Raw genomic sequence first — 53698 nt, 5'->3', positions numbered from 1 at the left:
TCGCCACGATCTGCTGTTCCTCGGCGGACAGTTCGCTCACTGTTGACTCCCTCGTCGATCTGCTACAGGTGTGGGTATACTTTAACATAGATTAAAATATGGAAGGGTGGTCGCTAGATGACGGGACGTTCTCCGCGGAGGTCGGTGCTCTGCGTGCCGGGTGGTGACGAGTACAAGATCCGCAAGGCCATGGGGTCCGGTGCGGATCAGGTCGTGATCGATCTCGAGGACGCGGTGCCGCCGGCGGACAAGGATCGGGCGCGAGCGCTGTTGGGCACCATCGACTGGAGCGACTTCGCCGCGCTGCCGTCGATCGCGGTCCGGGTCAACGCAACCCGGACTCGCTGGTGCCATCTCGATCTCGATGCGGTTGTTCGGTCGTCGGTCCCGGCGAGCGCGATCGTGCTGCCCAAGGTCGAGTCCCCGGGCGACCTCGAGTTCGCCGACCGCCTGCTCGATGGCATCGAGTCCGATGTCGCGGGCGCTGAGCCGCTTGCGCTGGAAGCGCTTGTCGAGACGGCGGACGGGCTGAGCCGCATCGATCAGATCGCCTCGGCCACGCCACGACGACTCTCGGCGCTGATCACCGGATACGCCGATCTCGCCGCATCGCTGGGCCGAGCTGCTGGACTCGATCCGATGTATTGGATCGGAGTACAGGACAGGATGATCACAGCCGCACGCGCGAATCGCTTGGACATGGTGGACGGCCCGTTCCTCGGAGTGGGGCTCGACGACGCGTTTCACGCGGCGGTGCGGCACGCGGCCCAGCTGGGGTTCGATGCCAAGTGGGCGATTCACCCTCGTCAGCTGGACGCGATCACACTCGCGTTCGAGCCGTCCAGCGCGCAGGTGGAGTACGCGCGGCGGGTGGTCGATGCGCTGGCGGCGGCTCATGACAGTGGTCGTGGTGCGGTCGAGCTCGACGGTCAGATGATCGATGAAGCGGTGGCGGTCGCCGCTCGCCGCACCCTGCTCAAGATCGGAGTTGCGCTGTGAGGGCGGAAGGGCCGTACTTTGACGAACTCGAAAAGGGTCAGGTGTTCGACTCCGCCCCGTCGGTCACCCTGACCGACGGGCTGTCCGCGCTGCACCAGTCGGTGGTCGGCGATCGGCTGCGCCTGCCGCTCGACTACGGGCTCTCGGCTGCGGTGACGGGCGCGCCTGGTCTCGCCCATCCAGCGCTGGTGTGGGATGTGGCGATAGGCCAGTCCACCGTGGTGACCCACCACGTCAAAGCCAATCTGTTCTATCGCGGTCTCGTCTTCCGGCGCACCCCGCACCTGGGCGACACGCTCACGACAACGACGACGGTCGAAGGGCTGCGTCAGAATCGGCGTCGTCCGGATCGCGCTTCGACGGGTCTCGTCGCGCTGCGTATCCACACCGTCGACCAGCATGGCCGGGATGTGCTGGACTTCTGGCGCTGTGCCATGCTTCCCCTGCGCACTGATGGCGACACGGGCCACGCGGATGATCTCGACCGAATCGGATCCGGTTCGGATGCGAACTGGATTGCGGCGGTTGATGATTGGGACTCGGCCGCGCTCACCTCGGGCATGCCTTCCGCTGTTCCCGATGCCGGTGAGCAAGTCGAGGTGATCGGCGGTGACGTGGTCGACGCGGCTCCTCAGCTCGCCCGTATCAGCCTGAATGTCGCTCAGGTGCACCACGACGAGCATGCGGCGGGCGGCCGGCGGCTGGTGTACGGCGGTCATACCATCGGCATCGCGATGTCCCAGGCTTCCCGGGCGTTTCCGGGCCTGGTGACGGTGCTGGGCTGGCACGGCTGCGACCACGTCGGTCCGGTCTATGAAGGTGACACTGTGCGCAGCGTGATCGCTGTCGAGAAGGTGGATGCGGCCGCTACGGGCGCTCGCCTCGTGCATCTTCGATCGGAGGTCTTCGCCCGTGGTGGCTCGGTACCCGAGGGTGAACGCCGCGTCCTGGACTGGCGCTACGTGGCACTGTTCGCCTGATCCCCTCGCGCTCGCGCAGGTGGCGGCGTGGGGACCGCTGTAGGGGACCGAGCACCCCTTGCGCGTAAGTCGACTTATGCTTACGATGCTCTTACAGCCTATGAGGCACGCCACATGGCGCACTCGTCGATGGTCGCCCGGAATCCCGATCGAAGGAGTCCAGCGAACTCTCGTACGGAATTCAAATCGAAGTTATATTCTATGAACGCAGGGGCGGCGCCCCGTGGGAGAGGAACTGACATGGCCTTCAAGGACGCGGGCGAGGTGCAGAAGTACATCGGCGGGATCTTCGAGTCGGCATTCGCCGACCCGGAGATCGGCCCGAAGCTGGCTGCGACCGGCGTTGTGCTCGGCTTCGATTTCTCCGATCCAGACGTCTTCCTGACCATCGACGCGCCCAAGGGCGTGATCGAGCTGGGCCAGGAGAGCTTCGGCAAGGCGACCGCGACCATGCGGATGACTGCGGACACGGGCAACGCCTACTGGCAAGGAAAGGTCAATCTGCCACTCGCGATGGCGAAGGGCAAGATCAAGATCGGGGGGAATATCGCGAGCATGCTCAAGCTGGCTCCGCTGGGCAGCAGGCTCTACCCGGTCTACATCGACAGCCTGAAGCAAGACGGTCGCGCGGACCTCCTGGTCTAGACGGCAGAGCAACGGATCTAGCGAAGAGGAATCGCACAATGTTTCCAGGCGTCCACGCTGCGTCGACACCGGACAAGCCCGCCGTGATCATGGCTGGTTCCGGCAGGACGATCACCTACCGCGAGCTGGATGAGAATTCGGCACGGCTGGCCCGGGTATTGCACGACCTCGGGCTGCGCACCGGCGATGTGATCGCGATGCTGTCCGACAATGCTCCCGAATGTTTCGAAATCTACTGGGCTGCACTGCGTTCAGGCCTGTATGTGACGGCGATCAACCGGCATCTGACACCCGCGGAGGCCGCCTACATCGTCGAGGACTGCGATGCGAAGGTGGTATTCGCATCCGCCGGGGTCGGCGAGCTCGCCGACGCGGTACAGAACCTGGTTCCGGGGGTCGAGCAGTGGCTGGCCTTCGGTGGGGACGTCGCGGGTTATCGGTCGTACGCCGACAGCCTGGCTGGTGCGGGCGAGCGCCTCGAGGAACAGCCCCGTGGGTCCGACATGCTGTACTCCTCCGGTACGACCGGGCGCCCCAAGGGCATCAAGCCGCCCCTGCTGCCCATCTCGGTGGACCAGCCGGGTGATCCGCTCACCATGGCCGTCGGGAAGCTCTTCGGCATCAACGAGTCCGACATCTATCTGTCGCCGGCGCCGGTCTACCATGCCGCGCCGTTGCGATGGTGCGGAGCCGTCCAGGCCTATGGCGGAACCGTCGTGATGATGGAGAAGTTCGGCGCGGAGGACATGCTCCGGGCGATCGAGCAGTACCGGATCACGGCCACCCAGGTTGTTCCGACCATGTTCGTGCGGTTGCTGCAGCTGCCTGCCGAGGTCCGCGATCGCTACGACATCTCGAGTCTGCGGTTGGCGGTGCACGCGGCGGCACCGTGTCCACCGGAGGTCAAGTCCGCGATGCTCGAGTGGTGGGGGCCGATTCTCGTCGAGTACTACGGTTCCACCGAAGGCAACGGTCTGGCCGTGATCACGAGCGCGGAGTCGGAGAAGAAGCCGGGCTCGGTGGGGCGCAGCATGCTCGGACCGGTGCACATCTGCGATGACGCCGGCGCGCTGTTGCCGGCCGGCGAGGTCGGCACGGTCTACTTCGAACGCGAGACCCTGCCGTTCACCTACCACAAGGATCCGGACAAGACCGCCGCCGCCCAGCATCCTGAGCATCCGGCATGGACTGCGGTCGGTGACCTCGGCTACCTCGATGAGGACGGCTACCTCTTCCTGACCGACCGGAAGTCTTTCGTCATCATCTCCGGCGGTGTGAACATCTACCCGCAGGAGGTCGAGAACATTCTCACCCTGCATCCCGCGATCTTCGATGTGGCTGTGATCGGTGTTCCCGATCAGGAAATGGGCCAGCAGGTCAAGGCTGTGGTCCAGCTGCAGCCCGGCATCCCGGGTAGCGATGAAACCGCGGCGGAGATCGTCGAGTACGCCCGCGAGCGAGTGGCCCATTACAAGGCTCCGAAGACCGTGGACTTCGTGGACTCCCTGCCGCGCACCGCGACCGGCAAGCTGGTCAAGCGTGAGCTGGAACAGCTGTACACAGCGAGCCCCCGATGACCGCCGGGTCTGTACCTGCCGTGATGGAGCGGATGCGGCAGGGATTCGCCTCGGGTAGGACCCGTGGTGTCGACTGGCGGCTCACCCAGTTGCAGAACCTGGTCAGACTGCTCGACGAGCGCGAAGACGAGATCATCGCCGCGCTTGCCGAAGATCTGGGACGGAACAAGCAAGAATCCTGGTTCGGCGATATCGCCTCCACCCGGGGTGAAGCGGTCTTCGCGATCAAGCATCTGCGCGGCTGGATGAAGCGACAGCGCCAGCCGTTGTCGCCGATCCAGTACCCGGGCTCGGCATGGATCCAGTACGAGCCGCTCGGCGTCGTCCTGGTCATCGGGCCGTGGAACTATCCGGTCTTGCTGGCCCTGGGACCGCTGGTCGCGGCACTGTCTGCGGGCAACTGCGCCGTGATCAAGCCCTCGGAGATGGCGCCGTCGACCTCGGCGCTGCTGGCCCGGCTGGTGCCGAAGTACCTCGACAACGATGCCGTCGCTGTCGTCGAGGGTGATGCTGTCGTGACCCAGGAACTGCTGGCGCAGGGATTCGACCATGCGTTCTTCACCGGCGGTACCGAGGTCGGCAAGAAGATCATGGCGGCTGCGGCCCCGACCTTGACTCCGGTGACCCTGGAGCTCGGCGGGAAGAGCCCCGTGATCGTTACCGCAGACGCTGATCTGGATGTCGTGGCACGTCGGCTGGCCTGGGTCAAGTTCATGAACTCGGGACAGACCTGTATCGCGCCGGATTACGTTCTCGCCGATTTCCGGATCAAAGACCGGTTGGTGGACAAGATCATCGAACGGATCGGCGAGTTCGAGCGGGATGGCCACCCCGACGGGCGGCGGATCATCAACGAACGTCAATTCGATCGCCTCGCCGGCTACCTCGAACAGACGCGCGGCAAGGTGGAAATCGGTGGACGGGCCACCCGTGCGTCGTTGTCGATCGAACCGACGGTGGTTGTCGACCCGGATCCGGACGAGCCGTTGATGCAGGAGGAGATCTTCGGACCCATCCTGCCGGTGCTGTCCTACGAAAGTCTGGATAGTGCTGTCGCTTTCGTGAACGGGCGATCGAAACCACTCGCGGCCTATTTCTTCTCTGGTACGAGAGCGGTGCAACAGCGACTCGTCGACGAGATCCCCTCGGGTGGCGCGGTGATCAACCACATCGCGATGCACCACCTCGTGCCACAGCTGCCGTTCGGCGGAGTGGGCGCGAGTGGCATCGGCGCTTATCACGGTCGGTGGGGATTCGAAGCACTGAGCCACCGGAAGGCTGTCTTGAAGAAGACATTCAAGCCTGATCTTCGAATCATCTACCCGCCGTACACCGACTTCGCGATGAAGATCCTTCGAAAGATCTTCTGAGTCGGTCGGTTCACACTCCTTGCTGTCGAGTGAACCCTCTCCCCGCAGCGAGGAAGACACGCCCTGGGACTCGTGCCGACCTGTCATGTGCCGGTCCCAGGGCGTGCACCCGGCAATACGGGGCAGCCCACTTACCGCAGCAAGACCTGACAGCGAATCGGCGCCGCCATCCGAGCTCCGGGTTCAGCACCACGTCTTGGACGGCGTTCAGAACATCACGGTGTCAGAGGAATTGGAGTAGCACGAATGACTGTTCGGACAGACGGTTCAGACGTGAACACCGGACCGCTCGCAGGCTTGCGTGTGATCGAACTGGCAGGAATCGGCCCAGGCCCGTTCGCGACGATGATGCTCGCTGATCTGGGCGCAGACGTGGTGCGCATCGATCGCCCCGCTGCCGCCGGAGTCTTTCCCGGAAAGCCGGAGGAGGATCTGCTCAATCGGGGCAAGCGATCGGTCGTCGCCGACCTCAAGCGTCCCGAGGCCGTCGAGACCGTGTTGACGCTGCTCGAGCGAGCGGACGTCGTCGTGGAAGGTTATCGCCCCGGGGTGGCCGAGCGGCTCGGATTGGGGCCGGACGCGTGCTGGGAGCGAAATCCTCGCCTCGTCTACGGGCGGATGACGGGTTGGGGCCAGACCGGTCCGCTCGCGCAGAGCGCCGGGCACGACATCGACTACATCGCCGTGACGGGCGCCCTGCACACCATCGGTGAGGCAGACGGCGCGCCGCAGGTGCCGCTGAACCTCGTCGGAGACTTCGGCGGCGGCGGGATGTATCTGGTGGTGGGGATCCTGGCTGCGCTCCGTGTCGCTGAGCGGACAGGCCAGGGCCAGGTCGTCGATGCGGCGATTGTCGATGGCGCAGCGCACCTGCTCACCGGAATTCACGCATTCCTCAATGCCGGGGCGTGGGATGACCGGCGGGGTGCGAACATGCTGGACGGTGGCGCGCCCTACTACGCGACGTATGAAACTGCCGACGGTCGCCACATGGCCGTGGGGGCGATCGAGAGCAAGTTCTATGCCGAGTTGCTGGCGCGCTTGGCGATCGACGCCGAACCACGGCAGCAACACGATCGCAGTGAGTGGCCGGTGACTCGCGGCAAGATCGCGGCGGCCTTCGCGACGCGGACTCTCGCCGAATGGTGCGAGGTCTTCGACGGTTCGGACGCGTGCGTCGCGCCGGTCGTCAGTCTGCGAGAGGCCGTGACCCACCCGCATGTCGAGGAGCGTGGATCGATCATCGACCGTGGTGGCGTTGTCCAAGCAGCGCCGGCGCCGCGCTTCTCCCTGTCGAAGACTTCGCTGGGCAGTCCACCGCCTGTCCCCGGCGAGCACACAAGGGCCGTACTCGAAGAGTGGGGGATCGCGGACGCGACTGACCTCATCGAGCGCGGCGTAGTCGGTTGAATCACCCAAGGAGGCAGTGATGAAGGTAGTTGTCGACCGCAGCAAGTGCACGGGGCTCGGAATCTGTGAGTCGCTCGCACCGGCGTTCTTCGAGATCGACGACGGTGGCGACCTCGTCCAGCTCAAGGAAGATATCTCGGAGGACGAGCTCGCCGCTGTCGAAGAAGCGGTGCAAGGGTGCCCGACTGAGGCGCTTCAGATTCTGGAGTGACCCGGATCCGTCAGGCGGATCCGGTGTCGGTCTTGGCGGCGGCCCGCCTCGGCGCTTGCCGCCGCCGAGGCGGCGATGCCGGTTCGCCGGGCGCTTCGGCCGTTGCCATCCCGGATCGAATCAACGATTGCGCCGTGCGGATGACAGTCTCCAGGGAACCTCGACGAGGTGTCCACCACTCCGCGGCCCAATTCAGCGACCCCATGATGAGCATCTGCGTGACGTGCAGGTCCAGTTCGGCCCGGATCTGGCCCTCGGCCGCGGCGTCCTTGATCAGCTTCCGCCAGATCGTGCCGTAGTTGGCTTCCTCGGCGAGTTGGCGGGCCCGGAGGTGCTCCGGGACCTGGCCACTGTTGCGGATCGCCGCGGTCGCGTAATCCGACAGCTCGAGCTCATGCCGAAGGTGCGCATCGATGGCGATCATGATGCGTTCGATCGGCGAGACATCGCTGGGTATCTCGTCCAGAACACCTTGCAGGTGGCGGACCATATCGGCGATCCCGCTCCACATGACCTCCTCGATGAGCTCCTCACGCGAGGGGAAGTAGTAGTAGATCGCGGGTGCCTGGAGTTCGGCGTACTCGGCGACATCGCTGAGCCTCGTCCCGGCATAGCCCTTCATGCTCAACACCTGGGCAGCTGCATCCAGGATCCGCCGACGGGTCCTGGCCGACTTGGAATCGGGTGACTGATCGTCATCCTGCGCCGCCTGCAACTTCGATTTTCTAGCCACCGTTCAACTATAGGGCACAGCTGTCGCAACACGCGTTGCCAGCAGGGTGGTATGGCCGATGGTACGGAATGAATTGAATCGGTGTTATATGCTGCCATGCTCGATGTCCCTGGCGGTCCACACCGGCCTCAGGTCGCTGCCGGATGCTGCGAGAGCAGATGCTCGAGGAGTTCCACCAGGACCTCTTTGGCGGAATCGAGCGCGCGGACGTCGCAGAGCCGGACCGGCACGTGCTCGTCGAGATCCAGGGCTGCGCGGATTTCGGTGACGCTGTACAGGGGAGCGCCGTCGAAGCAATTGACACCGACGACGAAGGGCAACCCGCGGCGTTCGAAGAAGTCGACCGCAGCGAACGAGCTGTCGATTCGGCGCGTATCGGCGAGAACGACCGCGCCCAGCGCACCGGTTGCCAGCTCGTCCCACATGAACCAGAACCGGTCCTGTCCGGGTGTGCCGAAGATGTAGAGGATCAGGTCGGAGGCCAGGGTAACGCGGCCGAAGTCCAGAGCGACCGTGGTCGTCCGTTTCTCCTCGACCCCGGAGAGATCGTCGACACCGTCGCTGAGCTCGGTGAGTATTTCCTCGGTCCGCAGCGGCGGAATCTCGCTGACGGTCGACACCATCGTCGTCTTGCCGACCCCGAATCCGCCGGAGATGAGGATCTTCACCGAATCCGCCAGTGTCGGCGCGGTTACAGTGTCACAGCGATCGGATACCATCCAAAACCATTCTCAGCAGGTCCAACTCGGGAGTTTCAGCCGGCCGCGAGACAGCGACCGGCCGGGTGATCAGGTGGCCATCCGCGAGGAGATCTCCGATGAGAATCTTGGCCAGGGTCAGTGGAAGATGCAGAAGTGCGGCGACTTCGGCAACCGAGTGCGGCGTCCGGCACAACCGGATGATCTCCAGGTATTCGCGTTCGCTACGGCGGACGCGCCCCACCTCGTGCACGCTGAGCACCATCGTGATCATGTCCAGATCAGGTCGCGCGCCGTGGGTACGTCCGCGCGCGACAGCGTAGAGACGCACCAGCGGGCCCGCATCATCGTCGAATTGTGATGTGCTCCTGGACATCAGGGTGTCCGAGCGATTCTCAACCCGCGGTCGGGTCGCCGCGGCGCCGTTGTCAGGAACGAACCGACGCGCTGCACGGTCTGATTCATCTCGTAGGCGACCATGCCCAGGTTGGCGCTGGCTTCCGAGAGCAGCGCCAGGCAGGCATTCGGGCCGGCCGAAGTGACGAAGAGCACGGCATGGTCGAGCTCGATCACGGCCTGTCGTACACCGCCACCCTCGAAGCGCTGGCCGGCGCTGCGGGCGAGGCTGTGCACCGCAGAAGACATGGCGGCGAAATGCTCGGCCGCCTCTTCGCTCATGGCGCTGGAACGCCCGAGCAGCAATCCATCGGTGGAGAGCACAACGACTTGGTGCACGCCGACAAGTCTTTCGGCGAGCTCGTCGAGCAGCCAATCGAGTTTGCGGGCTTGTGGAGCGTTCACGTCAGGCCTTCGTCTTCGTAGGGGTCGTCTGGGTTGGTGGCGGGCTTCGAAATCGGCTGGCGTCCTTGGCGAGTTCCCGCCTCGATCGCCGACATCACGTTCCGAGCCTGATCAGCGGTCCACTCGCTACCGCGGTGGCGGCCGCCGGATTTCTGGTCGGTAGTGGGCGTTTCCGTCGGTTCGTTCGTGAGTTCCGGCGCGATACTGGCCTGCCGATGACGACGTGGAAGCGCTGGGCGGCCATCGGGCGTGATGGATGCGACATGGCTCGCATCGATCCTCGCGAAGTCCGAGTGGTGGGAATCGATCGTTGTTTCGGTTCGCATCGAAGCAGATGGGGCATCCCACGATGTCGATACCGAAGGCATCGGATTGCTCTGTGCGAGGTGCATCTGATTCTCGGACAGCTGAATCGGGGCTGAACTTCGATAGTTGATCGACGGCTGCTCGGCTATGGATACGAGGGCATCGTCTGCATCGTCGCTGATGAGTGCCGTCGGGAGCACGACGATGGCGCGCACTCCGCCGTAGGCCGACTCGGTCAGCCGCACCGTGGCATTGTGCCGGGACGCCAGCTGCGAGACGACGAACAAACCGAGACGTGAGTTGTCGGACAGTGTCGTGACGGTGAAATCGGGCGGGTTGCGGAAGTTCTCGTTCGCCAGCTGGAGGTCGGCTTCGGACATGCCGAGCCCTTGGTCGGTGACATCGATGGCGATACCCTTCCCGACGACCTGCGCGGTGACTTCGACCTTGGATTCCGGGGGTGAGAAGGCGGTTGCGTTGTCCACCAGCTCCGCCAGGAGATGGATGGTGTCCGCGACGGCGCGACCGACGATCGAGACATCGGGAACTCGGGCGAGATCGACCCGTTGGTAGTGCTCGGTCTCAGCGATCGCGCTGCGGACGATATCGGACAGGGACACCGCGTTACGCCATCGGCGCCCCGGCTGGCCACCGCCGAGAATGATCAGATTCTCCGCGTTGCGCCGGGCGCGGGTCGCGAGATGGTCGAGACGGAACAACAGCTCCAGTTGGGTCGGGTCCTCCTGGGTGCGCTCGGCCTTGTCGAGCAGCGCGAGCTGCCGATGAATGATGCCTTGGCTCCGATACGAGATATTGACGAACACGGCGTTGACGCCGGCCCGGGTCTTGGCCTCCGCGACCGCCGCCGCGACCGCCGCTGCCTGGGCTCGGTTGAACGCGTGCGCGACCTGCCCGATCTCGTCGTCGCCGAAATCGAGCTGTACCGCGTCCTCCGCGTGGACGGGCAATCCCTCACGCAGCTGTGTGGTGATCCGCGGCAAGTGTTCGTCGGCGAGTTCGAGCGTCTCCTCTCGGAGCCGGCGCAGGCGCCGAATCAGCCGGCGTGAGAGCTGGGCGGCGACGAGATAGGCGCCGGCAGCGACCAGCAGCACCCCGCCGCCGTTGAGCAGGGCGTGGTCGAGCGCACGATCCCCATCCTTCGTCGCCGAGTGCAGTGCGTACCGGTAGTGCTCTCGCCAGAGGTCGAGCAGAGCGACGGTGACCTGGGTCGCGACGTCCTGCCACTCGGAATTGTCGAGGGGAGTGCGAAACCCGCCGGTGGTGTGGGTCGTGGGTTCGGCGTCGTGGTGATCGACGATCGCGTCCTCTTGCGTGCGGAGACGAAGCCAGGCGGCGCTGGTCGTGAGGTTCTCCAGTGTCGAACGTTCACCCTTGGGCAGGTGTGGGGCTATCGCCGCGAGTTCGGTGCGGTAGGTGCCGATGTCGTAGGCGAACTGCCTGTGCGCATCCGTGGAAAGGTCAGCTTCCCGCAGCGATGCCATGGCGAGCGCGTTGCTACGGGACATGGATTCAGCCACTCGAAGCAGTCGAGTGGCCACGGCCAGTTCGATGCTTGTGTCCGGCGTCGGGGAGTCTCGGCTGATGAGCTCGGTGCTGCCGGTGTACACGCTGAGGATGCTGTTGTAGTAGTCATAGGCCTCGGCGAGAGGCAGCGTGCCGAAGTCGGCTCGTTGCCGGATCGTGGGAAGTTGGGCGGCGAGGACGCGACCCTTCGCAACATCTTCCGTGAGTAGTTCCGGATCGATGTCGGTGAACGAGGCGCCGGCCGCGAGGATCTCGGCGATGGCGCCGTCGACCCGGACACGTTGCTGGGCGAGATCCCGCCGACTCGCTGCGTCACCGGTGATGGCGAGCAGGGTCAGGCGTCGCTCCTGCTGAATCTGGATGGCGAACGTGATGCCGGGCGCGCTGTCCCGGTCGACGCGGGCCGCCCAATCCTTGTTGTCGGTGCCCTGGTCGACGAGCACGCCGGCGATGACCGATCCGGTGGCGAGCAGCGCGAAGCTGGGTACGAGAGCGATGGAGAGGATGCGGCCTCGAATGCCGATCTTGGCCTTGAACACTGCCCCAAAGTAGCGTATCCGATCGGCAAAGTTTGACTATGGATTAAATTACTTTCGAGTAGCGCAGGTTTCCGGCCAGCAAGCGTAGGTTGCGGATCGGATCGTAAGAATCTAATGTAGGATAAAAATCCACGGCGGCAATGGTGTCGACCGGAACGCCTGAGAGGTATGGGTTGATGCTCCCCGATGTCTTGTGCTCGCGGCTGGTGCTGCCGGTCGTAGCCGCCCCGATGTTCATCATCTCGGGTCCTGATCTTGTTGTCGCACAATGTGAGTCAGGGATTATCGGCTCGTTTCCCGCGCTCAATGCCAGACCGGCGAGCATGCTGGACGACTGGCTTGCCGAGATCACCGAGCGGCTCGCCGACCACGACGCGGCTGTGGGCGGCGGACGTAAAGCGGCACCGTTTGCGGTGAACCTGATCGTGCATCGCAGCAACTCGCGTATCGAGGATGATCTGGAACGTATTGTGCGACATGAAGTTCCGCTCGTCATCACCTCGCTAGGAGCTCGCGAGGACGTGAATGAGGCTGTGCACTCATATGGGGGTGTCGTGCTGCACGATGTGATCAACGATCGTTTCGCGCGCAAGGCAATCGAGAAGGGTGCCGACGGCCTCGTCGCTGTCGCGGCGGGTGCGGGCGGCCATGCCGGTGCGCTGTCGCCGTTCGCCCTGGTGCAGGAGATCCGGCAATGGTTCGACGGGCCGCTGCTGCTCTCGGGAGGCATCGCGCACGGCCGCTCGGTCCTCGCGGCGCAGGCCGCGGGAGCGGATCTCGCCTACATCGGTTCGGCCTTCATCGCTGCGCAGGAGGCGAATGCGGCCCCGGAATACAAGCAGAGCATTATCGATAGTTCCGCGTCCGACATCGTGTACTCGAACTATTTCACGGGTGTGCACGGGAATTTCCTGCGCAGCAGCATCGCGGCAGCGGGACTCGACCCCGATAGTCTGCCCGCCGGTGCTGCGCAGCAGCTCGGCTCCGCGCCGGACGCGTCGAAACCGGCGGCATGGAGTCAGATCTGGGGATCCGGTCATGGAATCGGCGTGATCGATCGAGTCGAGAGCGTCGCGGACATCGTGCGACGGATGCGCGGCGAGTACGAACGAGCCGTGGACGGAATCACCGCAGCAGCATGGTGAACGCCTGATCCAGCCCTTCGGCGGACACCACCTGGTGTCCGCCGAAGGGCTGTTTTCGTCGGTCTTGTCGTTACGCGCTGAGTGCGTAGGTGCGCACACTGCTGCTCAGGTCGGAATAACTAACCCGGCCCTGCATCGTCAGCACATCCAGGTGTGCGTGAATTTCGGTGACCGCGGACAGCTGATGGTCGATCGGCAGTTCGTCGAGTCGCCGATCCCGGCGGGTCCATCGCAAGGCGCTGGCCACCTCGTAGGCGGTGACCGAACCGGCGGCGACCTCATCGCAGATCTCGTCGAGCCGGCGCTGATGGTGAACAAGAAGCTCATCGATGCGGCCATGACCACTGGCTGTCAGCGGACCGTGTGATGGCAGCACCGCGGCATCCGGGAGTTCGCGCACCAGTTCGAGTGAGGCGATGTAGGAACGGAGTGGATGCGCCTCGGGCGCCCATTCGAAACCGACCGACGGGGTGATGTGCGGGAGGATATGGTCGCCGGAGAACAGCAGCCCACTCTCGGCGTGATGGAAGACGACATGTCCGCGCGTGTGGCCCGGCGTCGAGACCACCTCGATCTTCCCGTTGCTCAGTTCGAAGAGGTCGCCGTGTTCGAGCCAGCGGTCCGGCGACCCGAACGGAACGCCCATTTCTTCCGCGGGCGCGGGCGCGGCGGCGAGCTCCTGCGCGAGCGCGGGCGCTCCGCTGAGGGCGAGGAGTTGCGCATGGTTGGGGAATCGGCCGGCGTCGACGCGGAATCCTTGGATACTGTGCCGTTCTCCGCTGCCGACCATGAGCTCGCAGCCGAGCGTGCGGCGCCAGGCGAAGGCCTGCGAGTAGTGGTCCCAGTGATGGTGCGTCGCCAGGCAGGTGGTGATGTCGTCGAGGCTATAGCCGAGTTCTCGCAACGCCGAGGTCATCGCGGCTTCGGTCGCGGGCCCGTACCAGCCCGGGTCGATGACCACGAGTCCGGCCGCGGTCTCCAAGACGTACGCGTTGACGGTCCCGAGACCGTCGAGGGGGAGGGGCAGTGGAACTCGGTAGATTCCCTGCGTGACCTGGTGTGCGCCCGGTTCTGTCCAGTCCTCGGGTTGGTCGGCAACCGGCGGCATGTGCACCACTCTCTTTCGCTCGAAGGGTTCACTCTAGTTTCTACTCTAGATTAAGGACTAACCGGCCATCGAGTGACCCGCAGCACTTGCGGATAAGACGACTTATGTTAGACTTCCGATGTGATCCGGGGCACATACTGTGCTCGCCTATCCGGATCGCGGGCGTTCTCTGCCCGCGTACCTCCTGCGATTCGAGATGTAGGGGCGTTCTGATCGCAGAATCAAATCAAACATAGATAAGACTTCTGTTCAGTCGACCAGAAGTGAAGCGGGAAGGCTCGTGCATGGTGGACAGCGCTGTGTCCCATGGAAGATCGTCACCGGGTCGCGCCGAGGCGGCGATGGCGAAGGCCGCGATCGTGCCGCGGGCTGTGGGCCAGTTCTTCGGGACAACGCTCGATACGTTGCGTATGGTCCCGCGTCGTCCGTTCCAGATCCGGGAATTCATCCAGCAGTCCTGGTTCATCGCGAGCGTGTCGATCGTGCCGACGCTGCTCATCGCGATTCCGTTCTGCGTCATGGTGATCTTCCAGATCAATGTGCTACTCAACGAAGTCGGTGCCATCGACATGTCCGGCGCCGGCGCCGGAATGGCGGTCATCCGAGAGATCGGACCGGTGGCCACGGTGCTGGTGGTCGCCGGGTGTGGAGCCACCGCGATCTGCGCCGACCTGGGCTCGCGCACCATCCGCGAGGAGATCGACGCCATGCGTGTGCTCGGCATCGACCCGCTGCATCGGCTGGTGGTGCCACGAGTGCTGGCCTCCACCATGGTGGCTGTCTTCCTGAACGGGCTGGTGACCGCGGTAGGCCTCACCGGTGGCTATCTGTATGCGGTGTTCCTGCAAGGTGCGACACCGGGGCAGTTCATCACCGCGATTCCGATTCTGACCGGAATCCCCGATCTTCTCGTCAGCGAGCTGAAAGCCGGTGTCTTCGGCCTGCTCGCCGCCCTGGTCGCCTGCCATCTGGGGCTCAACGCGAAGGGCGGCCCGAAAGGCGTCGGTGACGCCGTGAACCAGACCGTTGTTTTCAGCTTCGTGCTGCTGTTCCTCGCCAATTCCATCATCACCACGCTGTGGCTGCACTGAACGGATCATCGAGATGAGTACAACTAGCGAATACAGCGTTTCCGACGCTCTGCGTCGGAAACGCCTGGGGCGCAGGCTCCTCGGCGCGACATCCGGACCGGTCGACGGGGTCGCCGGTCTCGGCGACCAGTTGTCGTTCCACCTGCACGGAATAGCGTGGATACCGCGAACTCTGCATCGCTATCGCCGGGAGATGATCCGGTTGGTCGCCGAGGTCAGCCTGGGCACAGGTGCGCTGGCTGTTGTGGGCGGAACGGTGGTGATCGTCGGATTCCTCACCGCTGCCGCCGGTTACGAGGTCGGTCAGCAGGGCGCCAACTCGCTCGGGCGCGTGGGAATCGAGGCCATGTCCGGCTTCATCTCCGCCTTCTTCAACACTCGCGAGGCCATTCCCGTCGTGGCGGGTGTCGCGCTCACGGCTACTGTCGGCGCGGGATTCACCGCTCAACTCGGTGCCATGCGCGTCAGCGAAGAGATCGATGCCCTCGAAGTGATGTCGGTGCCCGCGGTGCCCTATCTGGTCACGACTCGGATCCTCGCCGGCGTAATCGCGATCGTGCCGCTGTACGCGATCGCCCTCTTTATGGGCTACGCCTCTACGCAATTCGTCAGCATCGTACTGTCCGGACAGTCGGCGGGAACCTATGCGCATTATTTCAATGTGTTCCTGGTACCGAGTGACGTGTTGTGGTCACTGGCCAAGGTCATCACGTTCGCGCTGGTGATCATGTCGGTGCACTGTTACCACGGCTACCACGCCTCCGGGGGGCCGGCGGGCGTCGGTGTCGCCGTCGGTCGCGCGGTGCGTGCCTCGCTCATCTCGATCATGATCATCGACCTCATCATCGGTATCGCCGTGTACGGCGGAATCCACTCGACGGTGCGGGTGTCGGGATGACACTCGAGGTCTCGCGGCGGCGTGCGCTGACACTCGGACTGAGCGCACTGTTCGCCTTCGTTCTCGCCGTTTCGGGCGCGATCGGCTCCTGCAGTGGAACATTCGTTTCCACGACCCGCGTGTACCTGTACTCCGATCGGGCCGGCCTGCTGATGGCGCCGGGGTCGGATGTCAAAGTGCGGGGTGTCGTCGTCGGACGGGTCAGCGCGGTTGCTCTCGACAACGAGCGTGCGAAGCTGACGCTGGATCTGGATCCTGATCAGGCCCTGCGCCTGCCTACCAATGTCGGTGCCGAGATCGCCCCCACCACACTGTTCGGTCGCAAGTTCGTCACGCTGGTGTTGCCCGATCAGTCGGCGGCTACCAAGCTGACGACGGGCGCGGTGATCGACGGCTCGAAGGTCGCGGTCGAGATCAACGATGTGTTCGAAACGCTGCTGGTCGTCTTGAAGACACTGGAGCCGCAGAAGGTGAACGCCACCCTGACAGCCCTGGGAACGGCGTTGGACGGGCATGGTGGCCGTTTCGGTGACCTCATGGTGTCGCTCGACCGCTACCTCGGGCAGTTCAACGAATCGATCCCGACGTTGCAACGCGACATTCCGCTGTTCGCCGACAACCTGGACACCCTGGCCGCAGCGACTCCCGACCTGATGGCGACGATGCAGAACCTCTCGACGACCAGCTCCACGATTGTCGAGAAACAGGCAGGCCTGAGCGCCTTCCTGATCTCCTTCACCAACTTCGGTAACACCAGCAGCGCGTTCCTCGACGCGTCGGGGACTCCGCTGATCGGGGCTGTGCAGGCGCTGGAACCGACGACCCGCGTGCTCGCCGAACAGTCACCGACATACCCGTGTTTCTTGTCGGCGCTCAACCAGGCCAGAAAGTACTTCGAGCGGGCGTTCGGCGGTGGTCGTCCGGGCCTGAACGCTCTGGGCACCATCTTGATGGGTGACCCGCCGTACACCTATGAGAAGGACCTCCCAGTGAATGGTGCAGACAATCCGCCCAGCTGCCATGGATATCCCTTCGGGCCCGGCAGCGCCCCACTCGGCCACGTCGATTTCAATACCGGCACGACGGTGTACGGCCCGGCCCGGTCCGCCGAGGATCTGCTCGGAAACCCCTTCGCGCCGCTGATCTACGGACTGACGCGATGATCGCCCGCCACGCCGGCCTGAAGCTGACGATCTTCCTGGCGATCACGTCGGTCGTCTCGGCGATGCTGATCGTGGTCGTCGGTGACCTCCGCTTCGTGCCGACCCGCAGCTACCACGCGCTGTTCACTTCGGCATCCGGTATGCACGTCAACGACGACGTGAAGGTCGCCGGCGTACCGGTCGGCAAAGTGAAGTCGGTGGAATTCGGCCGCGACAAGCTGGTCGAGATCGCCTTCAGCGTCGACCGCGACGTCGAGGTGCTGATGAGTTCCACCGTCGCGATCCGGTACAAGAATCTCATCGGCGATCGCTACCTCGAGGTCACGGTGGTGCCCGACGGTTCCGGCCGCCGCTCCGAGTACGATGCGATCCCGCCGTCGCAGACCAAGCCGGCTCTCGATATCGACAGTCTGGTCAACGGATTCAAGCCGTTGCTGCAGGGCCTCGATCCCGATGCGGCCAACAAGCTGTCCGCATCGCTGATCGCGGTGCTCAACGGTAACCAGCACAGCATCGCGGAGTTCCTCCGTCAGATCGGCACGCTGGGCAACACGCTCGCCGATCGTGATCAAGTGATCGGCGAGACCATCGAAAACCTCGGCGTAGCCCTTGCCGCGGTGCACGACACCGGAGACAAGTTCGACAGTCTGGTTGTCGATCTGCAATCGATGGTGACCGGGTTGAACAACGACCGTGCCACGATCACCGCCGGGTTGGATCAGATCACCGCAGGCACAACGGAAGTCTCCCAGCTGTTGGTGGACAACCGGTCCGCGATCGCCGGCGACATCGATGGGCTGAGGCAGCTGGCGGCAAATCTCGATGCCGACTCGGAAACACTGCAGCTGCTGCTGACCAAGCTTCCGACGACCTACCCGCTGATCACCCGGATCGGCAGCTACGGCAGCTTCGTCAACTGGTTCGTCTGCGGCCTTGCCATCCGATACCCCGCCGTCGGCGGTGGGCACCAGGACACCCCGATGTTCGTCGCTCCCGCCGAAAGGTGCCGAGACCAGTGACAAAGACATTCTCCGAACGCAATCCGGTCCGGATGGGACTGGTGGGGACCGGCGTGATCCTCGCGCTGCTCGTGCTGGTGTTCAACTACGACAAGGTCCCGTGGTGGCCCGGCCGCAGCATAGTAGTGGCGGAGTTCGCCGACGCCAGTGGATTGAGCACCGGTGACGCGGTGCAGATTTCTGGAGTCAAGGTCGGCGAAGTCGAGTCGATCGAGCTCAGCGGCGATCATGTGGCCATCGAGTTGAAGGTCCACCCTGACGGGCAGACGCTCGGCAGCCGGACGACCGCGGCGATCAAGGTCGAGACCGCGCTGGGGCGCCGCTATGTCGACCTCCGGCCCGACGGTGACGGTCCGAATGTGAAGCGTATCGCCCTGGAACGCACCACGTCCGGGTTCGATCTGACGGAATCGCTCAACCAGCTCACCGGCCGTTTGCAGAGCACGGACAAGGATCAGCTCGCCGATGCCGTGGACAGCCTGTCGTCGGTGATGGACACCTTGCCGGACAACCTGAAGTCCTCGTTGGACGGTATGTCGCGGTTGTCCGCGACCATCGGGTCCAGGGACAGCGCCTTGCGTGATCTGCTCGCCCACGCGAACTCGGTCACCGGCACGCTGGCCGAGCGCAATCAGAATCTGACTGCGCTGATGACCGACGGTGGATCGCTGTTCGCGGCACTCAACGACCGCGCACAGGTGATCCGGACGCTGCTGGTCACCGTCCGCACCATCAGCGACCAGCTGCGCGCCATCGTTCAGGACAACGCCGAAACCACCGCGCCGATGCTCGCCGAACTCGACCGGGTCGTGAACTTGCTCAACACGAACTACGACAACATCAACGCCGCGATTCTCGGGTTGCGGCCGTACGTCAGCCAGCTCGGCGAGGCCGTGGCGAGTGGTCCGTTCTTCGGCGCATTGCTGCAGAACATCGCGCCGGCGAACCTCAACGGCCAGCAGCCGGGAAGCCCTGGAGAAGGTAACCGATGAAATTCCTTCGCACGACCTCGACTCGAATTCCCTGGCCGGGACGCATTCTCGCCGTTCTGGTCGCGCTGGCTCTCGTGAGCACCGTGGTGGCGTGGTGGGCCGCCGAACGCTCGATGGTTCGGGTCACCGCTTATTTCACGAACTCGGTGGGGTTGTACCCCGGCGATAGAGTGGCGCTACGTGGTGTTCCGGTTGGGGAGATCGAAGAGGTCACCCCGATCGGTGACCGAGTGCGAGTCGTCCTGCATTTCGATGCCGACCATCCCGTCGCCGCCGATACTCACGCAGTGATCGTCGCGCCGACACTGGTGTCGGGCCGGTACGTTCAGCTGACATCGAAGCGATCCGGTGACGCCGAACTCGCCGACGGCGCGGTGATTCCGCTCGAACGCACCGCGGTGCCGATGGAATATGACGAGGTCAAGCGCCAGGTAACCGACCTGGCATCGCAGTTGGGGCCCAAGGACGGTAGCGAGACCGGAACACTCACCCGGTTCACCGACGCGACCGCGAAAGCGCTGCAAGGCAACGGTGCGACCCTCAACGAGACACTGGTGAATCTGTCGAAGGCGATGCAGACACTGGCCGACGGCGGCCCGGATCTGTTCGGGACCGTCCGCAATCTCCAGGTCGTGGTGTCGGCGCTCGCCGCCAACGACGACCAGGTGCAGGTTTTCGTCAATCAGCTTGCCGGAGTATCGCATCTGCTGAACGACAACCGGACGCAGCTCGCGGCAGCGATGCAGTCGCTGCAGGCGATGATGCCCGAGGTCCAGGCGTTCGTGGCCGACAACCGTGACGCATTGGTCAAGAATGTCGCGGCCCTCACCACTATCACGCAGCTGCTGGTCGACCGCGAGGACGACATCGCATCGATCCTGCACCTCGCGCCGACGGCGATCGCCAACTTCTACAACATCTACGACCCCGACTCGCACTCGCTGACCGGCAACCTGGCATTGCCGGACTTCCCGGACCCGGTGTCGCTGATCTGTGCTCTCTTGACCACGGTGAATGCCCCACAGCAGGAATGCTCGCGCGCCAGTGCGAACTTCGGCGACTTGTTCGGCTCCGCGGCACGCGCGGCAATGGGTGGCGGCGCGCCCGCTCCCGCGCCGGGCCAAGTCAGTGGTATCCCAGGGCTGCCGCCCGGGCTGCCCGCGATCCCCGGTCTGTCCGACCTACTCATCCCGGGAGCCGGACGATGAAACCTTCCCTCACAGTGCGTCTCGGCGGCGTCGTGCTCCTGAGCACGTTGCTCGCCACCGGCTGTCGCTTCGACGGCGCCAATTCGATTCCCTTGCCGGGCAACGCGATTCAGAACGGCGCCTATACGGTTCAGGTGGAATTGCGGGACACGCAGAACTTGGTCGCGAACTCGTTCGTCAAGGCCGACAACGTCACGGTCGGAATGATCTCCTCGATCGCTGTCCGCGACCACATCGCGGTAGCGACACTGAAGATCGACAAGGGCGTCCGGCTGCCGTCCGACGTGAAGGCTCGATTGGCGCAGAGCAGTGTGCTCGGCGCTCAGTATCTCGAGCTCACGACCAGCGACCAGGCACCCGGCAGTTCGCTGCTGCGCGACGGGGACGTGATCCCGTTGTCGGCGAGTTCGGAGTACCCGGCGACGGAGGAGGTGCTCGCAGCACTGTCTCTGGTGCTCAATGGCAGTGGATTGCAGCAGGTCCGGACCATCATGGCCGAACTGAACGAGGGATTCGGCGGCCACGAGGAAGCCATCAATCGCTCGTTCGACCGTCTCGCCACCTTCGTCGAAGGATTGAATGCGCAGCGAGACGATATCGTGCGGGCGATCGACAGCCTGGACGCCTTCTCCCGGGAGCTCGCGCAGCAGAAGGACACGCTGCGGACGGGCATCGAGCAGATTCAACCGGCGCTGGGTGTCCTCGATGAGCAGCGGGCTCAACTGGTCACCATGCTCGACAGTGTTGGTACTTTCGGGCAGCGCGCGGCGGAAGTGCTGACGGCGAGCCGGGACGATATTACCGCCAACTTGCACAGCCTCCAGCCGGTGCTGAGCCAGCTGGCTGCCGCCGGCTCCGATCTCACCGGTTCGCTGCTCGTCGCAGCGACGTTCCCGTTTCCGGTCACGGTGGCGGACAAGGCCATCAAGGGCGACTACGTCAATCTCTTCCTCACCCTGGACCTCAGTGTCGAGACGATTCGGGACAAGGTCATCGGCAGCATTCCGCTCGAGGACCTGATTCCGTTGTCCAATCGTGCGGTGAATCCGCTGACCGCGCCGCTCCAAGCCGACCCCGCCGGCGAACCACCGGTCGCCGGCGCCGACCAGAACGGAGGCCGGTGATGAAGACCCGTCTCGTCAAAGGCCAGCTGATCGTGTTCTCGTTGCTCGCTGTTGTCAGCGTGGTATATGGCGCCGTTCACTACATCGGTATCCAGCGTGTCACGGGAATCGGAACATATACGGTGACAGCGGATTTCACCGACGGCGGTGGCATCTACGAATCCGCGTCGGTCACCTATCGCGGTGTCGAGGTCGGCCGGGTCACCGGTGTCGATCTGCACGACGGTGACGTTCAGGTTCGGATGCAGCTGCGGGATGGCTGGGATATTCCGGCCGCCGCCGGAGCTACCATCAAGAGCACCTCCGCGATCGGTGAGCAGTACGTCGACTTGGTCCCCACGGACGAAAACGGACCCTACCTCGCGGACGGGTCGCAGATTCCGCGGTCACGGACGGCGGTGCCGATCCCGACGAGCGACGTGTTGGACAAGACGCAGACCTTGCTGTCGAGTGTCTCCACGAACTCCCTTCGCATCACACTCGACGAAACCTTCCAGGCCGTCAACGGAACGGGTCCGGCGCTCGCCTCGCTCATCGAGTCTTCCGCCGCATTCCTCGACCTGGCGCAGGCCGATATCGGCCCGACGCTGGCGCTGATCCACGATGCGGAACCACTGCTGCATACCGGAAACTCCGTGCGCTCGGAGATCCGTTCGGCGGTCAGCGACCTCGGTTCGTTCACCGCGCAGCTCGCACAGAGTGACGCCGATCTGCGTGGCGTGCTGGACCGTGGTCCGTCCGCCGCGGATACCGTGGCGGGCACGCTCGCGGATCTGAGCACCCCGTTGCCGGCCATGCTGGCTGATCTGCAGACCGTCGGCCAAGTGGTGCGAGTGAATCTGCCGGGCGTGCGTCAGGTCCTCGTGGTGTACCCGGCCCTGGCCGCGGCGGTGGACTACAGCGTTGTCGGTGGTGGATTCCAGACCGACGGCAACATGCTCGCGCCCGCGGCGGCGCTGGATGTCAAGCTTGGCAACACGCTGAACCCGCCGCCGTGCACGGAGGGGTATCAGGCGACCCAGCGCCGTGACCCCTCCGATGTCGGTCCGGCCGAGATTCCGCTCGGGAATTACTGCAATGTCGCGCCGGACGAGCCGAAAGTGATCCGAGGTGCCAGGAACACGCCCTGCGCCACCGATCCGTCCGTGCGCACCGCCGAGGTTGCCAACTGCCCGCGAGGCCTGCCCTCGACGTGGGAGGAAATGCTCGCGCACCCCGGTGAGTCGGCATCCGAGCCGCCGAAGGCTCCCAGTACCCCCGCTCCGCGGACCCCGGCTGCTGTCAGGACCGACGCTGTCGCACCGGCCGCATTGACCGTTCCCTACGCCGAAGGCGACGGGACATTCCGAGGCCCTGACGGCCTCACCTACGTCCTCGGGCTCTCTGCCCGCAGCGCCGCCCACGGAGAGGAGAACCAGGGATGGCAATCACTGCTGATCAAGTAGATGCTGATCGAGAAGATCAGGTGCACGAACCGGACAAGGTGGAACTCGCCGCAGATTTCAGCGGCTCGCCTCAGCGAGAATCGAGTCCACGGTCGATATGGGCGATTGCGCTGCTCGCCGCCGCGGTACTGATATTGGGCGGTGTGAGCGTGAAGCTCGGGATGGATGTGCGCGGCAACGCGCTGGACGACGATCGAGACGGCGCGGCGCTGGCCGCGGCGAATCGAATCGCTGTCCAGCTCGTCACCCTGAACCACACCTCGGCCAACCAGAATCTCCAGGCCATCGCCACAGACTCGACAGGTCCGTTCCGGGACCAGTGGGACAAGATCTCCAAGAATTTCGCCAGCGTGCTCGAGAACGGCAAGGTCGATTCCACCGGTGAGGTCAAGGAATCCGGTCTCGTCGACATCGATGACGCGCACGCAACCGTGCTGACCGCGGTCACCTCCACGGTCAAGAACACCGAAGCCCCTGAGGGACAGCAGCGGGTCTACCGCATGAAGATGACCCTCGACCACTCCGACGGCCGCTGGCTCGTCTCGAACGTGGAGTTCGTCGCATGACCATCGACACCGCAACGACCGACCTGGAAGAAATCGATCAGAAAGCCGCGGCCGTCGATGCGGACGGTACGCAGCAGCAGAGTGATTCGGCGCGGCGGGATCACGGTGCGGGCGGGCGTTCCGGACTTCTCCGCTCGGTTCGCTGGCTGTCGGGCCTGAGCCGCCGCGCGACGATCTCGACTCTCGTGGTCCTCGCGCTACTGCTGTGCGTGGTGACGGCGACGACGGTGGTCTTCGCCCGCAGCACCGCGGATCACCAGGCCACCGCGGAAGCGGTGCGAGGTGCGCGCGCCGCCGCGGAATCCACTGTGCCGAAGGTTCTTTCGTACGACCACGCCACCATCGACCGTGAGTTTCCCGCAGTGTCGGAGAGCCTGACCGGAAAGTTCCGGGACGACTTCGGAAAACTGGGTTCGAGCGTGATCATCCCCGCCGCGCACCGCGATTCGATTGTCACCACAGCGACGATCGTCGGCACCGCCGTGGTCTCGGCCACCAGCGAGAAGGTCACCCTGCTCCTGTTCCTGAACCAGGAGACGACCAGTACCAAATATCAGGGACCTCGCCTGGACGGCAGTCGGGTGCGGGTGACCATGGATGACGCCGCGGGTAGCTGGCTCATCTCCGACATCACACCGGTCTGAAACTAACGAGGAGAGAGAGTCGCCATGGGCGTCGAGGTCAAGACCGAAGGCATCACCAAGTCGTTCGGTTCGCAACGTATCTGGCAGGACGTGTCGATCACGCTCCCTTCGGGTGAGGTGAGCGCCCTGCTCGGCCCCTCGGGTACCGGAAAATCTGTGTTCCTGAAGACGCTGATCGGTCTGCTGCGCCCCGAGCAAGGCTCCATCTATATCGATGGCACCGATATCACCGCCTGCTCCAGCAAACAGCTCTACGACATCCGCAAACTGTTCGGCGTCCTCTTCCAGGACGGCGCGCTGTTCGGCTCGATGAACCTCTTCGACAACGTGGCGTTCCCGCTGCGCGAGCACACCAAGAAGACCGAATCCGAGATCAAGCAGATCGTGATGGAGAAGCTCGAGCTGACCGGTCTGCTCGGTGCCGAGGGCAAGCTTCCCGGTGAGATCTCCGGCGGTATGCGCAAGCGTGCCGGCCTGGCCCGCGCCCTGGTCCTGGACCCGCAGATCATCCTGGTCGACGAACCGGACTCCGGTCTGGACCCGGTCCGTACCACCTATCTGTCGCAGCTGCTCATCGATATCAATGCCCAGATCGACGCCACGATCCTCATCGTGACGCACAACATCAACCTGGCCCGTACCGTGCCGGACAACATCGGCATGCTCTTCCGCCGCAACCTGGTCATGTTCGGCCCCCGCGAGGTGCTGCTCACCAGCGACGAGCCGGTGGTCAAACAGTTCCTCAACGGTCGCATGATCGGCCCCATCGGTATGTCCGAGGAGAAGGACGAGGCGCAGATGGCGCGCGAGCAGGCGCTCGTCGACGCCGGTCACCACCACGGTGGCGCCGAGGAGATCGAGGGCATCATCCCGCAGATGGTCGCGCAACCGGGCATGCCCGTTCGCCAGGCCGTCTTCCGCCGCCAGGCACGGGTACGCGAGATCCTGCACACCCTGCCGCGCGTCGCGCAGGAGGCCATTCTGGCCGATATCAATCAATCCGTCGAGCCGCCGACTGCTGTGCTGGAAGGCATCGGTCCTGTGCGGTGAGCCGACACGCTTGACGGTCTCGCATGTGGTCAACTACAGTTTCAAATCTATATTAAAAGAATTGATGAGAGCTGGTCCGACGATGAACGTTGACAAAGACGGTTCGCGCGCTGTGCTGCAGGGCGATGAGCGAACTGCAGCAAAGGATCTGGCCGCCACCCTGTACGACGCCTTGGCGACGGGAGACCGCGAGCGGTTGGACGCGATTCTGCATCCTCGGTTCGAAGGCCGGACTACCGAAGGAATGCCGTTCGAGCTCGGTGGCGTGTACCAGGGGCCCGACGCCATGCGTCGCGATTTCTGGGGTCGCATCGCCAAGTACTACACGGCGCGGGCCGAACCGACGCGGTTCAACTGGCTCGATGACGGCCGGCTCGCGGTCTCCGGTCGATACACCGGCACCGCTCGTGTCGGGCATGGCGTTCTCGACGCCGAGTTCGTCCATCTGCTGACCTTCTCGGACGGTCGAATCGTCGAGCTCGTGCAACTGACCGACAGCGAGCAGTGGCACAAGGCGCTGACACCGGAAAGCGGGCTGCGGACCGTCGAGTTCTCGGTGACGGACGGGATCGCTGTGCTTCGTCTCAACCGGCCGCGTCAGCGCAACGCGATCGACCAGACAATGGCCGACGACCTCTACGAGGTCGCCCAGCGTTGCGCGGCACTGGTGGGTCTGCGGGCACTGCTGATCGTGGGCAACGGCCCCGCGTTCACCGTCGGGGGCGACATCACGGTTTTCGCCGACACCGAGCCCGGAGATCTGTCGACGACGCTGCGGCGCATGGTGACTCCATTCCACGAGGCGCTCCGCATCTTTGCCGAGTTGCCGATTCCGGTCGTGAGCGCCGTGCACGGTTCCGTCGGTGGCGGTGGCCTCGGTCTGGTGTATTGCTCCGACGTCGCTCTCGCTGCGGAAGGCACGAAGTTCGCAACAGGGTTCACCACACTGGGACTGTCGGGGGATGGCGGAACCTCGTGGTACCTACCACGGCTGGTCGGTTTGCGCCGCGCGCAGGAGCTGTATCTCGGCCGGGTGCTGGATGCTGTCGAAGCCAAGGAATGGGGGTTGATCTCCGATGTCGTCGATGCGAGCGAGCTCGAGACGACTGCGCTGAGCCGGGTGGAAGCCTTGGCGGCCGGTCCGACTCGTGCGTACGCGGAAATCCGGGGACTACTTCGCAGTGCCGACTCGTCGACGTTGCCCGAGCAGTTGAGCGCCGAGATCGATGCGTTGGCGCGAACCGGCGCGACGGTCGACGCCGCACGTGCTGTACGCACGTTCATCGCGAAGTCCGCACCCGCTTTCGAAGGGCGGTAGCAATGACCGGCGCGGAAGCCCAGCGGGCGGCGTGGCTTCGGCGCTGGTTGTCGGAGCGCACGTCGATCAGCGGTGAAATCCATGTCGAGCGAACAGATTTCGGTCACTCGAATATCGCGAGCCTGGTCAGTGACAGGGCTGGGACGGCCGGTTCGGTCTTTCTGCTCCGCAGCGGGCTGGGGTCCGATATCGAATGGTGATGCTGCTCGTGCTGTATTCAGCGTATTTCGTCATTGTGGTCGGCATCGTGACTGCTGTGGGGATGACCTCCTGCAAAAAGGATCGCCTGGACCGGAACCGTTGACAGTCCAGCCGCTCAGGGTGCGGGCATGGCCCCGGTGTGCAGCGGAATAGATAGATCACCTCCGATCCGCCACCTTGTATCCAGGGTGCTACCGCGGACATCTACAAGCTGAGGAATTCCATGACCAGCGAACCAGTGGCCCGTACCGCCGACCGGATGTGGCATGACGTATTTCTGCCCGACGACGTCGCCCACGTGCGGTCGATGGCCCGTGCGGCCGTGGCAACTCATCTGGCGCCGGTGGCGCGGGAGATCGCCCAGCGGGAAGAGTCGGTCGAGGCGTTTCCGTGGGCAGCGTTCACCGGGTTGGCGAGCGCGGGTTGCTTCGCCGTGCCGTTCGAGAAGCCGTTCGGCGCCGGACTCTCGCACGCCATGCTGGCAACCTGCATCGTGACCGAAGAGATCGCTTACGAGAGTTCGAGTCTCGCGGGTGTATTCGACGGCCAGTGCATTCTGAACGCGCGGGCGTTGTCCTTCGCGCAGCCACAGGTACGCGAGTCCGTGCTGCCTGGGCTGATCTCTGGTGAGCTGGTCTTCGCGTTCGCGACCACGGAACCGGATGCCTCCAGTGATCTGACGCCGACCGCGCTGAAAACGGTAGCGACCCGAACGCCGGAAGGTTTCGTGGTCAACGGCCGGAAGCGCTGGATCACCAACTCGGTTGTCGCCGACTGGGTCTGTCTGCTGTGCCGTGACGGTGACAGCGAAGACGCCACCATGCTCCTGGTCGATATGCACGCACCAGGGGTTACCGTGGGGACGCCGGACCTGAAAATGGGCCATCGCGGCCAGATCACTGCTGACATCGTCTTCGACAATGTGTCGGTTCCCGCCGATCATTCGCTCGGTGAACCCGGTCGCGGTCTGGGGACGGCACTGGCGTCGTTGGCCGCCGGCCGCGTCGGGATCGCCGCCGCGGGCGTCGGGGTGGCGCAGGCCGCGCTGGATCTGGCCATCGCCCGGCTGCGAAGCCGGGAACTGTTCGGCCGCAAGCTCGGCGAGATGCAGTACTGGCAGTTCAAGCTGGCCGAACGCGCGACCGAACTCGAGGCGGCGCGGGCCATGTATCAGAAGGCTGCTGTGCGGCTCGACCGTGGTGATCGCTCGGGCGAGCCGGAGGCCTCGATGGCCAAGTCGTTCGCTACGAGGCTGGCCAATGACCTGGCCCGCGATGCGCTACAGATCTATGGCGGCTACGGCTTCGCTCGCCAGGTCTCGGCGACGGGCGAGACCTATCGGCTCGAGGAGATATTTCGCGACGCCAAGATCTTGGAGATCTTCGAAGGCGCCAACGAAGTGTTGCAGTGGGTGATCGCACGCCGGCTCATCGGCCGCGATGTCACCGGCTGAGGATGTCTGAAGAATCCGAGAGGAACATCGAACGTGACGACACCCAGCGAAACCACCGCCGAGCAGCGCTGGCGAGAATTGCCCGCGCCGTGGCCCGCCGCCTTCGAATGGATCGGTAGGACCGTCGGAGGTGAGGTGATCTCCGCGGCGCGTCAGGCGCGCTGGCGGCCATCGTGGTTCGTCGATGTGCGAATGTTCGACGGCACGGTGCGCGCACTGTACCTGCGCTGTCAGCGCGAGGAAGACCTGCCGTGGACACAGAAGCTGTCCATCGAGCGGGAATACCGGATCATGCTCGTGCTGCAGGATCACGGAATCAATATCCCCGAGGTGCTCGGCTTCTGCCCAGAGCCCGAGGGAATTCTGATGGAAGCGGTGTCCGGCCGCGACCGGTTCGGCCCGGACGACTCACCGCTGGTGCGCGACCAGGTCCTCGACGAGTACATCCAGGAGCTGGCTCGCGCGCACGCGATCGATCCCGCGGCGTTCGCCGCGGCCGGTCTGCACAGGCCGGTCGGGGAGCGCGAGATCGGGATGATGGGCTTCGAGTTATCCGAGAAGTGGTATCGCTCGGTGAAACCTGGTCCCGATCCGGTCAACGAGTTCATCGTTCGCTGGTTGCACCGAAATGTGCCGGCGGCTCGTGATCGAGTCTCGTGGATACACTTCGACGCCGGCCAGTTCCTGCATGCGGGCGGTCACGTCACTGCCTTGATGGATGTCGAATTCGCTTGCCTGGGTGATCCGCTCGCCGACCTCGGCGCCATGCGAATGCGGGACACTGCGCAGCCGATCGGTGATCTCATGCGCGCCTACGCGACCTACGAGCATGCGACCGGTGAGCCCGTCGTCCCTGCCGTCGTCAATTTCCATGCGGTGCGGTTCGCGTCGCTCACGGCTCTTCTGTCTGTCGGAGTCCGTCGTGATCCGCCACCGGAGTTCGACCTCGCCCAATGGGAATCGTGGGCGCTGCTTTCCCAGGTGCTGTGCCTGGAAATCATCGCGGAGCAGGCGGGAGTCGAATTGGACGCCGAGGAATCGCTCCCGGAGCCCGCCGCGTCTCGCCGTCGTCCTTGGATGGTGTCCGCGGAGCGTGTGCTGTCCGACATCATCGACGGATTGCCCGAGGACGACCACCTCGCGTTCCGGCTCCGGATCGCCCGCGATATGGACCGTGCTGTGCTGCGAGCCGATGAGGTCGCGGCAGCCATGGAAGAGCGTGACCGGGCCGACGAGGAGCGTCTGCTGGGGCTCCGCCCGGTCGACTGGCAGGAGGCAGACCGTTTGATCGAGGAATTGGTCCTGACCGCAGGGCCGGAACGCGACACCGAGCTCGTGCGTTTCCTGCACCGACGGGTGCGCCGACAGCAGGTTGTGCTGGACCCGGCAATGCGCGACGTCCGCGATTTCACGGTGCAGCGGCTCTGCTGGAGCGGACTCGGTCACGGTGCCGAGTGCGATCGTTGAGGTAGACAGACGCTCACTGTCGTACTCGGAGCGGTCCGAGTACGCAACAGCGGGGATCTGGCCCAGATCCCCGCTGTGTCGCTGTCTCGGCGTCACACCGCCGCGGCGATGGCCTTCTCGACATCGAGATCGACCAGGGTGTTGATCGCGCGGACCGCGGTGACCTCCATACGGTCGTCCGGCTGCATGCCGCCTGCCGCGAGCGTGAACACGATGGCAATCCACCCGTCGATGGTGAGAAGCCGGTAGGTGTCGAATGCCTCCGCGAAGCTCGGTGCTTCGCTGCCCGCACCCGCCTCCGCCAAACCGTCGAGGTAGCGCCTCAGCAGATTGTGTTCTTCCGCGCGGCGCAGTTCTGTCGGGATCGAGTGCATCATGAAATACGCGAAGTCCCGCAGGCCGTTCATCTTGTGGAAGACCTGCCAGTCGTAGATTCCCGCGGTGCCATCGGGGTTGGAGAAGGTATTGCCGAGGTGGCAGTCACCGTGGCAGAGGGTCTGCGGCATCGATTCCCAGACCTTGACCAATGCCGGCTGGTTCTGGACGTACTGCTTGGTGAGGCGCCGGACCGGGTTGGGCACGACGCGGTCCTGCTTCATGAACTTCTGCTCGCTCCAGGTGAAGAACCGCTGCATGAACGGGTAACCCGGTCGGCGCGAATAGGTTTCGAGCCAGGACAGATCGGTGTGGAACCGAGGAGAACGCCAGAAGCGGCCATGCAGCTTCGCCAGGAGATCGATGACCGCCTCGGCGTGTTCCTTCGACGCCTCGTCGTCGGCGTTGTACAAGGTGACTTCGCCCCGCCGGGCGAGGTCTTCGAAGGCGATGACATAGCGGCCGCCGATTCCGGACCGGCTGATGAACGGCGTGATGGTGAGGTCGGACAGGGCCGGCTGGATCTGGGTGAAGAACCGGGATTCGTAGGTGTGACAGCCGAACCCGGAGACGATGGTCCGGGGGCCGAGCTGGCTCGATGTGCCCTTGGCGAAAGCGGTATCGGGGAGTCCGGCACGCCGACCCGCCTCGTTCCAGACCAGTCGCAGCCGCGCCCTGTCGGTGGTACCCCGCGAGTCGATCTCGACCCGCAGGTCCTCGATCTTCGCGCCGGGTACGCCGCCGGCGAGTGCCGCGGTCATCTCCTGCGCGGTCAGCGAATCCAACCCGAATTCCGATTGGTTCGGGACCCAGGGGGAGACACCGAGAAGTATGTCTTTGGTCGCAGAGAGAGTGGCACGCATCATAGATCCTCACGGTTGTGTTGGGCGTCATGCAACCGTAGCAGTGATGCTTATTCTTGTATAGAATAAATTTGACGCGCGTCTAGAAATTTTCCGCGTAGGGAGTGGTGATCGTGTTCGCGCAGGTAAAGGCTGTGTAGCGCGGGTGCCGCTATGCCTGTGGGCCGTCGAAGACGGTGCTCTCCAGCCACACGTGCACCAGTGCTGCCTCCATGCCTCGGACGGGGCGTCCTGTCTCGACAATCGATGCGACATCACGCTCCATCGCCCGTGCGGTCATGTCCACCATGATCGCGGACAGGGTCGGCAGTCGTAGATCGATGACCAGGCTGTTCTCGGCGATTCGGGCACTCGCGGCCGCCGCGAGCGCGGACATCGTGTGCTGCCAGGTCTCGCGGACCTCGTCGTTCTCCCTGGCTGCCTCGAACATCGCCATGATCAGGCGCGCATGGCCACGCCAGTACTGGATTGTCGCGTGCATGCCCCGGCGAATCCGCACGTCGTCCGCGAGATCGTCACGGCCGTACCAATCCACGCCGACGGCCAGCAGTTCCTGCTGGATGTCGGCGATCAAGGCGGCGACCGCGGCTCCCTTGGTCGGGAAGTAGAAATAGAAATTGGAACGGCTGATGCCTGCCTGCTGCGCGATGTCCTTGACCTCGATGTCGGCCAAGCGGTGTGACTCCAGCAGGACGGTCAAGGCGGTCAATACGTCGGCGCGGCGCCGTCGCCCGGTGCCGCCGACCCGGGCGGGGCCTTTCGAACCGTGATTCGACAAATTCGTCACCAAGGCGAGTCTAGGCGACGCCGAGGCGAGTCACCCCGCAGCTGTGTCGGTAGCACGCGGGCGTAGTGGCTACGGCATCGTGTAGCCGCCGCTGACCGAGAAGACCTGACCGGTGACCTGCCGCGCGGCGGTCTCGGATGACACCCACAGCACAGCGTTGGCGATGTCATCGGCTTTGGTGAGGCGGCGCAGTGGAATGTCCTTGAGCAGGAAATCGATCTGCTTCTCGTTGAACACCGAGTCGTCGTCGGCTGCCCACAGGCTGTCTTTCCCTACTGCCTCCGGTCCTTCGGGGATGACCAACCCTGGGCAGACAACATTCGATCGGATTCCGTGGCGTCCATGTTCACGGGCGGTCGTGCGCGCCAGCGCGATCAGTGCCGCCTTCGTGGCGCCGTAAACGCCCTGTCGGATCTGCCCGAATGCCGCGTCGCTGGAGATGAACACGATCGAGCCCTGCCCGGCCTCGCGCATAACAGGCAGAGCGGCCTGGGTCGATGCGATCGCGGTGTAGAGGTTGACCTCGACAGTTCGCTGCCACTTGGCGCGATCGGTGTCCTCGGCGATGAAGCCGGGGACACTCCAGCCCGCGTTGTTCACCAGCACGTCGAGGCCATCCCAGCCTCGAACGGCCCGGTCCACTGCCACTCGCGCGACACCCTCGACTGTGAGGTCTCCGGCCGCGACCTCGACCGCCGCCGCGCCGAGTTCGAGTGCCTCGGCGCGTACCTTCTCGGCTTGCTCGGCATCGATATCGCTGATGACAATCCGTGCGCCTTCGCGGGCGAACCCGTGCACGATGCCACGGCCGATGTTGGAGGCGCCGCCGGTCACGAGAACACGGGCATTGCGCAGCTGAAGATCCATGCGGTCTAACTCCTTCGTTGGGTACTACACGAGCTATAATTTAGGGTCTGTTAAATTTCCTGCACACCCTCATCGCCCAGGATGCGCCGGATCATGGATTGCGCGGTCTGTACCACGGTGTCGAGCGGGCGGACGTCGGGAGTCCACCACTCCGATGCCCAGTTGAGAGCGCCCAGCAGCAACATGCGGGCAGAGCTCAGGTCGAGATGGTCTGGTAGAGATCCTGTTTCGGCTGCTTCTTCGAACAGCTTCTTCCAGATCGCGCCGTACGCGATCTCCTCGTCCAGCTGCCGGGTCCGGATCTTCGCCGGCACCTGCGCGGCATTTCGGATCGCGGCGGTCGTGTAGTCGGAGATCTGCAATTCGTGCCGTAGGTGAGCTTCGGCCGCGATGGCGATCCGCTCGATCGGCGAGGTCTCCTCCGGGAGCGCTGCGAGAGTCGCTGCCACGTGATCTCGCATATCGGCGATGCCTGACCACATCACTTCCTCGATCAGGTCGTCGCGGGAGGGGAAGTGGTAGTAGATCGCGGGGGCTTGCAGGTCGGCCAGGTCCGCAACCTCGGTCAACCGGGTGCCCGCATACCCCTTACGGCTGAGTATGTACGCCGCGGCGTCGAGTATGCGCTTGCGGGTCCGGGCCGACTTCGAGTCCGGGCCGACTGTCGCGGCTGGTTGTGCCATGGGGTTGCCTCCGATCTTCGCTCGCGTACGGCTTCGGTGGTGACTGCCTGTGTCCGACAAGCTTGACCTATCGTACATTCAAATCTATATTAAAATCAAAGGTCTAGTGAGGAGTGCTGACGTGCGAGTTTTCGCAACCATCGAGGAGTTCGCTGCCGCGGCGGGGACATCCCTGGGAACCACGGAGTGGCTCGAGATCGATCAGAATCGGATCGACACCTTCGCCGAAGCGACCGGTGACCACCAGTGGATCCATGTGGATCCGGAGCGTGCTGCCGACGGTCCGTTCAAGGGCACCATCGCGCATGGGCTGCTGACCCTGTCTCTGCTGCCCGTGCTGAACCATCAGCTCTACACCATCGAAAAGCTGTCCATGGCTGTCAATTACGGCTTCGACAAGGTGCGGTTCATCTCGCCGGTGCCCGTGAACGCGCGGGTGCGAGCCACCACCAGCATTGATTCCGTCGATCAGGTGCCGGGTGGCATTCAGGCCAAGTTGATCACGACCATCGAGGTGGACGGCTCAGCCAAACCCGCCTGTGTCGCCGAGTCGATCGCTCGGTTCATCGCATGACCGAATTGCTGCTCGAGGGGCGAACCGCGGTTGTCACCGGTGCTGCGGGAGGCATCGGCTTGGCCGTTGCGCAACTGCTGCACGAGCACGGTGCTGCGGTAGTGCTGGCCGATCTGAACGAGGCCGGCGCCCAGGCGGCGGCGACGTCGATCGGCGACCGTGCGATCGGTATCGGCTGCGACGTGACCGACGAGAGCTCGGTGCAGGGCCTGGTCGACGAGACGGTGCGCCGGACGGGACGGCTGGACGTCTTCGTCAACAACGCCGGTGTCACCAGGGACGCGTCGCTGCGCAAGATGACCGTTGCCGACTTCGACCTGGTGATGGCAGTGCATCTGCGCGGCACCTGGCTCGGACTGCGGGCTGCCTCGGCGGTCATGCGTGATGCCGGCAGCGGGTCGATCATCAACATGTCCTCGCTGTCGGGCAAGTCGGGAAACCCGGGCCAGACCAACTACAGCGCCGCCAAGGCCGGCATCGTCGGCATGACCAAAGCGGGAGCGAAGGAACTGGCGCACAAGAACGTGCGGGTCAACGCCATCCAGCCCGGTCTCATCCGGACGGCGATGACCGAGGCCATGCCTCCGGAGGTTTTCGCCGAGCGTGAGGCCGCCATCCCGATGAAGCGTGCCGGTGAAGCTGCGGAGGTTGCCGGAGCCGCTCTGTTCCTGGCCTCGGATCTGTCCAGCTACATGACCGGGGCTGTGCTCGAAGTCGGCGGAGGGCGGTTGATGTGAGCGAGTCCCAGGCAGGTGCTGACCAGGCGACTCCGTCGGAAGCCACGGTTCTCACCGAGATCACGAACGGCGTCGGAACCATCACGCTGAACCGGCCCGACCGGATGAACGCCATCACGGTGGAATTGGGGGAGCGGTTGCACATCGCTCTTCTCGAGACCGCGGTGCGGGCACAGGTGATCGTCATTCGCGGGAGTGGCGGAAACTTCTGTGCGGGTGGCGACTTCCACGAGCTCGAGCGCCTCCGGGAGGCCGGTCGCGACGCCACCGCGCCGCTGTTCGCCAACTTCAGGTCCGCCTGCGACGTGATCGCCGAGGTGCCGGTTCCCGTGATCTGCGCGATCGAGGGATATGCGACCGCCGGCGGGTTCGAGCTCGCTCAGGCCGCGGATATCGTGCTCCTCCACGAGAATGCCGTGCTCGCCGACATTCATTCCCGCTACGGCCAGGTTCCTGGCGGCGGTGGTACGCAACGACTCGCGCGCCTGGTCGGACGGCAGCGCGCGCTCGCGCACATCCTTACCGGCGACCGTCTCACCGCTGATGACGCGATTGCCTGGGGTCTGGCGTACCGGAAGTACTCCGCGGCGGAATTCGAATCCGGTGTGCGTGATTTCGCGGAGCAGCTGTCCACCAAGAACCCCGTGGCACTGGCGAGAACCAAACGGCTTGTCCACCAGGGGCTGGCAATGCCGCTCGCGGACGGGCTGAACCTCGAGTTCGAGACCGTCCTCGACCATCTGACGAGTAGTTCCGCGAAAGACGGAATCGGCTCGTTTACCGCAGGGAGCAAGCGATGAACGAGCTGGTCAGTGTCGTTGTCGACGACGATGGTGTCGCCCATCTGCTGTTGAACAGCCCGGAGACCTCGAACGGGATGGATGTTCCGTTCCTTCAGGAGCTTCATTCAGCCATTCTGCGAGTGCACGGCGATCCGCGGGTGCGGGTGGTGCTGCTCTCGGGCGCGGGCAAGAACTTCTGTGCCGGTGGCAATGTGAAGGTGTTCGCCGCCAAAGGCGAGCAGCTGCCCGACTATCTCCGTGAGGCCACGGCCTGGCTGCAGATCGCGGTATCCGCACTCACCCAGCTGAACGTTCCCGTCGTCGCCTCGGTGCACGGCTTCGCCGCCGGTGGTGGCGGCTTCGGTCTGGTCTGTGCGGCGGATTTCGTCATCGCCGCCGAGACCGCCAAGTTCATGTCCGGCGCGGTCCGCGTCGGTATGGCGCCCGACGCCGGTGTGTCGGTCACCCTCACTCAGCTGGTCGGTCTGCGCAAGGCGATGCACATTCTGCTGACCAATCCCGTCGTCGACGCTGCCGAGGCATTCCAGATCGGGCTGCTCACCAAGGTTGTACCTGCTGACGATCTGGAGGCCGAATCACTGGCGTACGCGCGGCAATTCACGACGACCGCCCCGATGGCGATCGGCGCCACCAAACGATTGCTGTGGGGTGGGGTTGGCGCGAGCCTGGCGGACCGGTTGCCCGAGGAGGCGCGGACCGTCTCCGAGCTTTCCGGCACCGCGGACTCCCGTGAAGGCCTGGCCGCCGTGATCGAGCGTCGCGAACCGAAGTTTCGAGGCGAGTAGACATGTCCGACGAACAGCCGCCTGTCCTGACCGAAGACCGTGGGCCGATCCGGATCATCACCCTGAACCGTCCACAGCGACGTAATGCCATCGATCTGCCGCTGCGGTACCTGTTGGCCGAGCGACTCGAAGAGGCGATGTCGGACCCGGGCGTCCGGGTGATCGTGCTGACCGGTGCCGGTGCGGGGTTCTGCGCGGGCGGTGACATCTCCACCATGCGTCGCATGGAGGCCGACGAAGCCAAACCCCGCGCCGAGGCCGCGCAGCGCGTGGTGCGAGCCATCTGGCTGGGCGGCAAGCCGGTCATCGCCGCGGTGGAGGGGGCCGCCTTCGGGGCGGGCGTGTCGCTGGCCTTGGCTTGTGATCGGGTGGTCGCCGCGGCGGACTCGGTGTTCAGCACCGCGTTCACCGGTGTCGGCTTGGCCGGCGACATGGGGATCTTCGCCTCGCTGCCCGCACGCGTCGGCATGGCCAAGGCTCGCGAACTCATGTTGCTGCCTGCCCGGCTCACCGGCGAGGAGGCGAGCGCCATCGGACTCGCCGATGTGGTCGTGGAACCCGGCACCGCGCTGGAAAGAGCTCTCGCCGATGCCGAGCGCATGTGCCTTGCCCCGCCACTCGCTGTCGAAGCGCTGAAAGACATGTTCCGGCGATGGCCGCGCGATCCGGTCTCGGTGCTCGACAGCGAAGTCGACAACCAGGTGAAGTTGTTCGCCACCGATGATTTCGCCGAGGGTGTCGCGGCGTTCCATGACAAGAGAATTCCCGTATTTCGCGGGAAGTAGCGGAAGCGCATGCCAATGACAGCTGTCCCAGATCGTTCGCTCAGTGAGTCCTATTGGGCGGCAGACGACAACGTGCCACTCTCCGACCACACCGTCGGTTCGCTGCTGGCCGATCGGGCCCGGACGCATCCCAGTGCGGTCGCGCTGATCGGCACCCCACACAGCAGCGCTGTGCCTGAACGACTCACCTACAGTGATCTGTACCGCGAGGCACTGCGAGTGGCGGCGGCATTGGCCGAGATCACCGAGCCCGGTGAATTCGTTGCCCTGTGGGCTCCCAACGCGGTCGAGTGGCCGATCATCCAATTCGGTGCCGCCTTGGCGGGGCGGGTGCTTGTCGCACTGAACCCAGCATTCCGGGAGTCGGAGCTGGTCTACACGCTCGAGCATTCAGGGGCGACGGTACTCATCCACGCCGACGGGTACCGCGGCTACGACATGGCGGCAGTCGCGGGGACGGCGGTCGAGCGCGTTCCCGGTGTCCGGCGACTGATCAGCCTGTCGGACGCGGTGCTCTGGGAATCGAGCCGGTCGAACTACGAACCTGCGGAGATCGACCCGGACGACCCGGTCATGCTGCAATACACCTCGGGAACGACAGGCAACCCGAAAGGCGTTCTGCTCCGGCACCGTTCGCTCGTCAACGTGGCGAAGATGACCATGGCTGCCGCGGAAATCGCCGAGGGATCGGTCTTCGTGAACCCGCTGCCCATGTTCCACACGGCGGCGTGCGTGATCGGCACGCTCGGACCGGTGTGGATGGCCGGCACGATACTGCTGATCGAGACTTTCGTACCCGAAACAGTGCTGCGTCTGGCTGCGGAGGAAAACGCCGACGTCTTGTTCTTCGTGCCCACGATCCTCGGGGCCTTGCTCGAGATCACCCGGGGAAAGGAAGACGCCGCACCGCGGTTCACGAGCATTGTCGGTGGGGCCGCGAACGTCCCACAGGTGATGATCGAGGGCGCGGCAAGGGTTTTCGGTGCCTCGGTGCACAACCTGTTCGGTCAGACCGAACTCGCCCCGGTCATCACCGCGACTCGCCGGAATGACTCGCTTGCTGATCAGCTCAGCACAGTGGGCCACCCGATTCCGCAGGTCGAGGTCAAGATCGCGGGTACGGACGGCGCAGGCGTGGCTCCGCTGGGCGTTCCTGGTGAGATCTGTGCTCGCGGCTATCAGCAGATGATCGAGTACTACCGTGACCCCGCGTCCACGGCGGCTGCGGTGGACGCCGAAGGCTGGCTACACACCGGTGATCTCGGGTCGATGGACAGCAGAGGCTACGTCACTGTGACGGGACGGCTCAAGGACCTGATCATCAGCGGTGGCGAGAACATCGCTCCCGCAGAGGTGGAGTCCCGCCTCCTCGAACACGCGGCGATCCAGCAGGCCGCTGTCGTCGGTGTCCCACACGAGAAGTGGGGTGAGACCGTGGCCGCTGTCCTCGTCGTGCGCGGTGACCAGCCGGACGACCTCGTGGATTCGGTCAAGGCGCAGCTCAGCACCACACTGTCGCCCTTCAAGACACCGAGACGCTGGTTCGTCGCCGACAGCTTGCCCGCCACCCCCTCGGGCAAGGTCCAGAAATTCCTCCTTCGCCAGGCAATCGTCGACGGTGTCGTCGACGAGATCGGTTGAACAATCGTGACCCACAGTGATTTCGACGTTCGACGGGAGCAGCTCGCGCAGCGGTTCCCGAGTTGGCAGCCGCGCCCGCTCGGCGACTGGCTGCTGCACTGTGCGAGCGAATTCGGTGACCGGCCACTGGTCATCACCGACGAGCGCACGTTCACCTATCGGGAGACCGCTGAGCTGGCGACCAGGATCGCGAACGGGCTGGTTGCGATCGGGGTCCGGCCCGGAGACCATGTCGGGTTGCTGATGGCGAACTATCCAGAGTTCGTCCCGGTGAAGTTCGCCATCGCGCTGGCGGGCGCGGTGTCGGTGCCGTTGAACTTCCTGTACCGCACCGACGAACTCGCGTATGTGCTCGATCAGTCCGAATGCCGGGTTCTCGTCACGATGACCGGGTTCGCCGGGCTGGACTATCTCGGCATGCTCGACGAGATCGTTCCGGGGTGGGAAACCGTCGGCCGGGATCGTTCGCGGCTGCCGAAGCTGGACAGTGTCATCCAATTGTCGACCGATGGCCGCCGACGCGCCGACGTACCCACTGTCGAGGATCTCGCCGCCGCTGGAGACCTGCACCCCGCAGGAATCGCCGACGTGCGAGTGGACGCCGCCGGAGTGGGCGACATCCTCTATACGTCCGGTACGACCGGCTCACCCAAAGGTGTTCTCATCACCCACGATGCGGTGCTGCGGACCGGCTACGCCTCGGCCCTCACCCGCGCCTTCGGGGACGGCCGACGGATCCTCTTCTCGCTGCCCTGCTATCACATGTTCGGCTACGTGGAGGGGCTGATCGCGGCGATGATGGTCGGCGGCGCCGCGGTCATGCAGCCGTCGTTCGACCCCACCAGCTATCTCGCCGGAATCGAGCGGCACCGCGCCGATGACATCCTCTGCGTGCCGACCATGACCGTCGCGCTGCTGGAGCATCCGGACCGGCACCGCTACGACCTGTCTTCGCTGTCAGCGGTGCTGTCCGGGGCCGCGCCTGCCCCGGTATGGCTGTGGGAGCGCGTTCGCGACGAGCTGGGTGCTTCGGAGATCGTCACCGGCTACGGGATGACCGAATGCGGTGGCGCGATGACGATGACCAGACCGGAAGATCCGCTGGAACTGACGGCGTCCACCGCCGGCCGGCCGAAGTCCGCCGGCGTCGCGGGCATCGATGACGGCGCACTGGTGGCCTATCGCACCGTCGATCCGGAGACCGCACTACCGCTGCCCGAAGGCGCGGAAGGCGAACTGGTCTCTCACGGACCGACAAGCATGCTCGGCTTCTGGGCCAAGCCCGAAGAGTCCGCCAAGGGACTCCGTGACGGCTGGGTGTTCTCCGGCGACCTGGGCAGGGTACGTACCGACGGCTATCTCGAGATCACCGGTCGCAGCAAGGAGCTCTACAAGAGCGGCGGTGAGCTGGTGATGCCCAAGGAGATCGAAGAACTGCTCACCGCCCGCCCCGAGATCAGTCAGGCCTACCTGATCGGAGTACCTGACGAACGGTGGGGCGATGCGGGATGCGCCTGCATTGTGCCGACCCCCGGCACCGAGATAACCGCTGATCAGGTGATCGACATATGCCGGGCGAAGCTCGCCCGGTTCAAGGTCCCGAAACACGTCGTTTTCCTCACCGCAGACGAGCTGCCTACCACCCCGACGGGGAAGGTACAGAAGTTCCGCCTCGTGAGCTACGTGAAAGCACGATTGGAGCACATGAAATGACAGTCACGACACCGCCGGATGCCGCACGCGAACCGGACCACCATCCGCTCTGCGAACCGGATTCCTCGTGCGAAGCCGGTCCGGTCGCTGCCCAGTCGCCGCGCGTGGACTACGCACGGCTCATCCATCCCGAACGAGTCCACGGCTCGCTCTACACCAACCCGGATGTCTTCGCCGACGAACTGGAGCGCATCTGGTACGGCGGGTGGGTGTTCGTCGGGCACGAGTCCGAGGTGCCGCAGCCGAACGACTACGTGCGCAAGAACATCGGGCCGCAGGACATCATCATGACCCGTGACCGGGCTGGTGAGGTGCACCTTGTCACCAACCGCTGCGCGCATCGCGGCAATCTCGTGTGCGACGAACCGCGCGGCAACTCCAGCTCGTTCCGCTGCCCGTATCACGGCTGGACCTACAGCAACACCGGGGACATGCTGGGCTATCCGTACAACAAGGGGTACGGCGGCAAGGGCAAGCTGGACCTCGGCCTCGGCGTGGTGCCGCGGGTCGAGAGCTACCACGGGTTCGTTTTCGGCAGCTTCAACGCCGATGTGCCCCCGCTGCTCGAGCACCTGGGTGCGGCAGCCGGGGAGATCGACCGGCTCGCCCGGCTTTCCCCCACCGGCAAGATCCGCCTGGACAACGGCTGGCTCCGGCACCGCACCGCCGCGAACTGGAAGCTGCTCGCCGAGAACGAAACCGATGGCTACCACCCGCAGTTCGTGCACGGTTCGATCTTCTCGGTGACCGGCTCCACCATCGGCCCCCTCTACAGCGATGCCTCCACCGCCGTCACTCGTGCCCTCGGCAACGGTCACAGCGAGAACGACCTGCGCCCGGAGTTCCGCAAGTTCGCCGAGCCGATGCGCTGGTTCGGCACCACCGCCGATCGTGTGCCGGAGTATGTGGCCAAGATGCGGGAGGCGCACGGCGAGGCGGCCGAGGAGATCATGATCGAGGGTGCCCCGCACGTCATGATCTTCCCCAACCTGTTCATCGCCGAGATCCAGGTGTTCAACATCCAGCCGGTGTCGGCGCACGAGTGCATCCAGTTCGCGACCTCCGTCCAGCTCGACGGCGCGGACGAGCTCAACAAGCGGATGCTGTCACAGTCCATCGGCTCGGTCGGGCCCGCGGGCATGCTGCTGGCCGATGACACCGAGATGTATGAGCGGAATCAAGTCGGCGTCGCCCAGATGCTGCCCGAATGGCTCGATCTCCGTCGCGGTGTGATGCGCGAAAGCGTCGACGAGAACGGTTTCCAGATCGGCGGGGCGACCGACGAGACCGCGATGCGCGCCTTCTGGAAGCACTACAAGACCCTGATGGAGAAGTGATGACCGCCTTGACTGATATCGACCTGCGCGAGCTCGAGCAGTTCATCTACCGCGAGGCGCGCTACGCCGACGAGCACGACTACGACTCGTGGGAAGCGCTGTGGACCGACGACGCGCTGTATTGGGTGCCGGTCGACGGCGGCGGCTACGACCCGCAGCAGCACGTGTCGGTGATGTACGACAACCGCCGGCGCATCTCCACCCGGCTGCAGCAGCTCCGCACCGGCAAGCGGTACGCGCAGTCGCCGCCGTCGAACCTGCGCCGCACCATCTCGAACATCGAGTTCATCGGGGTCGAAGGTGATGACGTCACGATCGGCGCGAACTTCGTTCTCTACGAGTCGAAGCCGCGGGGAATTCGTACGTGGGCCGGTCGCTACACCTATGTCGTGCGGCGGGTCGACGGCGAGCTGAAGCTGGTTCGCAAGACCGTCATGCTCGTCAACAGCGCGGAAGCTCTCCCGAGTATGGGCTTTCTGATCTGAGAGGCACTGCGATGACCAAGCCAGGAACGGATGACGGCCGGGGTGGTGAATTCGGTGTGGTGTACAGCGAATTCGCACAGGTCGGCGTTCGTCTCGACGAGACGGCGAATGGACCGCGGCTGCGGCTCCAGGACCTGAAGACCGGCCGCGTTCGCTACCTGGATGCGCTCGAATTGGAGACGATCGTCTGGCTGGCCGAGGGACACATGGAGGTCCTGCTCGACCCGTCCGCCGATCGCTGGCGTGAGGACTGAGATGCCGAATGCGATGCGGCCCGAAGCGGCGACCGCGCCGAATATCGATTTTCGCGCGCTGATCGAACCTGGCGACTTCGTCGTCTGGGGGCAATCCTGCGCGGAACCGGTGACGCTGACAGAGAGTCTGCTCGCGCAACGTGCGGATCTCGGCGGCATCACCTGCTTCATCGGCATCCCCGCGGCCGACACGGTGAAACCGGTCCACGCCGACCACATCAGGTTCATCAGCTACTGCGGTTCGGGGAGCAACCGGCACCTGGCCACCGCGGGAGCGCTGGAGATCTATCCCGGCCACTACTCGACTCTGCCGACGTTCGTGTCCCGTGCGGATGTGGTGCTGGTCCAGTGCGCTCCGCCGGATGCGCACGGGCACTACAGCCTGGGCCTGGCCGACGACTACGTCACCGCCGCGCTCGACAGCGCGCGGGTCGTGATCGCCGAGGTCAACGACCAGGTCCCCGTCATGCCTGCTGGCCGATATCTGACCGACGACGATATCGACATCGCGATTCATACCTCTCGCCCGGTGGCGGACAGCCCCGCCGCCGAACCGACTCCCGCGATGGTGTCCATCGGCGAACACATCGCCGGCCTGGTACCCGATGGCGCCACCCTGCAGTTCGGGATCGGCGCTGTTCCCGAGGCTGTGCTCGGAGCGCTCGGTGATCACACCGACCTCGGCGTTCACTCCGGCATCTTCACCGATGCCGTGGTGGACCTCATCGAGAAAGGGGTGGTGACCAATGCCCGCAAGACGACCGATCGCGGAGTATCAGTCGCGGCCGTGCTGATCGGCACGCAGCGGTCGTTCTCCCACGTGCACGACAACCCCGCGGTGTCGCTGCGGCCGATCACGTACACGCATGATCCCGAACGCCTTGCGGCGCAGCATCGATTCGTCGCGATCAACTCGGCCATCGAGGTCGATCTGACCGGACAGGTCAATTCCGAGGTGGCAGGTGGACGCTACGTCGGCGCGGTAGGCGGCGGCGGGGAATTCCTACGCGCTGCGGCGCGGTCGGCCGGCGGTGTGCCGATCATCGCGCTGCCCTCGACCGCCGGTGCGCACAGTCGCGTGGTCGAGCGCCTGTCCGGGCCTGTCAGCATCGCGCGCAGTGACGCGGGCATCGTCGTGACCGAATTCGGGACAGCCGACCTGCGTGGTCTGTCGCTGACCGAGCGGCGCGAGCGGATGCTCGCCATCGCGCACCCCGATCATCGCGAAGCCCTGCGGGTCGCGGTGAGCCGGTGATGAAGCCACAGTACGCCGAGGTGCTCCAAACATACGGCGACACAACAACAGTCAGCATTGAGGTGAGGTCATGAAGAGAGCGGCGATCGTCAGTCCGCTGCGTACGCCCGTCGGAACTTTCGGCGGCACGTTGCGTCCCGTCCCCGCCGAGGAGCTGGCCGCGCACATCATCAGAGCGGTCGTGGATCGCTCCGGGATCGACCCGGCACGTATCGACGACGTCTCGTTCGCGCAGTCGTACACCAACTCCGAAGCACCCTGTATCGGTCGGTGGGCCGCACTTGCCGCGGGTCTGCCCATCGAGGTTCCAGGGTTCCAGACCGATCGTCGCTGTGCGGGTGGCCTGCAATCGGTGGTCACCGCCGCCATGATGGTGCAGACCGGGGCAGCCGATGTGGTGCTCGCGGGCGGCGTCGAAAGTATGAGCAATATCGAGTACTACACCCAAGATATGCGGTGGGGTTCGCGTTCGGGCAATGTCGCCATGTACGACCGCCTGGATCGCGGCCGGGAACGCTCCCAGCCGGTGGAGCGGTTCGGCCGCATCAGTGGCATGGTCGAGACCGCCGAGAATCTTGCGCAGCGGTATTCGATCACCCGCGAGGCTGCTGACGAGTTCGCTGTCAGCAGTCACGAAAAGGCCGCAGCCGCCTGGGACTCCGGAAAGTTCGACGCCGAGGTGGTGCCAGTCCCGGTGCCACAGCGAAAAGGCGACCCGATCGAGTTCGGCCGTGACGAGGGCATTCGTCGCGACTCGACACCGGAATCACTCGGGCGGCTGCGGGTCCTCATGCCCGACGGCACAGTGACCGCGGGCAATTCGAGCCAGCAGAACGACGCTGCGGCCGCGTGCCTCGTCGTCGCCGAGGACAAACTCGACGAACTCGGGCTCGAACCACTCGGATTTCTCGTCGGTTGGGCCGCCGCCGGCTGTGAGCCCGCCGAAATGGGTATCGGCCCGGTACCCGCGGTCGAGAAGCTCTTCCAGCGCACCGGACATAGTTTCGACGACATCGATCTCGTCGAACTCAACGAAGCGTTCGCGGTCCAGGTCCTCGCGGTGCTGCAGGGCTGGGGATTCGACGACCACGACCGGCTCAATGTCAACGGCTCCGGCATTTCCCTCGGCCACCCGATCGGTGCCACCGGCGTTCGTATCCTCACCACCATGCTCCATGAGCTGCGCAGACGTGGCGGACGGTATGCCTTGGAGTCGATGTGTGTCGGCGGTGGGCAGGGCATGGCCGCACTTTTCGAGGCGCCCTGATGACCAACTACGGAATCAGCTCCTACGGCACCTACCTGCCCGCGCACCGGGTCTCACTCGCGGACATCGGCGCGGCCCTGAATATGACAGTGGGCGGCGGAGTTCGCATCGCGGCAGCCTTCGACGAGGACAGCACCACGATGGGCGTCGCGGCTGCCGCGATCGCGCTCACCCCGGGTGCTGAACCCGCCAGCCTCTACTTCGCGACCACCACGCCGGCCTACGCCGACAAGGCGAACGCTACGGCCATCCACGCGGCGCTCGCACTCCCCGCCGAAACCTTCGCCGCAGACTTGGCCGGTTCCGCGCGTAGCGGCGTGGCAGCGCTGTTCGCGGGCGCCACCGCAGGCGGCCTCGCCGTGCTGTCGGATATGCGGGTAGGCCGCCCTGGGTCCGCAGATGAACGCACCGGGGGCGACGGCGCCGCGGCTTTCCTCTTCGGTACCGATCCGATCGCCGAAATCATCGGCAAATCCGCACTGACCACGGAATTTCTGGACCGATGGCGCGACCCCCGCGCCGCGACCGGAGAACAATGGGAAGAACGCTTCGGCATCGAGCGGTATCAGCCGCTGGTTCGACGCGCGGCGGCGGCCGCCCTGGCCGAGGCAGGGCTCGACGAGGCGGATCATGTTGTCCTGGTCTCGCCCAACCTCACCTTCGCCAAACGTGCCGTGAAGTCGGTGGTCGGAAAACTGTCCACCCGAAACTCGCCTATCGGTCACGCGGGCGCTGCTGACATCGGGCTCGGGTTGGCCGCTGTTCTCGATCAGGCGGCGGCGGGCGAGACGATTCTGGTGATCTCGGCCGCTGATGGCTGTGATGCCATCGTGCTTCGAACGACACCGCGGATACTGCAAGCACGACAGCCGATTCCGGTTGCAACACAACTCGAGCAGGGCGTTGCGGTGTCGTACACGGCGTACTTGAACTGGCGTGGCCTGCTCGACCGGGAGCCGCCGCGACGACCGGAACCCGACCGCGTGGCCGCGCCACCGTCGGCACGGGCAGCCCGGTGGAAGTTCGCGCTGATGGGCAGTGCCTGCGGCGCCTGCGAGCTCGTGCACCTGCCACCGGCCCGCGTCTGTAAGCGCTGCGGCGCGATCGACGCGATGACCGAAGTGTCCATGGCCCAGCGCGAAGGGACTGTCACCACGTTCACCATAGACCGACTTGCGTATTCGCCGGCCCCACCGGTTATGGAAGCGGTCGTCGACTTCGACGGTGGCGGCCGCTATGCCCTCGAGGTCGCCGACGGCGCGGCCGCTCGCTTGGAGGTGGGGGCTCGGGTACGCCCCACCTTCCGTCGATTGCACAGTGCTGCAGGCGTGCACAACTACTTTTGGAAGGCGCAACTCCGATGAGTAGCAGAGGAATTCGGGACAAGGTCGCGATTGTCGCGATGGGGTGCACCAGCTTCGGCGAACGCTGGGACAGTTCGGCCGACGACCTGCTGGTCGAGGCCATGGCCGACTGTTTCGACGACAACCCGAGGGTCGACCGGAACGACATCGACGCCTTCTGGCTCGGCACGCTGGGTACCGGGCAGAGCGGCCTGACTGTGAGCAAGGCACTGGGCCTGCAGCGCACGCCGGTCACCCGGGTCGAAAACTATTGCGCCAGTGGCTCGGAAGCGTTCCGCAACGCCTGCTATGCCGTCGCCTCCGGCGCTTACGACCGCGTCGTCGCCATCGGCGTGGAAAAGCTCAAGGACTCGGGCTACTCGGGTCTGCTGCGTGGCGACGCGCCCAGCGACGGCACGGCTTCGGAGCTGGCCTTGACCGCGCCGGCGGCCTTTTCGCTGTTGGATCCCGCGTACTGCGCCAAATACGGTGTGGATCCGGCTCTCATGCGTGAGGCCATGACGCACGTCGCCTGGAAGAATCACCACAATGGTGCGCTCAATCCCAAGGCGCAGTTCCGCTCCGAGGTCGCGAAGGACAAGATCGCGAACGCGCCGCTGGTGGCAGGGCGCCTCGGCATCTTCGACTGTTCCGGTGTGTCCGATGGCGCCGCCTGCGCGATGATCGTCCGTGCCGAGGACGCGCTGAACTACACCGATACGCCCCTGTACGTGAAGGGGCTGTCGCTCACCGCAGGGCCGGGGCGGGGAGCCGTCGATCCGGACTACGACTTCACGACGTTTCCCGAGGTGGTGGCCAGCGCCGAGGACGCCTACGCGCAGGCGGGAATCACTGATCCGCGCACGCAGATCTCGTTCGCCGAGGTCCATGACTGTTTCACTCCGACCGAGCTCGTCCTCATGGAGGACCTCGGCTTCAGTGATCGCGGGCAAGGATGGAAAGACAGTGTTGCCGGCGATTTCGATCTGGACGGCCGACTCCCCGTGAACCCCGACGGTGGCCTGAAATCCTTCGGCCATCCGGTCGGTGCCAGCGGCCTGCGGATGCTCTACGAGTGCTGGCTCCAGTTCCGTGGGGAGGCGGGCGAACGGCAGCTGGAGAATCCTCGGATGGCGCTGACGCACAATCTCGGTGGCCGCCCAGGTGCGTGTGTCTCCTTCGTCGGTGTCGTCGGTACCGAACTGGGCTGAACTGCTCACCCTAGGTCGTCCACATCCTCATCGAGAATGAGCCGCTGCAACCCCAGCTCATGGCACCGCGCCGTGACCCGGGTCAGTATGCGCTGAGCCGAGTCGCGCTCGCCCGATGCGGCGAGGCAGCGGGCGTACAGGATCTCCGCGGTGATCAGGGCGTGCGCCCGCCCGCGCATGGTCAGCGACTCGACCAGAGACTCGGCCTCGGCGACGAGCGGTGATCCGTGGTGATTCGTGCTCAGGGAACGCCGGAGATCATTGCAGCGAACGATGTCATCGGTCAGCACCGCTGTGCCGGTGCCTTCCTCGTCAGCCTTGGCCGGCGTCGCCGCTCCGGCCAGGTGCTGCGAAGGTTCTCCGAACCCGAGGCGGATTCGCTCACCCGTGATGCTCGCCGCCAGCCTCGGTAACGACAGATCCGCGGCCAGCTGCATACCTGCGTCGAGCCGTGCTGCGGCGTCGGCGCGTTTGTTCTGCGCAGCTTTGGTTTTCGCGCCGGTCACGTAGACAGCGATCATGAAGTCCACGGTTCCGGCCGTGGGCGGGGGTTCGAAGGCGTCATCGAGTAGCTTCTCTGCGTCGCCGAGCTCGCCACGCTCATAGAGCACAGCGCCGAGAAGTGCCCCGGCGAGCCGTGCAGCCATGCCGGGGGTCGACCGCCCGCGCATCGCGACCTGATATGCCTTGCGCAGATAGTACTCGGCGGCGTCGATGTCCAACTGTTCGTGTGCCGCGATCCCGCTGAGGCAGTACGCGTATGTTTCGGTGAACGGGCCTTTCGCGTTCGCCAGATATCCGGACGCGCGTTCACGGCAGGCTCTGGCCGCGGCGTAGTCGGCGCGGGCAAGCGCGAGGAACGAGGCGGCGACCGCGGCTCCGGCTGGATACCATGGCTCGAACGCCCCTGGATTCTCGAGCACGGGAGCGATCTTGTCCTGTACTCCTTCGGTGCTGTCGGCCAGGACGGCGGCGACCGCCTCGATCAATCTGCCGTGGGCGCGTAGGTTCGGCGCGGTGGCGGTATCGAAGCCAGGAGCGTCCACCGCTGTGTAGACGCGATCCAGGGCGGCATGCGCGGGAGCCTGCTTTCGCAGGGTGAAGTTGGCGAGCGCGACCAGGAGCTGCAGGCGGGGCCGTGCGGCAGCGGCGTCGGCCGAAATCGAATCGGTGAGGGTCAGCAGGCGTGTCATCTGACCTTGTTCCAATAATGCGATCCCGGCGCTCTCTACCAGTTCCGCGGCCCAGTCATGATCGCCGGCGGCTGTTGCGTGGGTGACCGCGTCGGCCACCATGTCGTGGTCGGCAAACCACCGTGCCGCAGCCCGGTGGAGATCCGGAATGCGGCGCGGCTGAGACCGTTCCAGGCGTTGCCGGAGAAAGTCGGCGTAGAGCCGGTAGTACAGGAACCACTCGCCGGCCTCGTCCACGCGGCGCAGGAAGAGGTTTCGCTCCTCGATATCCTCGAGAAGTGATTGTCCGTGATCACCGCCGGTCAGTGCGTCGGCGAGGCCGGCACACACGCGGGGTGTAAGAGAGGTGAGCATCATGAACTCGACAAGATCCGAATCGAGTGTGTCGAGGACATTTTCGGTGAGAAACTCGCCGATCGCATGGTGTCGGCCGGAGATTTCGGACAGTAAGACCGCAGGGTCCGCGTTGTGACGCAAGGACAGTGCGGCTAGCTGCAGGCCCGCGACCCAGCCTTCAGTGGCCGCCGTGATCTGGTCCACTGCCTCGGTGTCGATGTCGACGCCGTCGTACTGTGACAGTAGCGCGTGGGCTTCGGCGGCGTTGAAACGTAGCGTCGTGGAATCGATTTCGACCAGCTCGCCCTGGACGCGAAGTGTGCCCAGCGGAAGACCGGATTTGGTCCGGCTGGTGATGATCCACTGCAGATGATGGCATCCTTTCTCGAGCAGGAACCGTATCGCGGCGCGCGTCGAGTCCGAAGTGACAAAATGCCAGTCCTCTACGACGATGGCCATCTGCTGTTTGTGCTCGTGGATCTCATTGATCAGAGAACTGAGTACGAATCGTTCGGCACGGGAACCGGATTCTTCGAGCACGATCTGTAGGTCGGCGCCCACGCTCGGTTCGGCACGATTCAACGCTTTCAGCAGATGCGCACAGAACGTGAAGGGGTTGTTGTCGTCGCTGTCGGCCGCGAACCACGCGACACGAACTCCGTCGCTAACTAGTTGCTCGGCCAATTGAGTTGCCGCGCTGCTCTTTCCGAAGCCAGCTGGCGCGTGGATGAGGGTGAGTCGTTTGCGGGTGTGCAGTTCGGCCAGCTCGACGAGCCTCGACCGGCTGACCAGCGTATCCGGTGGGCGAGGTGGTCGGAAGCGGGTTGTCGGTGTCGGCAGGGCAAGGATCCGGCCATGCCGACGCACCCCTGAATCGGGTTCCTCGGTAAGAATCGGCTGGGGTTCCGGTGTAGCGCTGGCTTCCACGACGATGCCCATATCGTCGGCGGGTAGCCTGAGGCTGTGCTGCAGCCGCCGGAGCGACTCGCCGAACTCACGCGCTGAGGAAGGTCTGTCTTCCGGCCGCCGCGCCATCGCCGCCGAGATCGGCTGGGCGACTTCGTCCGGGATCTCCGCTGCCAGGGGCGGACCATCTCGTCCGAACCGGACGAATTGCGCGACGATATCCTCGCCTTCGAGACGTTCGAATGCTGCGTGACCGCTGAGCGCGGTAAACAGCGTGGCGCCCAGACTGTAGATGTCGGCTTGCACGGTCGATGCCCGGCCTGACAGTACTTCGGGCGCAGTGAAGGCTGGAGAGCCGGTTACTTCGCCTGTGCCGGTCTCGAACCCGCCGACGACGTGGGCGATACCGAAATCGCAGAGCTGCGGCTCGCCGTAGTCGGTGAGCAGGACGTTGCCGGGTTTGACATCGCGGTGCAGGATTCCATTGCGATGCGCCGTCTCCAGCGCGCCTGCCAGTTTGACGCCCAGCCGGAGGCTGTCGGCGAGGGGGAGTCGCCCGCATGTCGTGAGTATGTCGGCCAACGAGCCCCTGGCGTGATAGGGCATCACGAGAAACGGTCGGCCGGTCGCGGTGATATCGGCGTGCAGCACTGTGACGATATTGGGATGCTCGGACAGTCTGCCGAGGGTTCGCTGTTCGCGCAGAAACCTGTCGAGGTCGTCTCGACCGGGACCGGGCCGGAGGACCTTGATGGCAACTTGGCGATCCAAGGCTCGCTCGACGCAGCGATACACGGTCCCGAAGCCGCCGCGACCGATCAGCTCGGCGCCCTCGAATCCTTCGGCGTCGAGTTCCGCTTCGATACCGATGGCTGGGCGCCGCTGCGTGCTCGCCGGATCGTCGACGGTGCTCATGGGTCGTCCTGACGCGGTCGTCGTTCGTGTTTCAAGGATACGACTGCCCGCAACCGGCCGGCAGACAGCGCCACGACGGCCGACGCCTGATCCGGCGGTTGACGGGGCATGTTTTCTAATTTAATCTCCATTAAAGACTTCTAGGTGAAAGGTGAGCGAGTTGTCCCAGGAGAACCTCGTCGTTGTCGGAGCATCTCTCGCCGGCTTGCGGGCAGTGGAGGCTGCTCGCAAAGCGGGCTTCGAGGGTCGCATCACGCTCATCGGCGCCGAAGAGCATCTGCCCTACGATCGGCCACCGCTGTCGAAGGCGTACCTGGACGAGCTGCCGGCCGGGGAAGGCCCTGCCTCGACGATCTTCCGGACCGAAGACGTCCTGCGCGACGAACTCGGTGTCGATCTGGTCCTCGGTTCGCCGGCGACGGGGCTCGACACCGAGGGGTGCCGGGTGCTGATCGGCGATCGTGCCATCTCCTACGACGCGCTCGTGATCGCGACCGGTGCCGATGCCCGCACGTTGCCGGGGTCGGAAGGCATGAGCGGTGTGCACACGTTGCGGACGCTCGACGACGCGATCTCGATTCGGCAAGCACTCGACGACGGCGCGCGCACGGTCGTCGTCGGCGCCGGTTTCATCGGGTCGGAGGTCGCCGCGGGTGCGCGTAAGCGCGGGCTGGACGTCACCATTCTCGAGGCGCTGCCGACGCCGCTGGTCCGGGCGGTGGGCGAGCGTATGGGCGCTGCCTGTGCTGCTCTGCACGAGCGAAACGGGACGCCGCTGCGCTGTGGCATCGGGGTGACCGGCCTGGAGGGCGACGGGCGCGTCGAGCGCGTATTGCTGAGCGACGGCACCTCCATCGAAGCCGACCTGGTCGTGGTGGGTATCGGTGCGATTCCGGTGACCGGCTGGCTCGAGGGCTCAGGGCTGAACCTCGACAACGGCGTGGTCTGCGATGAGACGTTGTGGACCGGTGTCGATGGGGTGTACGCCGCGGGCGACGTCGCCCGGTGGCACAACCCCCTGTTCGACCGGCTGATGCGGCTGGAGCACTGGACGAGTGCCGCCGAGCAGGGCGCCTTCGCGGCGCGCAATGCACTGAACCCCGAAGCGGCGAAGCCGTATCAGACGGTGCCGTACTTCTGGTCCGATTGGTATGGCAGCCGGATTCAGTTCGTCGGTGTTCCGACCGCTGACGAGATCAGGGTCGTGGATGGTGATCCGGACGCCGATGGGCGCTGGGTCGCGCTGTATCGCGAGGGTGATCGGTTTGCGGGAGCGCTCACCCTCAATGGCCAGAACGTGATCATGAAGTACCGCGGTTTGCTGACCAAGAAGGCCAGCTGGGACGAGGCGCTCGCGTTTGCCGCCACCCGCCGGACCGACCAGGTGACGAGTTCATGACCTGTATCAGGTGCCGCGTGGACTGAGCATGCGGGACGCCCCTGGCAGGTAGGAGGTCAGTGGATGTCGAGCGGACAACAGAATCCGAAAGTGACGCTGGTGCGTCAGAAGTTGTTGCGCGTCGAGATCCGATTCGACTGCGTCGCGGCGGGGGAGGTGCGGCTCGAATACGCTGCCACGGCAGCGGAGGCGCGCCACTTCGCGGCGGCGATGATCCGCAGGGGATACAGAGTCCTGGTGGACTGGCAGGTGCGGCGAGGATTGGCGCCACTGCCGTGCCGCAGCCTGTGGCAGTACGGCTGAGAGCCGTGCTCGATAGGGGGTAGAATTTAATCTATCTTCCAATATACTGATAGGCAGGCTGGTGCCACGCCGGCAGCGGCAACATATAGGCCGTCGCGGATTGTCGAACCGGTCGGCGACCTCCAACGAAGTGGGTAGGAATGAAGGAATCGCAACTGACTCGCCGGATCGAGGGCCGAGTCGTGGCCATCACCGGTGCCGCGCGGGGGATCGGCCTGGCAACCGCGAAGGCCCTGCATCGCCGCGGCGCTCGCGTCGTGATCGGTGACATCGACGGTGAGGCAGTGGTGCGGGCGGCTGCCGGGATCGGGCTCGATGTCGAGGCCGTCCGGGTCGACATCACCGACGAAGCGTCGTTCCGCGCCTTCCTTGCCAAGGCGGAGGAGCGCTTCGGGGCTCTCGATGTGCTGATCAACAACGCAGGGATCATGCCGATCGGACCCTTCCTCGAAGAGTCGACGACGCTGTCGAAGCGCGTGCTGGATATCAATGTGGCCGGACCCATGATCGGCATGCGGGCAGCGCTGCCCGGCATGATCTCGCGTGGTCACGGGCACATCGTCAATGTGTCGTCGATGGCAGGCACTGCGCCGATTCCCGGTGGACTCAGCTATGGCGCCAGTAAGGCGGCGGTGATCTCGATGACGGAGACGGCGCGGGTGGAGTTCGCGAAGTCCGGTGTCGCGTTCACCTGTGTGCTGCCGTCGTTCACCAACACCGAGTTGGTCGCCGGTACGACCGGCACGAAGTTCGTCCGCAATCTGGAACCGGAAGAGGTCGCCGAGGGGATCGTCGGTGCGATCGCCGGGCGTAAACCGGATGTCTATCTGCCGGGGATCCTCGGGCCGATGGCGCGTCTGCAGCCGGTGCTCGGCCGGAAGCTTCGTGACTTCATGAACCACGCGCTGAAGGCGGACACGACCTTCCTCACGGTCGACAAGTCGGCTCGTAGTGGTTATGACGCACGGATCAATGCTGCACCGGAGGCTCCGAAGCCTGCCCCGAAGCGCGCCGCGCGTAGCTGAATCCGAAGCTGGTTCGTGCAAGTGGAGGTGGCCCCGAACGGGGTCACCTCCACTTGTCGCTTCGCGACGATCGGGCTTGCCCATCCGAACGAGAACAGCCGGTGCGGTTGGTTTTCTGCACCGGCTGCTTGTTGTTGTTGTGGGGTTATC

51 protein-coding genes are annotated in these 53698 nt (G+C 64.8%); 40 read left to right on the top strand and 11 right to left on the bottom strand.

All coding sequences use genetic code 11. From position 1 onward, the window contains the following. Positions 1 to 117 precede the first annotated feature (117 nt). The 7 genes from ACFVAV_RS33980 (at position 118) to ACFVAV_RS33950 (ending at position 7192) form a co-directional block, all read left to right on the top strand. A complete protein-coding gene (locus ACFVAV_RS33980) occupies positions 118 to 999 on the top strand; it encodes an HpcH/HpaI aldolase/citrate lyase family protein (protein WP_379039744.1) in 882 nt (293 codons plus the stop codon). Beyond that, positions 996 to 1979, top strand: a complete 984-nt coding sequence (locus ACFVAV_RS33975; RefSeq protein ID WP_379039743.1) for a MaoC family dehydratase — start codon at positions 996 to 998, stop codon at positions 1977 to 1979. Before ACFVAV_RS33980 ends, ACFVAV_RS33975 begins: the two co-directional genes overlap by 4 nt. A 240-nt stretch (positions 1980 to 2219) precedes the next feature. Further along, on the top strand, positions 2220 to 2624 hold the full coding sequence (locus tag ACFVAV_RS33970) for an SCP2 sterol-binding domain-containing protein (protein ID WP_379039742.1): 405 nt from the start codon (positions 2220 to 2222) through the stop codon (positions 2622 to 2624). Between the two features lie 38 nt (positions 2625 to 2662). Next, complete coding sequence (locus tag ACFVAV_RS33965) at positions 2663 to 4201, top strand: acyl-CoA synthetase (protein WP_379039741.1); 1539 nt, start codon at positions 2663 to 2665, stop codon at positions 4199 to 4201. After that, positions 4198 to 5571 carry an aldehyde dehydrogenase family protein gene (locus tag ACFVAV_RS33960; protein ID WP_379039739.1) on the top strand — a complete coding sequence of 458 codons (1374 nt, stop codon included), beginning with the start codon at positions 4198 to 4200 and terminating at the stop codon, positions 5569 to 5571. The genes ACFVAV_RS33965 and ACFVAV_RS33960 overlap by 4 nt, the downstream gene beginning before the upstream one ends. 273 nt (positions 5572 to 5844) lie before the next feature. Continuing rightward, positions 5845 to 6981 carry a CaiB/BaiF CoA transferase family protein gene (locus tag ACFVAV_RS33955; protein ID WP_379039737.1) on the top strand — a complete coding sequence of 379 codons (1137 nt, stop codon included), beginning with the start codon at positions 5845 to 5847 and terminating at the stop codon, positions 6979 to 6981. A gap of 19 nt (positions 6982 to 7000) precedes the next feature. Further along, a complete protein-coding gene (locus ACFVAV_RS33950) occupies positions 7001 to 7192 on the top strand; it encodes a ferredoxin (protein ID WP_379039736.1) in 192 nt (63 codons plus the stop codon). Between the two features lie 10 nt (positions 7193 to 7202). Here ACFVAV_RS33950 and ACFVAV_RS33945 read toward each other — a convergent pair whose 3' ends face one another. From ACFVAV_RS33945 to ACFVAV_RS33925, 5 genes are all read right to left on the bottom strand, one after another. Further along, positions 7203 to 7925, bottom strand: a complete 723-nt coding sequence (locus tag ACFVAV_RS33945) for a TetR/AcrR family transcriptional regulator (protein WP_379039735.1) — start codon at positions 7923 to 7925, stop codon at positions 7203 to 7205. A 128-nt stretch (positions 7926 to 8053) separates the two neighbouring features. Then, complete coding sequence (locus ACFVAV_RS33940) at positions 8054 to 8644, bottom strand: ATP/GTP-binding protein (protein ID WP_379039734.1); 591 nt, start codon at positions 8642 to 8644, stop codon at positions 8054 to 8056. Beyond that, positions 8625 to 8999, bottom strand: a complete 375-nt coding sequence (locus ACFVAV_RS33935) for a DUF742 domain-containing protein (protein WP_379039733.1) — start codon at positions 8997 to 8999, stop codon at positions 8625 to 8627. Before ACFVAV_RS33935 ends, ACFVAV_RS33940 begins: the two co-directional genes overlap by 20 nt. Further along, positions 8999 to 9424, bottom strand: coding sequence for a roadblock/LC7 domain-containing protein (locus tag ACFVAV_RS33930; protein WP_379039732.1), 426 nt, complete (start codon positions 9422 to 9424; stop codon positions 8999 to 9001). Before ACFVAV_RS33930 ends, ACFVAV_RS33935 begins: the two co-directional genes overlap by 1 nt. Further along, positions 9421 to 11814: a nitrate- and nitrite sensing domain-containing protein gene (locus ACFVAV_RS33925; RefSeq protein WP_379039731.1), complete on the bottom strand. Its 2394-nt coding sequence runs from the start codon at positions 11812 to 11814 to the stop codon at positions 9421 to 9423. The genes ACFVAV_RS33930 and ACFVAV_RS33925 overlap by 4 nt, the downstream gene beginning before the upstream one ends. A 173-nt stretch (positions 11815 to 11987) precedes the next feature. On the opposite strand from ACFVAV_RS33925, the gene ACFVAV_RS33920 reads away from it, so the two are divergent. Further along, positions 11988 to 12959, top strand: a complete 972-nt coding sequence (locus tag ACFVAV_RS33920) for an NAD(P)H-dependent flavin oxidoreductase (RefSeq protein WP_379039730.1) — start codon at positions 11988 to 11990, stop codon at positions 12957 to 12959. A gap of 70 nt (positions 12960 to 13029) precedes the next feature. On the opposite strand, the gene ACFVAV_RS33915 is transcribed toward ACFVAV_RS33920, so the two are convergent. Next, positions 13030 to 14067 (bottom strand): MBL fold metallo-hydrolase, encoded by a 1038-nt coding sequence (locus ACFVAV_RS33915; RefSeq protein ID WP_379039729.1) that lies wholly within the window; start codon positions 14065 to 14067, stop codon positions 13030 to 13032. Positions 14068 to 14408: 341 nt separating this feature from the next. On the opposite strand from ACFVAV_RS33915, the gene ACFVAV_RS33910 reads away from it, so the two are divergent. The 15 genes from ACFVAV_RS33910 to ACFVAV_RS33840 all read left to right on the top strand — a co-directional run bounded on the left by ACFVAV_RS33910 (position 14409) and on the right by ACFVAV_RS33840 (position 29706). Then, positions 14409 to 15158 (top strand): MlaE family ABC transporter permease, encoded by a 750-nt coding sequence (locus tag ACFVAV_RS33910; RefSeq protein ID WP_379039749.1) that lies wholly within the window; start codon positions 14409 to 14411, stop codon positions 15156 to 15158. Positions 15159 to 15171: 13 nt separating this feature from the next. Then, complete coding sequence (locus ACFVAV_RS33905; RefSeq protein ID WP_379039728.1) at positions 15172 to 16056, top strand: MlaE family ABC transporter permease; 885 nt, start codon at positions 15172 to 15174, stop codon at positions 16054 to 16056. Then, positions 16053 to 17219 (top strand): MCE family protein, encoded by a 1167-nt coding sequence (locus ACFVAV_RS33900; RefSeq protein WP_379039727.1) that lies wholly within the window; start codon positions 16053 to 16055, stop codon positions 17217 to 17219. Before ACFVAV_RS33905 ends, ACFVAV_RS33900 begins: the two co-directional genes overlap by 4 nt. Further along, complete coding sequence (locus tag ACFVAV_RS33895; protein ID WP_379039726.1) at positions 17216 to 18238, top strand: MCE family protein; 1023 nt, start codon at positions 17216 to 17218, stop codon at positions 18236 to 18238. The genes ACFVAV_RS33900 and ACFVAV_RS33895 overlap by 4 nt, the downstream gene beginning before the upstream one ends. Beyond that, on the top strand, positions 18235 to 19230 hold the full coding sequence (locus tag ACFVAV_RS33890) for an MCE family protein (RefSeq protein WP_379039725.1): 996 nt from the start codon (positions 18235 to 18237) through the stop codon (positions 19228 to 19230). Before ACFVAV_RS33895 ends, ACFVAV_RS33890 begins: the two co-directional genes overlap by 4 nt. Next, the gene (locus ACFVAV_RS33885; RefSeq protein ID WP_379039724.1) at positions 19227 to 20438 is read left to right on the top strand and encodes an MCE family protein; all 1212 of its coding nucleotides are present in this window, start codon (positions 19227 to 19229) and stop codon (positions 20436 to 20438) included. The genes ACFVAV_RS33890 and ACFVAV_RS33885 overlap by 4 nt, the downstream gene beginning before the upstream one ends. After that, complete coding sequence (locus ACFVAV_RS33880; protein WP_379039723.1) at positions 20435 to 21562, top strand: MCE family protein; 1128 nt, start codon at positions 20435 to 20437, stop codon at positions 21560 to 21562. The genes ACFVAV_RS33885 and ACFVAV_RS33880 overlap by 4 nt, the downstream gene beginning before the upstream one ends. Then, positions 21562 to 23007: an MCE family protein gene (locus ACFVAV_RS33875; RefSeq protein ID WP_379039722.1), complete on the top strand. Its 1446-nt coding sequence runs from the start codon at positions 21562 to 21564 to the stop codon at positions 23005 to 23007. Before ACFVAV_RS33880 ends, ACFVAV_RS33875 begins: the two co-directional genes overlap by 1 nt. Then, positions 22983 to 23573 (top strand): hypothetical protein, encoded by a 591-nt coding sequence (locus ACFVAV_RS33870; protein WP_379039721.1) that lies wholly within the window; start codon positions 22983 to 22985, stop codon positions 23571 to 23573. The genes ACFVAV_RS33875 and ACFVAV_RS33870 overlap by 25 nt, the downstream gene beginning before the upstream one ends. Then, the gene (locus ACFVAV_RS33865) at positions 23570 to 24217 is read left to right on the top strand and encodes a hypothetical protein (protein ID WP_379039720.1); all 648 of its coding nucleotides are present in this window, start codon (positions 23570 to 23572) and stop codon (positions 24215 to 24217) included. The genes ACFVAV_RS33870 and ACFVAV_RS33865 overlap by 4 nt, the downstream gene beginning before the upstream one ends. 24 nt (positions 24218 to 24241) lie before the next feature. Then, complete coding sequence (locus tag ACFVAV_RS33860) at positions 24242 to 25267, top strand: ABC transporter ATP-binding protein (RefSeq protein WP_379039718.1); 1026 nt, start codon at positions 24242 to 24244, stop codon at positions 25265 to 25267. 25 nt (positions 25268 to 25292) lie between these two features. After that, positions 25293 to 26585 (top strand): enoyl-CoA hydratase-related protein, encoded by a 1293-nt coding sequence (locus ACFVAV_RS33855; protein ID WP_379039717.1) that lies wholly within the window; start codon positions 25293 to 25295, stop codon positions 26583 to 26585. A gap of 2 nt (positions 26586 to 26587) precedes the next feature. Continuing rightward, the gene (locus tag ACFVAV_RS33850; protein WP_379039716.1) at positions 26588 to 26785 is read left to right on the top strand and encodes a hypothetical protein; all 198 of its coding nucleotides are present in this window, start codon (positions 26588 to 26590) and stop codon (positions 26783 to 26785) included. Positions 26786 to 27009: 224 nt separating this feature from the next. After that, positions 27010 to 28239 (top strand): acyl-CoA dehydrogenase family protein, encoded by a 1230-nt coding sequence (locus tag ACFVAV_RS33845; protein WP_379039715.1) that lies wholly within the window; start codon positions 27010 to 27012, stop codon positions 28237 to 28239. 33 nt (positions 28240 to 28272) lie between these two features. Next, positions 28273 to 29706 (top strand): phosphotransferase, encoded by a 1434-nt coding sequence (locus ACFVAV_RS33840; RefSeq protein ID WP_379039714.1) that lies wholly within the window; start codon positions 28273 to 28275, stop codon positions 29704 to 29706. Between the two features lie 92 nt (positions 29707 to 29798). On the opposite strand, the gene ACFVAV_RS33835 is transcribed toward ACFVAV_RS33840, so the two are convergent. The 4 genes from ACFVAV_RS33835 to ACFVAV_RS33820 form a co-directional block, all read right to left on the bottom strand. Continuing rightward, entirely contained in the window at positions 29799 to 30944 is a 1146-nt protein-coding gene (locus tag ACFVAV_RS33835) for a phosphotransferase (RefSeq protein WP_379039712.1), read from the bottom strand. Positions 30945 to 31095: 151 nt separating this feature from the next. Continuing rightward, positions 31096 to 31731 carry a TetR/AcrR family transcriptional regulator gene (locus ACFVAV_RS33830; protein WP_379039711.1) on the bottom strand — a complete coding sequence of 212 codons (636 nt, stop codon included), beginning with the start codon at positions 31729 to 31731 and terminating at the stop codon, positions 31096 to 31098. A 69-nt stretch (positions 31732 to 31800) separates the two neighbouring features. Further along, a complete protein-coding gene (locus ACFVAV_RS33825; RefSeq protein ID WP_379039710.1) occupies positions 31801 to 32598 on the bottom strand; it encodes an SDR family NAD(P)-dependent oxidoreductase in 798 nt (265 codons plus the stop codon). A gap of 50 nt (positions 32599 to 32648) precedes the next feature. After that, positions 32649 to 33281, bottom strand: a complete 633-nt coding sequence (locus ACFVAV_RS33820) for a TetR/AcrR family transcriptional regulator (protein ID WP_379039709.1) — start codon at positions 33279 to 33281, stop codon at positions 32649 to 32651. A 121-nt stretch (positions 33282 to 33402) separates the two neighbouring features. On the opposite strand from ACFVAV_RS33820, the gene ACFVAV_RS33815 reads away from it, so the two are divergent. The 14 genes from ACFVAV_RS33815 to ACFVAV_RS33750 all read left to right on the top strand — a co-directional run bounded on the left by ACFVAV_RS33815 (position 33403) and on the right by ACFVAV_RS33750 (position 47471). Beyond that, positions 33403 to 33855: a MaoC family dehydratase gene (locus ACFVAV_RS33815; RefSeq protein ID WP_379039748.1), complete on the top strand. Its 453-nt coding sequence runs from the start codon at positions 33403 to 33405 to the stop codon at positions 33853 to 33855. Then, complete coding sequence (gene fabG / locus ACFVAV_RS33810) at positions 33852 to 34592, top strand: 3-oxoacyl-ACP reductase FabG (RefSeq protein ID WP_379039708.1); 741 nt, start codon at positions 33852 to 33854, stop codon at positions 34590 to 34592. The genes ACFVAV_RS33815 and fabG overlap by 4 nt, the downstream gene beginning before the upstream one ends. Continuing rightward, complete coding sequence (locus tag ACFVAV_RS33805; protein ID WP_379039707.1) at positions 34589 to 35392, top strand: enoyl-CoA hydratase/isomerase family protein; 804 nt, start codon at positions 34589 to 34591, stop codon at positions 35390 to 35392. Before fabG ends, ACFVAV_RS33805 begins: the two co-directional genes overlap by 4 nt. Next, positions 35389 to 36180, top strand: coding sequence for an enoyl-CoA hydratase/isomerase family protein (locus ACFVAV_RS33800; protein WP_379039706.1), 792 nt, complete (start codon positions 35389 to 35391; stop codon positions 36178 to 36180). Before ACFVAV_RS33805 ends, ACFVAV_RS33800 begins: the two co-directional genes overlap by 4 nt. A 2-nt stretch (positions 36181 to 36182) precedes the next feature. Next, the gene (locus tag ACFVAV_RS33795; RefSeq protein ID WP_379039705.1) at positions 36183 to 36965 is read left to right on the top strand and encodes an enoyl-CoA hydratase/isomerase family protein; all 783 of its coding nucleotides are present in this window, start codon (positions 36183 to 36185) and stop codon (positions 36963 to 36965) included. 15 nt (positions 36966 to 36980) lie between these two features. After that, the gene (locus ACFVAV_RS33790) at positions 36981 to 38606 is read left to right on the top strand and encodes a class I adenylate-forming enzyme family protein (protein WP_379039704.1); all 1626 of its coding nucleotides are present in this window, start codon (positions 36981 to 36983) and stop codon (positions 38604 to 38606) included. A 3-nt stretch (positions 38607 to 38609) separates the two neighbouring features. After that, complete coding sequence (locus tag ACFVAV_RS33785; protein ID WP_379039747.1) at positions 38610 to 40319, top strand: AMP-binding protein; 1710 nt, start codon at positions 38610 to 38612, stop codon at positions 40317 to 40319. Positions 40320 to 40423: 104 nt separating this feature from the next. Then, positions 40424 to 41656, top strand: coding sequence for a Rieske 2Fe-2S domain-containing protein (locus tag ACFVAV_RS33780; RefSeq protein ID WP_379039746.1), 1233 nt, complete (start codon positions 40424 to 40426; stop codon positions 41654 to 41656). Next, a complete protein-coding gene (locus ACFVAV_RS33775; protein WP_379039703.1) occupies positions 41656 to 42141 on the top strand; it encodes an aromatic-ring-hydroxylating dioxygenase subunit beta in 486 nt (161 codons plus the stop codon). The genes ACFVAV_RS33780 and ACFVAV_RS33775 overlap by 1 nt, the downstream gene beginning before the upstream one ends. Positions 42142 to 42152: 11 nt before the next feature. Beyond that, positions 42153 to 42395: a hypothetical protein gene (locus ACFVAV_RS33770; protein WP_379039702.1), complete on the top strand. Its 243-nt coding sequence runs from the start codon at positions 42153 to 42155 to the stop codon at positions 42393 to 42395. 1 nt (position 42396) lies between these two features. Then, positions 42397 to 43650, top strand: coding sequence for an acetyl-CoA hydrolase/transferase family protein (locus ACFVAV_RS33765; protein ID WP_379039701.1), 1254 nt, complete (start codon positions 42397 to 42399; stop codon positions 43648 to 43650). Positions 43651 to 43720: 70 nt separating this feature from the next. Then, complete coding sequence (locus tag ACFVAV_RS33760; RefSeq protein ID WP_379039700.1) at positions 43721 to 44917, top strand: acetyl-CoA C-acetyltransferase; 1197 nt, start codon at positions 43721 to 43723, stop codon at positions 44915 to 44917. Further along, the gene (locus tag ACFVAV_RS33755; protein ID WP_379039699.1) at positions 44917 to 46281 is read left to right on the top strand and encodes an OB-fold domain-containing protein; all 1365 of its coding nucleotides are present in this window, start codon (positions 44917 to 44919) and stop codon (positions 46279 to 46281) included. The genes ACFVAV_RS33760 and ACFVAV_RS33755 overlap by 1 nt, the downstream gene beginning before the upstream one ends. Next, the gene (locus ACFVAV_RS33750) at positions 46278 to 47471 is read left to right on the top strand and encodes an acetyl-CoA acetyltransferase (protein ID WP_379039697.1); all 1194 of its coding nucleotides are present in this window, start codon (positions 46278 to 46280) and stop codon (positions 47469 to 47471) included. The genes ACFVAV_RS33755 and ACFVAV_RS33750 overlap by 4 nt, the downstream gene beginning before the upstream one ends. Before the next feature lie 5 nt (positions 47472 to 47476). Here ACFVAV_RS33750 and ACFVAV_RS33745 read toward each other — a convergent pair whose 3' ends face one another. Beyond that, a complete protein-coding gene (locus tag ACFVAV_RS33745; protein ID WP_379039696.1) occupies positions 47477 to 50821 on the bottom strand; it encodes a protein kinase in 3345 nt (1114 codons plus the stop codon). A gap of 160 nt (positions 50822 to 50981) precedes the next feature. On the opposite strand from ACFVAV_RS33745, the gene ACFVAV_RS33740 reads away from it, so the two are divergent. The 3 genes from ACFVAV_RS33740 to ACFVAV_RS33730 all read left to right on the top strand — a co-directional run bounded on the left by ACFVAV_RS33740 (position 50982) and on the right by ACFVAV_RS33730 (position 53548). After that, positions 50982 to 52220 (top strand): NAD(P)/FAD-dependent oxidoreductase, encoded by a 1239-nt coding sequence (locus ACFVAV_RS33740; protein ID WP_379039745.1) that lies wholly within the window; start codon positions 50982 to 50984, stop codon positions 52218 to 52220. 90 nt (positions 52221 to 52310) lie between these two features. Further along, positions 52311 to 52523: a hypothetical protein gene (locus ACFVAV_RS33735; protein WP_379039695.1), complete on the top strand. Its 213-nt coding sequence runs from the start codon at positions 52311 to 52313 to the stop codon at positions 52521 to 52523. Positions 52524 to 52663: 140 nt separating this feature from the next. After that, positions 52664 to 53548, top strand: a complete 885-nt coding sequence (locus tag ACFVAV_RS33730) for an SDR family oxidoreductase (RefSeq protein WP_379039693.1) — start codon at positions 52664 to 52666, stop codon at positions 53546 to 53548. Positions 53549 to 53698 lie beyond the last annotated feature (150 nt).

Origin of the sequence: Nocardia sp. NPDC057663 (assembly GCF_042799895.1) — a bacterium.
In the GTDB taxonomy this organism is placed as follows: Bacteria; Actinomycetota; Actinomycetes; order Mycobacteriales; family Mycobacteriaceae; genus Nocardia.
This window is presented reverse-complemented; position numbering and strand designations above follow the sequence as displayed.

Coding starts and splice junctions, on each gene's coding strand:
- ACFVAV_RS33970 (WP_379039742.1), top strand. CDS start 2,220: ATGGCCTTCAAGGACGCGGGCGAGGTGCAGAAGTACATCGGCGGGATC.
- ACFVAV_RS33795 (WP_379039705.1), top strand. CDS start 36,183: ATGTCCGACGAACAGCCGCCTGTCCTGACCGAAGACCGTGGGCCGATC.
- ACFVAV_RS33825 (WP_379039710.1), bottom strand. CDS start 32,598: ATGGATCTTCAGCTGCGCAATGCCCGTGTTCTCGTGACCGGCGGCGCC.
- ACFVAV_RS33965 (WP_379039741.1), top strand. CDS start 2,663: ATGTTTCCAGGCGTCCACGCTGCGTCGACACCGGACAAGCCCGCCGTG.
- ACFVAV_RS33845 (WP_379039715.1), top strand. CDS start 27,010: ATGACCAGCGAACCAGTGGCCCGTACCGCCGACCGGATGTGGCATGAC.
- ACFVAV_RS33770 (WP_379039702.1), top strand. CDS start 42,153: ATGACCAAGCCAGGAACGGATGACGGCCGGGGTGGTGAATTCGGTGTG.
- ACFVAV_RS33820 (WP_379039709.1), bottom strand. CDS start 33,281: ATGGCACAACCAGCCGCGACAGTCGGCCCGGACTCGAAGTCGGCCCGG.
- ACFVAV_RS33960 (WP_379039739.1), top strand. CDS start 4,198: ATGACCGCCGGGTCTGTACCTGCCGTGATGGAGCGGATGCGGCAGGGA.
- ACFVAV_RS33950 (WP_379039736.1), top strand. CDS start 7,001: ATGAAGGTAGTTGTCGACCGCAGCAAGTGCACGGGGCTCGGAATCTGT.
- ACFVAV_RS33895 (WP_379039726.1), top strand. CDS start 17,216: ATGATCGCCCGCCACGCCGGCCTGAAGCTGACGATCTTCCTGGCGATC.
- fabG (WP_379039708.1), top strand. CDS start 33,852: ATGACCGAATTGCTGCTCGAGGGGCGAACCGCGGTTGTCACCGGTGCT.
- ACFVAV_RS33790 (WP_379039704.1), top strand. CDS start 36,981: ATGACAGCTGTCCCAGATCGTTCGCTCAGTGAGTCCTATTGGGCGGCA.
- ACFVAV_RS33850 (WP_379039716.1), top strand. CDS start 26,588: ATGACCGGCGCGGAAGCCCAGCGGGCGGCGTGGCTTCGGCGCTGGTTG.
- ACFVAV_RS33765 (WP_379039701.1), top strand. CDS start 42,397: ATGCCGAATGCGATGCGGCCCGAAGCGGCGACCGCGCCGAATATCGAT.
- ACFVAV_RS33940 (WP_379039734.1), bottom strand. CDS start 8,644: ATGGTATCCGATCGCTGTGACACTGTAACCGCGCCGACACTGGCGGAT.
- ACFVAV_RS33865 (WP_379039720.1), top strand. CDS start 23,570: ATGACCATCGACACCGCAACGACCGACCTGGAAGAAATCGATCAGAAA.
- ACFVAV_RS33980 (WP_379039744.1), top strand. CDS start 118: ATGACGGGACGTTCTCCGCGGAGGTCGGTGCTCTGCGTGCCGGGTGGT.
- ACFVAV_RS33755 (WP_379039699.1), top strand. CDS start 44,917: ATGACCAACTACGGAATCAGCTCCTACGGCACCTACCTGCCCGCGCAC.
- ACFVAV_RS33730 (WP_379039693.1), top strand. CDS start 52,664: ATGAAGGAATCGCAACTGACTCGCCGGATCGAGGGCCGAGTCGTGGCC.
- ACFVAV_RS33750 (WP_379039697.1), top strand. CDS start 46,278: ATGAGTAGCAGAGGAATTCGGGACAAGGTCGCGATTGTCGCGATGGGG.
- ACFVAV_RS33935 (WP_379039733.1), bottom strand. CDS start 8,999: ATGTCCAGGAGCACATCACAATTCGACGATGATGCGGGCCCGCTGGTG.
- ACFVAV_RS33885 (WP_379039724.1), top strand. CDS start 19,227: ATGAAATTCCTTCGCACGACCTCGACTCGAATTCCCTGGCCGGGACGC.
- ACFVAV_RS33745 (WP_379039696.1), bottom strand. CDS start 50,821: ATGAGCACCGTCGACGATCCGGCGAGCACGCAGCGGCGCCCAGCCATC.
- ACFVAV_RS33760 (WP_379039700.1), top strand. CDS start 43,721: ATGAAGAGAGCGGCGATCGTCAGTCCGCTGCGTACGCCCGTCGGAACT.
- ACFVAV_RS33875 (WP_379039722.1), top strand. CDS start 21,562: ATGAAGACCCGTCTCGTCAAAGGCCAGCTGATCGTGTTCTCGTTGCTC.
- ACFVAV_RS33910 (WP_379039749.1), top strand. CDS start 14,409: ATGGCGAAGGCCGCGATCGTGCCGCGGGCTGTGGGCCAGTTCTTCGGG.
- ACFVAV_RS33900 (WP_379039727.1), top strand. CDS start 16,053: ATGACACTCGAGGTCTCGCGGCGGCGTGCGCTGACACTCGGACTGAGC.
- ACFVAV_RS33915 (WP_379039729.1), bottom strand. CDS start 14,067: ATGCCGCCGGTTGCCGACCAACCCGAGGACTGGACAGAACCGGGCGCA.
- ACFVAV_RS33880 (WP_379039723.1), top strand. CDS start 20,435: ATGAAACCTTCCCTCACAGTGCGTCTCGGCGGCGTCGTGCTCCTGAGC.
- ACFVAV_RS33775 (WP_379039703.1), top strand. CDS start 41,656: ATGACCGCCTTGACTGATATCGACCTGCGCGAGCTCGAGCAGTTCATC.
- ACFVAV_RS33800 (WP_379039706.1), top strand. CDS start 35,389: ATGAACGAGCTGGTCAGTGTCGTTGTCGACGACGATGGTGTCGCCCAT.
- ACFVAV_RS33835 (WP_379039712.1), bottom strand. CDS start 30,944: ATGCGTGCCACTCTCTCTGCGACCAAAGACATACTTCTCGGTGTCTCC.
- ACFVAV_RS33860 (WP_379039718.1), top strand. CDS start 24,242: ATGGGCGTCGAGGTCAAGACCGAAGGCATCACCAAGTCGTTCGGTTCG.
- ACFVAV_RS33905 (WP_379039728.1), top strand. CDS start 15,172: ATGAGTACAACTAGCGAATACAGCGTTTCCGACGCTCTGCGTCGGAAA.
- ACFVAV_RS33870 (WP_379039721.1), top strand. CDS start 22,983: ATGGCAATCACTGCTGATCAAGTAGATGCTGATCGAGAAGATCAGGTG.